The 56,427-nt window shown below is 76.4% G+C and carries 53 protein-coding genes, 2 pseudogenes and 1 riboswitch (2 of these 56 only partly in view); of the genes and pseudogenes, 51 read left to right on the top strand and 4 right to left on the bottom strand.

Going from position 1 to position 56,427, the window contains the following annotated elements:
- The 20 genes from Acit_RS07935 to Acit_RS07830 form a co-directional block, all read left to right on the top strand.
- Positions 1-218: the final stretch of a DUF5005 domain-containing protein gene (locus Acit_RS07935; protein WP_248107810.1), read on the top strand. Its footprint begins 964 nt before the window's first position; the window shows 218 of its 1,182 coding nt (coding positions 965-1,182); its start codon lies off the left edge, out of view; the stop codon is at positions 216-218.
- A 15-nt stretch (positions 219-233) separates the two neighbouring features.
- Positions 234-358: riboswitch (cobalamin riboswitch) on the top strand.
- Between the two features lie 47 nt (positions 359-405).
- On the top strand, positions 406-1,089 hold the full coding sequence (locus Acit_RS07930) for a bifunctional adenosylcobinamide kinase/adenosylcobinamide-phosphate guanylyltransferase (protein WP_248107807.1): 684 nt from the start codon (positions 406-408) through the stop codon (positions 1,087-1,089).
- Entirely contained in the window at positions 1,086-1,847 is a 762-nt protein-coding gene (locus Acit_RS07925; protein ID WP_248107804.1) for an adenosylcobinamide-GDP ribazoletransferase, read from the top strand. Before Acit_RS07930 ends, Acit_RS07925 begins: the two co-directional genes overlap by 4 nt.
- Positions 1,841-2,782: an adenosylcobinamide-phosphate synthase CbiB gene (gene cbiB, locus Acit_RS07920; RefSeq protein ID WP_248107802.1), complete on the top strand. Its 942-nt coding sequence runs from the start codon at positions 1,841-1,843 to the stop codon at positions 2,780-2,782. The genes Acit_RS07925 and cbiB overlap by 7 nt, the downstream gene beginning before the upstream one ends.
- Entirely contained in the window at positions 2,779-5,355 is a 2,577-nt protein-coding gene (locus tag Acit_RS07915; RefSeq protein ID WP_248107788.1) for a cobyric acid synthase, read from the top strand. The genes cbiB and Acit_RS07915 overlap by 4 nt, the downstream gene beginning before the upstream one ends.
- Complete coding sequence (gene cobN / locus Acit_RS07910; protein ID WP_248107785.1) at positions 5,352-8,951, top strand: cobaltochelatase subunit CobN; 3,600 nt, start codon at positions 5,352-5,354, stop codon at positions 8,949-8,951. The genes Acit_RS07915 and cobN overlap by 4 nt, the downstream gene beginning before the upstream one ends.
- Positions 8,948-10,945 (top strand): VWA domain-containing protein, encoded by a 1,998-nt coding sequence (locus Acit_RS07895; protein ID WP_312710222.1) that lies wholly within the window; start codon positions 8,948-8,950, stop codon positions 10,943-10,945. The genes cobN and Acit_RS07895 overlap by 4 nt, the downstream gene beginning before the upstream one ends.
- A 59-nt stretch (positions 10,946-11,004) precedes the next feature.
- Positions 11,005-11,571: a bifunctional pyr operon transcriptional regulator/uracil phosphoribosyltransferase PyrR gene (pyrR, locus tag Acit_RS07890; RefSeq protein ID WP_312710220.1), complete on the top strand. Its 567-nt coding sequence runs from the start codon at positions 11,005-11,007 to the stop codon at positions 11,569-11,571.
- Positions 11,568-12,587: an aspartate carbamoyltransferase catalytic subunit gene (locus Acit_RS07885; RefSeq protein ID WP_248107782.1), complete on the top strand. Its 1,020-nt coding sequence runs from the start codon at positions 11,568-11,570 to the stop codon at positions 12,585-12,587. Before pyrR ends, Acit_RS07885 begins: the two co-directional genes overlap by 4 nt.
- Positions 12,580-13,968: a dihydroorotase gene (locus tag Acit_RS07880; protein WP_248107779.1), complete on the top strand. Its 1,389-nt coding sequence runs from the start codon at positions 12,580-12,582 to the stop codon at positions 13,966-13,968. The genes Acit_RS07885 and Acit_RS07880 overlap by 8 nt, the downstream gene beginning before the upstream one ends.
- The gene (carA, locus tag Acit_RS07875) at positions 13,965-15,047 is read left to right on the top strand and encodes a glutamine-hydrolyzing carbamoyl-phosphate synthase small subunit (protein ID WP_248107777.1); all 1,083 of its coding nucleotides are present in this window, start codon (positions 13,965-13,967) and stop codon (positions 15,045-15,047) included. The genes Acit_RS07880 and carA overlap by 4 nt, the downstream gene beginning before the upstream one ends.
- Positions 15,047-18,352, top strand: a complete 3,306-nt coding sequence (gene carB, locus Acit_RS07870) for a carbamoyl-phosphate synthase large subunit (protein WP_248107775.1) — start codon at positions 15,047-15,049, stop codon at positions 18,350-18,352. Before carA ends, carB begins: the two co-directional genes overlap by 1 nt.
- A gap of 11 nt (positions 18,353-18,363) precedes the next feature.
- Positions 18,364-19,575, top strand: coding sequence for a dihydroorotate dehydrogenase (locus Acit_RS07865; RefSeq protein ID WP_248107773.1), 1,212 nt, complete (start codon positions 18,364-18,366; stop codon positions 19,573-19,575).
- Positions 19,572-20,360 (top strand): orotidine-5'-phosphate decarboxylase, encoded by a 789-nt coding sequence (gene pyrF, locus Acit_RS07860; RefSeq protein ID WP_248107771.1) that lies wholly within the window; start codon positions 19,572-19,574, stop codon positions 20,358-20,360. The genes Acit_RS07865 and pyrF overlap by 4 nt, the downstream gene beginning before the upstream one ends.
- An 86-nt stretch (positions 20,361-20,446) precedes the next feature.
- Positions 20,447-20,767 (top strand): integration host factor, actinobacterial type, encoded by a 321-nt coding sequence (gene mihF, locus Acit_RS07855; RefSeq protein ID WP_248107769.1) that lies wholly within the window; start codon positions 20,447-20,449, stop codon positions 20,765-20,767.
- Positions 20,764-21,465: a guanylate kinase gene (locus Acit_RS07850; RefSeq protein ID WP_312710244.1), complete on the top strand. Its 702-nt coding sequence runs from the start codon at positions 20,764-20,766 to the stop codon at positions 21,463-21,465. The genes mihF and Acit_RS07850 overlap by 4 nt, the downstream gene beginning before the upstream one ends.
- On the top strand, positions 21,441-21,836 hold the full coding sequence (gene rpoZ / locus Acit_RS13075) for a DNA-directed RNA polymerase subunit omega (RefSeq protein ID WP_282436562.1): 396 nt from the start codon (positions 21,441-21,443) through the stop codon (positions 21,834-21,836). Before Acit_RS07850 ends, rpoZ begins: the two co-directional genes overlap by 25 nt.
- Positions 21,837-21,873: 37 nt before the next feature.
- Complete coding sequence (coaBC, locus tag Acit_RS07840) at positions 21,874-23,130, top strand: bifunctional phosphopantothenoylcysteine decarboxylase/phosphopantothenate--cysteine ligase CoaBC (protein WP_248107765.1); 1,257 nt, start codon at positions 21,874-21,876, stop codon at positions 23,128-23,130.
- Positions 23,131-23,186: 56 nt separating this feature from the next.
- Positions 23,187-24,383 (top strand): methionine adenosyltransferase, encoded by a 1,197-nt coding sequence (gene metK, locus Acit_RS07835; protein WP_248107763.1) that lies wholly within the window; start codon positions 23,187-23,189, stop codon positions 24,381-24,383.
- 20 nt (positions 24,384-24,403) lie between these two features.
- Positions 24,404-26,353: a primosomal protein N' family DNA-binding protein gene (locus tag Acit_RS07830; protein WP_248107760.1), complete on the top strand. Its 1,950-nt coding sequence runs from the start codon at positions 24,404-24,406 to the stop codon at positions 26,351-26,353.
- Here Acit_RS07830 and Acit_RS07825 read toward each other — a convergent pair.
- Positions 26,263-26,676 (bottom strand): PIN domain-containing protein, encoded by a 414-nt coding sequence (locus tag Acit_RS07825; RefSeq protein WP_248107758.1) that lies wholly within the window; start codon positions 26,674-26,676, stop codon positions 26,263-26,265. The genes Acit_RS07830 and Acit_RS07825 overlap by 91 nt on opposite strands.
- 3 nt (positions 26,677-26,679) lie before the next feature.
- Positions 26,680-26,895, bottom strand: coding sequence for a ribbon-helix-helix domain-containing protein (locus tag Acit_RS07820; RefSeq protein WP_248107755.1), 216 nt, complete (start codon positions 26,893-26,895; stop codon positions 26,680-26,682).
- A 92-nt stretch (positions 26,896-26,987) separates the two neighbouring features.
- Between Acit_RS07820 and def the strand changes: the two are divergent.
- The 14 genes and pseudogenes from def to Acit_RS07750 all read left to right on the top strand — a co-directional run.
- Positions 26,988-27,464 (top strand): annotated as a pseudogene (gene def, locus Acit_RS07815) (peptide deformylase); the annotation flags it as partial.
- 127 nt (positions 27,465-27,591) lie between these two features.
- Positions 27,592-28,536 (top strand): methionyl-tRNA formyltransferase, encoded by a 945-nt coding sequence (locus Acit_RS07810; protein ID WP_248107749.1) that lies wholly within the window; start codon positions 27,592-27,594, stop codon positions 28,534-28,536.
- Positions 28,537-28,546: 10 nt separating this feature from the next.
- A complete protein-coding gene (rpe, locus tag Acit_RS07805; protein WP_248107747.1) occupies positions 28,547-29,221 on the top strand; it encodes a ribulose-phosphate 3-epimerase in 675 nt (224 codons plus the stop codon).
- Entirely contained in the window at positions 29,218-30,309 is a 1,092-nt protein-coding gene (ribD, locus tag Acit_RS07800) for a bifunctional diaminohydroxyphosphoribosylaminopyrimidine deaminase/5-amino-6-(5-phosphoribosylamino)uracil reductase RibD (RefSeq protein ID WP_248107744.1), read from the top strand. The genes rpe and ribD overlap by 4 nt, the downstream gene beginning before the upstream one ends.
- Positions 30,310-31,488, top strand: coding sequence for a bifunctional 3,4-dihydroxy-2-butanone-4-phosphate synthase/GTP cyclohydrolase II (locus Acit_RS07795; RefSeq protein WP_248107742.1), 1,179 nt, complete (start codon positions 30,310-30,312; stop codon positions 31,486-31,488).
- Positions 31,478-32,041, top strand: coding sequence for a 6,7-dimethyl-8-ribityllumazine synthase (ribH, locus tag Acit_RS07790; RefSeq protein ID WP_248107739.1), 564 nt, complete (start codon positions 31,478-31,480; stop codon positions 32,039-32,041). The genes Acit_RS07795 and ribH overlap by 11 nt, the downstream gene beginning before the upstream one ends.
- A gap of 2 nt (positions 32,042-32,043) precedes the next feature.
- Positions 32,044-32,849: pseudogene (hisG, locus tag Acit_RS07785) on the top strand (ATP phosphoribosyltransferase).
- The gene (locus tag Acit_RS07780; RefSeq protein WP_248107734.1) at positions 32,846-33,175 is read left to right on the top strand and encodes a hypothetical protein; all 330 of its coding nucleotides are present in this window, start codon (positions 32,846-32,848) and stop codon (positions 33,173-33,175) included. Before hisG ends, Acit_RS07780 begins: the two are co-directional and overlap by 4 nt.
- A 32-nt stretch (positions 33,176-33,207) precedes the next feature.
- The gene (locus tag Acit_RS07775) at positions 33,208-33,846 is read left to right on the top strand and encodes a cytidylate kinase-like family protein (protein ID WP_248107730.1); all 639 of its coding nucleotides are present in this window, start codon (positions 33,208-33,210) and stop codon (positions 33,844-33,846) included.
- Between the two features lie 13 nt (positions 33,847-33,859).
- Entirely contained in the window at positions 33,860-34,768 is a 909-nt protein-coding gene (locus Acit_RS07770; RefSeq protein WP_248107729.1) for an ABC transporter ATP-binding protein, read from the top strand.
- Positions 34,765-35,643: a hypothetical protein gene (locus Acit_RS07765; protein WP_248107727.1), complete on the top strand. Its 879-nt coding sequence runs from the start codon at positions 34,765-34,767 to the stop codon at positions 35,641-35,643. Before Acit_RS07770 ends, Acit_RS07765 begins: the two co-directional genes overlap by 4 nt.
- A 161-nt stretch (positions 35,644-35,804) precedes the next feature.
- Positions 35,805-37,235: a ferredoxin reductase family protein gene (locus Acit_RS07760; protein WP_248107724.1), complete on the top strand. Its 1,431-nt coding sequence runs from the start codon at positions 35,805-35,807 to the stop codon at positions 37,233-37,235.
- Entirely contained in the window at positions 37,232-37,768 is a 537-nt protein-coding gene (locus tag Acit_RS07755; protein ID WP_248107722.1) for an FMN-binding protein, read from the top strand. The genes Acit_RS07760 and Acit_RS07755 overlap by 4 nt, the downstream gene beginning before the upstream one ends.
- Positions 37,765-38,649, top strand: a complete 885-nt coding sequence (locus tag Acit_RS07750; RefSeq protein WP_248107720.1) for an FAD:protein FMN transferase — start codon at positions 37,765-37,767, stop codon at positions 38,647-38,649. Before Acit_RS07755 ends, Acit_RS07750 begins: the two co-directional genes overlap by 4 nt.
- On the opposite strand, the gene Acit_RS07745 is transcribed toward Acit_RS07750, so the two are convergent.
- Entirely contained in the window at positions 38,627-39,088 is a 462-nt protein-coding gene (locus tag Acit_RS07745; RefSeq protein WP_248107718.1) for a hypothetical protein, read from the bottom strand. The genes Acit_RS07750 and Acit_RS07745 overlap by 23 nt on opposite strands.
- 214 nt (positions 39,089-39,302) lie before the next feature.
- On the opposite strand from Acit_RS07745, the gene infC reads away from it, so the two are divergent.
- The 10 genes from infC to Acit_RS07695 all read left to right on the top strand — a co-directional run bounded on the left by infC (position 39,303) and on the right by Acit_RS07695 (position 49,302).
- Positions 39,303-39,938 carry a translation initiation factor IF-3 gene (gene infC, locus Acit_RS07740; protein WP_248107839.1) on the top strand — a complete coding sequence of 212 codons (636 nt, stop codon included), beginning with the start codon at positions 39,303-39,305 and terminating at the stop codon, positions 39,936-39,938.
- Between the two features lie 69 nt (positions 39,939-40,007).
- Entirely contained in the window at positions 40,008-40,202 is a 195-nt protein-coding gene (gene rpmI / locus Acit_RS07735) for a 50S ribosomal protein L35 (RefSeq protein ID WP_248107708.1), read from the top strand.
- A gap of 121 nt (positions 40,203-40,323) precedes the next feature.
- Positions 40,324-40,713: a 50S ribosomal protein L20 gene (gene rplT, locus Acit_RS07730; RefSeq protein WP_248107705.1), complete on the top strand. Its 390-nt coding sequence runs from the start codon at positions 40,324-40,326 to the stop codon at positions 40,711-40,713.
- A complete protein-coding gene (locus tag Acit_RS07725; protein ID WP_376746035.1) occupies positions 40,710-41,552 on the top strand; it encodes a TrmH family RNA methyltransferase in 843 nt (280 codons plus the stop codon). The genes rplT and Acit_RS07725 overlap by 4 nt, the downstream gene beginning before the upstream one ends.
- Positions 41,546-42,685 (top strand): phenylalanine--tRNA ligase subunit alpha, encoded by a 1,140-nt coding sequence (gene pheS, locus Acit_RS07720; protein WP_248107700.1) that lies wholly within the window; start codon positions 41,546-41,548, stop codon positions 42,683-42,685. The genes Acit_RS07725 and pheS overlap by 7 nt, the downstream gene beginning before the upstream one ends.
- Before the next feature lie 20 nt (positions 42,686-42,705).
- Entirely contained in the window at positions 42,706-45,204 is a 2,499-nt protein-coding gene (gene pheT / locus Acit_RS07715; protein WP_248107697.1) for a phenylalanine--tRNA ligase subunit beta, read from the top strand.
- Between the two features lie 9 nt (positions 45,205-45,213).
- A complete protein-coding gene (locus Acit_RS07710; RefSeq protein ID WP_248107687.1) occupies positions 45,214-46,611 on the top strand; it encodes an amidase in 1,398 nt (465 codons plus the stop codon).
- A gap of 10 nt (positions 46,612-46,621) precedes the next feature.
- Positions 46,622-47,365: an NUDIX hydrolase gene (locus Acit_RS07705; protein ID WP_248107684.1), complete on the top strand. Its 744-nt coding sequence runs from the start codon at positions 46,622-46,624 to the stop codon at positions 47,363-47,365.
- 102 nt (positions 47,366-47,467) lie between these two features.
- Positions 47,468-48,715, top strand: coding sequence for an acyl-CoA dehydrogenase family protein (locus tag Acit_RS07700; protein ID WP_248107681.1), 1,248 nt, complete (start codon positions 47,468-47,470; stop codon positions 48,713-48,715).
- Between the two features lie 35 nt (positions 48,716-48,750).
- A complete protein-coding gene (locus Acit_RS07695) occupies positions 48,751-49,302 on the top strand; it encodes an LOG family protein (RefSeq protein WP_248107678.1) in 552 nt (183 codons plus the stop codon).
- Between the two features lie 20 nt (positions 49,303-49,322).
- Here Acit_RS07695 and Acit_RS07690 read toward each other — a convergent pair whose 3' ends face one another.
- On the bottom strand, positions 49,323-49,730 hold the full coding sequence (locus Acit_RS07690; protein WP_248107676.1) for a hypothetical protein: 408 nt from the start codon (positions 49,728-49,730) through the stop codon (positions 49,323-49,325).
- Positions 49,731-49,817: 87 nt separating this feature from the next.
- Between Acit_RS07690 and argC the strand changes: the two genes are divergently transcribed.
- The 7 genes in view from argC to argH are tightly spaced (at most 50 nt apart) and all read left to right on the top strand, a layout consistent with a single transcriptional unit that may run on beyond the window.
- The gene (argC, locus tag Acit_RS07685; protein ID WP_248107674.1) at positions 49,818-50,837 is read left to right on the top strand and encodes an N-acetyl-gamma-glutamyl-phosphate reductase; all 1,020 of its coding nucleotides are present in this window, start codon (positions 49,818-49,820) and stop codon (positions 50,835-50,837) included.
- The gene (gene argJ, locus Acit_RS07680; protein WP_248107671.1) at positions 50,834-52,018 is read left to right on the top strand and encodes a bifunctional glutamate N-acetyltransferase/amino-acid acetyltransferase ArgJ; all 1,185 of its coding nucleotides are present in this window, start codon (positions 50,834-50,836) and stop codon (positions 52,016-52,018) included. Before argC ends, argJ begins: the two co-directional genes overlap by 4 nt.
- Positions 52,019-52,068: 50 nt before the next feature.
- The gene (gene argB, locus Acit_RS07675) at positions 52,069-52,992 is read left to right on the top strand and encodes an acetylglutamate kinase (protein ID WP_282436565.1); all 924 of its coding nucleotides are present in this window, start codon (positions 52,069-52,071) and stop codon (positions 52,990-52,992) included.
- On the top strand, positions 52,989-54,167 hold the full coding sequence (locus tag Acit_RS07670; protein WP_248107666.1) for an acetylornithine transaminase: 1,179 nt from the start codon (positions 52,989-52,991) through the stop codon (positions 54,165-54,167). Before argB ends, Acit_RS07670 begins: the two co-directional genes overlap by 4 nt.
- Positions 54,164-55,141 carry an ornithine carbamoyltransferase gene (gene argF / locus Acit_RS07665; RefSeq protein ID WP_248107664.1) on the top strand — a complete coding sequence of 326 codons (978 nt, stop codon included), beginning with the start codon at positions 54,164-54,166 and terminating at the stop codon, positions 55,139-55,141. The genes Acit_RS07670 and argF overlap by 4 nt, the downstream gene beginning before the upstream one ends.
- Positions 55,138-55,656, top strand: a complete 519-nt coding sequence (argR, locus tag Acit_RS07660; protein ID WP_248107662.1) for an arginine repressor — start codon at positions 55,138-55,140, stop codon at positions 55,654-55,656. The genes argF and argR overlap by 4 nt, the downstream gene beginning before the upstream one ends.
- On the top strand, positions 55,653-56,427 hold the 5' portion of the coding sequence (argH, locus tag Acit_RS07655; RefSeq protein ID WP_248107660.1) for an argininosuccinate lyase. 671 nt of this gene lie beyond the right edge of the window; the window shows 775 of its 1,446 coding nt (coding positions 1-775); it begins with the start codon at positions 55,653-55,655; the stop codon falls past the right edge of the window. The genes argR and argH overlap by 4 nt, the downstream gene beginning before the upstream one ends.

Below are 56,427 nucleotides of genomic sequence, written 5' to 3'. Positions count from 1 at the left end.
AGACCGGGCCCCTGGGCGAGCGGCGCTTCGGGGTGGGGGACGTCTACGTCTACGACGCCATGGACCAGGCCGCCTTGAACGAGGGGGACCGGCTGCTGGTGAGCTACGACCAGAACACGGTGAACCCGAAGGAGCTGCCCACCCACCCTGCCGTCTACCGGCCCGGCTACCTCTGGGTCACGATCGGCCCGCGGCGTCCCGCGGGAGGACGCGGCTAGCATCGCCGCTCGCGCAGGGAACCCGGTGGGAGTCCGGGGCTGTCCCGCAACTGTGACCGGGGAGCGAACCTCACGGACGGCCACGGCCCGAGGAGGGCGGGAAGGCCGAGGGGAGCGGCGATCCGGGAGCCAGGAGACCTGCCGACGGCCCGTCGAGCGGCGGGCCGGGACGACGCGAGGACGTGCCATGGAACTCGAACGAGGGACCACGCTGGTCCTCGGTGGGACCCGGTCGGGGAAGTCCCGGGTGGCCGAGGGCCTGGCGTCGGCCGTCGCCGAGCGGTCGGGGGTCGGGGTGTGCTATCTGGCGACCGGTCCCGCGCCCGACGGCGCCGATCCCGCCTGGGCGGCCCGGGTCGCGGCCCACCGGGCCCGCCGCCCGGCTGGCTGGACCACGAGGGAGTTCGGCCGGGGACCGGGCGGCCCCCTCGACCTTCGGGCCCTGCGGTCCGCCCTCGCCGAGACCACCGACGTCTGCCTGCTCGACTCCCTCGGCGCCCTCGTGGCCGAGCTGCTCGTCGGCGCCGAGGACGCCGAGGACCACGCAGCGGGCCCCGACGAGCCGGGTCCCGACGGGCCGGGTCCTGACGGGGGAGTGGGCGAGGCGCTCGCCGGTCTCCTCGAGGCCCTGCGGGCCCGGGGGGCCTCCGGTCGGGCCAGCGTGGTGGTGAGCGAGGAGGTCGGCCTGGCCGTCCACCCCCCGACGGCCCTCGGCCGGCGCTTCGCCGACCAGCTGGGGGCCCTGAACCAGGCAGTGGCCGCCATGGCCGACCAGGTGCTCCTCGTGGTCGCCGGCCGGGTGCTGCCGCTGCCCCCGGCGCCACTGGTCGTGGCGCCCGGCTCGGCACCGCTCGGAGCGGGTCCCTCGTGAGCGCCGAGCCGTCCCGGCTGTCGGACCAGCGACGCCTGGCCGGTTGCCGAGGGGCCCTGGGCCTGCTGACCGTGCTGGGCGGGGCGGGGAGCCTGGACCCGACCATGGTGGCCTGGTTCCCCCTCGTCGGCGCGGCCCTCGGCGCGGTCCTCGGGGCCCTGTGGCTCGGGGCCCGCCAGGTGTGGCCCCCGGCCCTGGCCGCGCTCGTGGTCGTCGTGGCCGACGCCGGCCTGACCGGGCTGTTGCACCTGGACGGCCTGGCGGACTGCGGCGACGGTCTCCTGCCGCCCCTGGACCGGGAGCGCCGGCTGGCGGTCATGGCCGAGCCGCGCACCGGGGCGTTCGGGGTGGTGCTCGTCGTGCTCGTCCTCGGCCTGCGGGTCGGGGCGCTGGCCGCCCTGCGGCCCTCGGTGCCCCTGCTCTGCGCCCTCTGGCTGCTCAGCCGGTCGGTGATGGCCGGCGGCCTGCTCCTGCTGCCCTCGGCCCGGCCCGGGGGCCTGGCGGCGGCGCTGGCGAGCGGAGCCCGGCGAGCCCCGGGCCTCGCCACGGCGAGCCTCGGGGGCGTCGGGGCGGCCGGCCTGGCGGCCCTCTGGCGGGTCCCGGCCGGGCCGCTGGCCGCGCTAGCCGGCCTGCTCGGCGGGCTGGCGGTCCTGGGCCTGGCCCGCCGCCGTCTCGGCGGGGTGACGGGGGACGTCCTGGGTGCTGCCGGGGTGGTGGCCGAGACCCTGGGCCTCGTGGTGGCCGCCGCCCGATGGTGAGCGGTCGCCTGCCGGGGCCAGCGGCCCGAGCCCTCGGCGCGAGCCTCGGGCTGGTCCTCGACCAGGTCCTGGGCGACCCGCCGGCGTTCCACCCGGTCGCCGGGTTCGGGCGCACCATGGCGGCCCTGGAACGCCGCTGCTGGCGGGACCGCCGCGGGCCGGGGGTGGGCTACGCCCTCGCCGGGCTGGCCATCGGGGTCGGGGCCGGCCAGCTCGGGCGAGAGGTGGCCGGCGAGCTGCTGGCCAGCGCGGCGGCGGCCACGGTGGCGGTGGCCGCCCGGCAGCTTCGGCGGGAGGCGCTGGCCGTCGAGGCCGCCCTGGTGCGGGAGGACCTGGCCGAGGCCCGCCGGCGCCTGCCGGCCCTCTGCGGCCGGGACCCCGAGGCCTTGGGCCACGAGGCGCTGTGCCGGGCGGTGTGCGAGTCGGTCGCCGAGAACACCGTCGACGCGGTCGTGGGGCCCCTCCTCTGGGCAGCGCTCGGGGGAGCCGCGGGGGCGCTCGGCTACCGGGCGGTGAACACCCTCGACGCCATGGTCGGGCACCGCAGCCCCCGGTACTGGCGCTTCGGCTGGGCGTCGGCCCGCTTGGACGACCTGGCCGGGTGGCTGCCCGCCCGGGTCACCGCGGCGGCGGTCGGCTGCTTGCGGCCGACCCGGCTCGGGGCCATCCGCCGGGCCGTGGCCCTCGACGCCCGGGCCCACCCCTCGCCGAACGCCGGGGTGGCCGAGGCGGCCTTCGCCGCGGCCCTGGGGGTGCGCCTGGGCGGGCCGGTGTCCTACGGGGGCCGGCTCGACCCCCGTCCCTGGCTCCATCCAAGCGGCCAGCCCTGTGCGCCCGCGACGATCGGGGCGGCCGTGGCCCTCTCCCAGCAGGTCGGGTGGCTCCTCGCCGGGCTGCTCGGGCTGGCCGGGCTGTCGACCGGGAGGACCCGGTGAGCCGGGTGCCGCCCCCGGGGGCCCACGGCGGGGACGGGGCGGCGGTGGCCGAGGCCCTCGGGGTCGCCCCCTCGGCGGTCCTGGACCTCTCGGCGTCTCTCAACCCGTTCGGTCCCGACCTCCGGCCCCTGGCCGCCCGGGCGCTGGAGACCGGGGTCCTCGGGCGCTACCCCGACGAGCGGGCCGCCCAGGCAGCCCTGGCGGAGGCTCTCGGGATCCCCCGGGAGGCCGTGGTGCTCACGAACGGGGGTGCCGAGGCCATCGCTCTCGTGGCTGCCTGCCGGCCGATCGGCGACCTGGTCGACCCGGACTTCTCCCTCTACCGACGGCACCTGGCCGAGGTGCGGCGCGGCGCGCCCCGGTGGCGGTCGAACCCGAGGACCCCGACGGGGGAGCTGTGGCCGGCCGATGCCGAGGCTGCCGTGTGGGACGAGGCCTTCTACCCCTTGGCCACCGGCTCGTGGACCCGGGGGGACCTGGCCCGGGGCAGCACGGTGCTGGGCTCGCTGACGAAGGTCTTCGGGTGCCCGGGGCTCCGGCTCGGCTACGTGGCCAGCTTCGACGAGGCCCTCCTGGCCGAGGTCCGGGCGCGGCGGCCGGCCTGGTCGGTGAACGGGCTGGCCGCCGCCGTGCTGCCGGAGCTGCTGGCCCTGGCCGACCTGCCGGCGTGGCGGGCCGCCATCGGCGAGGCCCGGGCCGCCCTGGTCGAGGCCCTTCGTGCCCGGGGCCTGGAGGTCCGGGCGGGCGAGGCGAACTGGGTGCTGGCCCGGGGCCCGGCCGACCTGCGGGCCCGGCTGGCCGAAGCCCTGGTGGTGGTGCGGGACTGCGGGTCCTTCGGCCTGCCCGGCTGGGTGCGGGTCGCGGTGCCCGACGAGGCCGGCCTGCGGCGGCTGGCCGGCGCGCTGGACCGGGTGCTGGCGGGTGGGCGGCAGGGCCTTGGGGCTCCTCGGGCTGGCCGGGTCGGGGGCCGCCTCGGGGGCTGGCCGCCCCGGCGAGGGGGGCTGGTGGTGGTCGGGACGGGCAGCGACGCCGGCAAGAGCGCCGTGGTGGCCGGGCTGTGCCGGGCGCTGGCCCGGCGGGGGGTGAGGGTGGCGCCGTTCAAGGCCCAGAACATGGCCCTGCAGTCTGCGGTGAGCGTGGACGGCGCCGAGGTGGGCCGGGCCCAGGCCGTGCAGGCCGAGGCGGCCGGGGTGGCGGTGGAGGCGGCGATGAACCCGATCCTCCTCAAGCCCACCGGGGAGCGGACCAGCCAGGTGGTGGTCCTCGGGCGGCCCTGGGCGGTGCTCGACGCTGCGGCCTACCGGGCGGCCCGGGCAGAGCTCGCCCCCCTCGTCCTCGACGCCCTGGCGGACCTGCGGGCCCGGTTCGACGTGGTGGTCTGCGAAGGGGCCGGGTCGGCCACCGAGATCAACCTCCTGGACGGGGACTTCGTGAACCTGGGCCTCGCCGCTCGGGCCGGCCTGCCGGCCGTGGTGGTGGGGGACATCGAGCGGGGCGGGGTGTTCGCCGGCCTGCACGGGGCGGTCACCCTGGTGCCCCCGGCGCTCGGCCGGCAGGTGGCCGGCTTCGTGGTCAACCGGTTCCGGGGCGACCCGGGGCTCTTGGCCCCCGGGCTGGCCGAGCTGACCGCCCGCACCGGGGTGCCGGTCCTCGGTGTCCTGCCGTGGCTGGAGGGGCTGGCCCTCGACGCCGAGGACTCCTTGAGCGTCGAGCTCGGTCCGCTGCCCGAGGCGGCGGGCGGCTCGGGGGCCCTGGACGTCGGCGTGGTCCGGTTCCCGCGGGCCGCCAACCTGACCGACGTGGACCCGCTGCGCCTGGAGGGCTCGGTGCGGCTCCGCTGGGTGCGCCGCGGGGGGGAGCTGGGCCGACCGGACCTGGTGGTGCTGCCCGGCACGAAGGCCACGGTGGCCGACCTGGCGTGGCTCCGGGAGGTGGGCCTGGTCGAGGCGCTGGCCGCGGCTCGGCGGGCCGGGACGGTGGTGCTCGGCATCTGCGGGGGCTACCAGATGCTGGGCCAGGAGATCCACGACGAGGTGGAGAGCGGCTCGGGCCGGGTGCCGGGCCTGGGCTGGCTGCCGGTCCGGACGGTCTTCGAGCCGACGAAGCTGACCCGTCAGCGCCGGGGCCGCCTGGCCGGCCCTGGCGCTGAGGCCCTGGGCGGCCCGCTCGCGGTCGAGGGCTACCAGATCCACCACGGCCGGGTCCGGCCCCTCGACGAGCCGAGCGGCCAGCGGGCCGAGGCCTGGATCGCCCTGGCGTCCCTCGACGAGGGAACTGGCGCCGAGGTGCAGCCGGAAGGCGCCGCCGACCTCGAGGGAGGGGTGCTCGGCACGACCCTCCACGGGCTCCTGGAGGCCGACGCGCTGCGCCAGGGCCTGCTCGGCTTCGTGGCCCGGCGCCGGGGCCGGCCCTACGAGCCGGCGCCCGAGCCCTACCAGGCGGTCCGCCGCCGCCGCCTGGACCGGCTGGCCGACGCCCTGGAGGCCCACTTGGACCTGGACGAGCTGGCGGCGATCGTGGAGGCCGGAGCGAAGGGGCCCCGGCGAGGCCGGACCGAGGGAGTGCCCGCATGATCCTGTTCCTGAGCAACGCCGACACCGACCTGGTGGCCCTGCGGGTCGCCGCCGAGGGCCTGCCCGAGGGCCTGCCGGCCATCCGGGCGGCGAACCCGGCCGGGCTGGCCGAGCCGCCGAGCCTCGAGGGGGTCGAGCTGGTGGTGGTCCGGCTGCTCGGCGGGCGGGCCGCGTGGGAGGGGCCCTTCGACGAGCTGGCCCGGCGGGCAGCGGCCCGGGGGGTGGCCCTGGTGGCCCTCGGCGGGGAGGCCCAGCCCGACCCGGCCCTGGAAGCGGCGTCGACGGTGCCCGCCCCGGTGGTCGCCGAGGCGGCGGCCTACCTGGCCGCCGGGGGACCGGCGAACCTGGCCGGCCTCGTGCGCTGCCTGGCGGCCCGGGTCCTCGGCCGACCGGTCGACGTCCCGGCCCCGGCGCCGGTCCCCCTGACCGGCCGCTACCGGGACCTCGGGCCGGGGGACGGCCCGGTCATCGGGGTGGTCTTCTACCGGGCCCAGCTGCTGGCCGGCAACACCCGGTTCGTGGACGAGCTCTGCCAGGCAGTCGAGGCGGCCGGGGGCCGGCCGGTGGCGGTCTTCTGCTACTCGCTGCGCCCCGACGCCGAGGGCCGGGTCCCGGCGGTCGACGAGCTGGCCGGGGCCGGGGTCGACGCGGTGCTCACCACCACCCTGGCCGCCGGCTGGGCCGAGGAGGACGGGGAGGGCTGGGACCCCGGGGCGCTCGGCACCCTCGGGGTGCCGGTGGTCCAGGCGGTCTGCGCCACCCAGCCCCGGGCCGCCTGGGAGGCCTCCACCGTGGGCCTCGGGCCCCTGGACGTGGCCATGCAGGTGGCCTTGCCGGAGCTCGACGGCCGGATCGTCGGCCCGGCGATCTCCTTCAAGGAGGTGGTGGACCCCGAGGACCCGCTCCTCGGCGCCCCCCTGACCGCCTACCGGACGGTCCCCGACCGGCTCCAGCGGGCCGCGGAGCTAGCGGTGCGGCTGGCCCGGCTCCGGCACCTCGCGCCGGAGGAGCGGCGGGTGGCGCTGGTCCTCTCGGCCTACCCGACGAAGCGGAGCCGCCTGGGCAACGCCGTCGGCCTCGACACCCCGGCCTCGGCGATCCGGCTCCTCCGGGCCATGGCCGAGGCCGGCTACCGGATCGACCCGGTCCCGGAGGACCCCGACGCCCTCATGGCCGAGCTGGCCGACGGGTTGGTCTACGAGGAGCCGGTGCCCTCGCCCCGCCTGGTGGCCCGGGCGGTGGGCAGCCTCGACGAGGCCGCCTACGCCGCCTGGTTCGCCACCCTGCCGGCCGAGCTCCGCCAGGCGGTGACCGACCAGTGGGGCCCGCCCCCCGGCGCGGTGCAGGTGGTCGGGCCGCCAGGGGCGCGGCGGTTCGTGTTCGCCGGTCGGGCCCTCGGGCAGGTCCTCGTCTGCATCCAGCCCCCCCGGGGCTTCGGGGCCGACCCGGTGGCCGTCTACCACAGCCCGGACCTGCCGCCCACCCACCACTACCTGGCCTTCTACCGCTGGCTGGCCGAGGGGTTCGGGGCGCACGCCGTGGTGCACCTGGGGAAGCACGGGACCCTGGAGTGGCTGCCCGGCAAGGGGGTGGGCCTCTCGGCGGCCTGCGGCCCCGACGCCGCCCTCGGCAGCCTGCCGCTCGTGTACCCGTTCGTGGTGAACGACCCGGGTGAGGGCACCCAGGCGAAGCGGCGGGCCCACGCCGTGGTGGTGGACCACCTGGTGCCGCCCCTCACCCGGGCCGAGGCCACCGACGACCTGGCCCGCCTCGAGGCCCTGCTCGACGAGCACGCCCAGGTGGCGGTCATGGACCCGGCGAAGCTGCCGGCGGTGCGGGCGAAGGTGTGGGACTGCCTGGTGGCCGCCGAGATCCACCGGGACCTCGGCCTCGCCGAGCGGCAGGGCCCCGACGGGCCGCCGGCCTTCTCGGACCCGGCCTTCGACGACCTGCTGCTCCACGTCGACGGCTACCTCTGCGAGCTGAAGGACGCCCAGATCCGCGGCGGTCTCCACGTCCTGGGCGAGGCCCCGACGGGCCAGGCGGAGCTCGACATGGTGGCGGCCATCACCCGGCTGCCCCAGGGCCGGCACCCCTCGCTGCGGGCCCTGGTCGGCTCGCTGCTCGGGCTGGACCCCGAGGACCGCCGGCGCCGGACCGTGGACCGGCTGGCGGCCACGGTCCAAGCCGTCCTGGCCGCCTGCCAGGAGCGGGGATGGGCGGTCCCAGGACCCGAGGAGCTGGCGGCCCTGCTCGGGATCCCGGCCGCCGGGGCCGAGGCGGGCCTGGCGGCGCTCTCGGACCTGCTCGGCTGGGTGTGCGGCGACCTGGTGCCGGACCTGCGGGCCAGCACCGGGGAGGTCGACGCCGTCCTCGGCGCGCTGGCCGGCCGGTTCGTGCCGCCGGGGCCGAGCGGCGCCCCGAGCCGGGGGCAGGCGCACGTGCTGCCGACCGGCCGGAACTTCTACGGCTGCGACCCCCGGAGCGTGCCGAGCCCCTTGGCCTTCGAGGTCGGCCAGCGGCTCGCCGAGGACCTCCTGGCGAGGCACCGGGCCGAGGAGGGCCGCTACCCCCGACACGTGGGCCTCGTGGTCTGGGGGACCGCAGCGATGCGGACCGGCGGGGACGACCTGGCCGAGGCCCTCTGGCTGCTCGGGGTCCGGCCCACCTGGGACGAGGCCTCGGGCCGGGTGACCGGGGTGGTGGCCGTGCCTGTGGCGGAGCTCGGGCGTCCCCGGGTGGACGTGACGCTGCGCATCTCGGGGTTCTTCCGGGATGCGTTCCCCCACGCCCTGGGCCTCCTGGAGGAGGCGGTGGCCCAGGTGGCGGCCTTGGAGGAGCCCGAGGCCCTGAACCCCCTGCGGGGCCGGGCGGGGGAACCCCGGGTGTTCGGGCCGAAGCCCGGCGGCTACGGCTCGGGGGTCCTGGCGCTCATCGAGGCCGGCACCTGGAAGGACCAGGCGGACCTCGGGGCGATCTGGCTCTCGTGGAGCGGCTGGTCCTATCGGCCCGGTGCCATGGGGGTGGCCGCCCCCGACGCGCTGCGCCGCCGGCTGGCCGAGGTCGAGGTGGCGGTGAAGAACCAGGACAACCGGGAGCACGACATCTTCGACTCCGACGACTACCTGCAGGACCACGGGGGCATGGTCGCCGCGGTGGCCAGCCTGCGCGGCGGGCAGGTGAAGGCCTGGTTCGGGGACTCCTCGGACCCGGCGAGGCCCCGGGTGCGGAGCCTGGCCGAAGAGGCCGCCCGGGTGGTCCGTAGCCGGGTGCTGAACCCGAAGTGGATCCAGGCCATGGTGGGCCACGGCTACAAGGGGGCCTTCGAGATGGCGGCCACCGTCGACTACCTGTTCGGCTACGACGCCACGAGCGGCGTCGTGGAGGACTGGATGTACGAGCGGGTGACGGCCGCCTACGTGGCCGACCCCGAGGTGCGGGCGTTCCTCGGCCGGGTGAACCCCTGGGCCCTGCGGGCCATCGCCGAACGGCTCCTGGAGGCCGACCGGCGGGGCCTGTGGCAGGCGTCGGACGAGGCGCGGGGCGCGCTGCGCCGGGCGGTCCTGTGGGCCGAGGGCCTGGAGGAGGACCGGTGAACGCCCCCGGCGCCCCGCCCTCCGCACCGTCCCCGTCCCGCTACCCGCTGAGCGCCCTGGTCGGGCAGGAGGAGCTGCGCCTGGCCCTGCTGCTCTGCGCCCTGGACCCGGCCATCGGGGGCGTGCTGGTGCGAGGCGACAAGGGCAGCGGCAAGACCACCGCCGCCCGGGCCCTGGCCGGCCTGCTGCCGGGGGCGGCCCCGTTCGTGGAGCTGCCGGTCGGGGCCGGGGAGGACCGGCTGGTCGGGACGGTCGACCTGCGGGGGCTCCTGCACGACGGCCGGCCCCGGTTCGTGCCGGGGCTGCTCCAGCAGGCCCACGGCGGGGTCCTCTACGTGGACGAGGTCAACCTGCTGCCGGACCACCTGGTGGACGTGCTGCTCGACGTGGCCGCCTCGGGGGTCAACGTCGTGGAGCGGGACGGGGTCTCGCACCGGCACCCGGCCCGCTTCGTGCTGGTCGGCTCCATGAACCCCGAGGAGGGCGAGCTGCGTCCGCAGTTCCTGGACCGCTTCGGGCTCGTGGTGAACGTGGCGGCCCCCGAGGACCCGGCCGCCCGGGCCGAGGCGGTGGAGCGGCGCCTGGCGTTCGACGCCGACCCGACCGGTTTCGTCGCCCGCTGGCAGGCCGAGGAGGGCGCCCTGGCCCGCCGGCTCCAGGAGGCCCGCCCGGCCCGGCCCGGCCCGGGTCTCAGCCACGCGGTGGCCCGGCTCTGCCTCCTGCTCGGGGTCGAGGGGCTCCGGGGCGACCTGGTCTGCCTGCGGGCCGCGGCGGCCCTGGCCGGCCTCGAGGGCCGGGAGGAGGCCGGGCCCGGGGAGGTCCGGCGGGTCGCCGGCCTGGCCCTCGGGCATCGCCGCCGGCGCTCCCCCTTCGACCCCCCGGGCATCGACCCCGAGGAGCTGGCCCGAGCCCTCGACGAGGTCTTCGGCCCCGAGCCCCCCGCCGACCCCCCAGACCCAGCGGGCGCGGTCCCGCCCCGCTCGGCCCCCCCGCCGGCGGCCAAGGAGGCCGGCCCCGCCGCCAGCGCCGAGCCCGGCCCGGCCCCCGAGGGCAGCCCGGCGGGGACGCCGGACGGCACACAGGACCCGGTGGGGACGCCGGACGGCACACGAGGAGCGCCCGAGGGGCCCGGTGCGTCGCTGCCGCTCAGCGGGGGCCGTCCCCTGGGCCTGCTCGGCGCCTCTGCCTTGGGCCGGCGGCCGGGATCCAAGACCTGGGCCCGGCCGGTCGCGAGCGCGCCGGTCGGGCGGCGGGGGGGTGCGGCGGCTACTTCACCGGCGCCGGGCGGCTCGGGCCGGGTGGTGGGCGCGACCAAGCCGACCGGGCCGGTGCGGGACCTGGCGCCGGTCCCGAGCGTCCAGGCCGCCGCGGCGCGCGGAGCCAGGGCGGTGGCAGCCGAGGACCTGCGGGTGGCGACCCGCCGGGCGGTGGCGCCACGGCTGGTGGTCCTGGCGGTGGACTGCTCGGGGTCCATGGGGGCCGCCGAGCGGCTGGCGGCCGCCGGGGCGGTGGCCGAGGGCCTGCTCGTCGAGGCCTACCAGCGCCGGGACCGGCTGGCGGTGGTGACCTTCGGGGGGGCGGGGGCCGAGGTGGCGGTGGCGCCGACGAGCAGCCTGGAGGTGGCCCGGGCCCGGCTGGCCCAGGTGGTCACCGGGGGGCGGACCCCCCTCGGGGCGGGCCTGCGCCGGGCCCTGGCGGTCGCCCTGGAGGGCCGGCGGCGGGGCCAGCGACCAGGCCTGGTGGTGGTGAGCGACGGCCGGGCCACGGCCGGGAGCGCCGGCCAGGATCCCGTGGCGGAGGCCTTCGAGGCCGCCGAGGCGGTGCGGGCCGCCGGGGTGGCGAGCGTGGTGGTGGACGTGGAGGAGCCCGGCCCGGCCCGGCTCGGGCTGGCCGGGCAGCTGGCGGCCCGGCTCGGGGCGGCGGTGGTGCCCGGGAGCGAGGCGCTGCCCGAGGCCCTGGCAACGGCCGTGGCGCAGGTCGAGGGGGGCTGGTAGCCTCGGCCCGACCGTGAAGCGGGTCCCGTGAGGCCCGTACGGACCTGGAGGAGCGAGCCGTGGCGCCTGAGGCGAGTGCGAGTGCCGGTCGCGGCCGGTTCGTTCCCCGGGTCCAGGTGCTCTCGGCGGCGGACGTGGAGCGGGCCCTGACCCGGATGGCCCACGAGATCGTGGAGCGGAACCGGGGCGTCGAGGGCGTGGTCCTCCTCGGGCTCCAGGGCGGCGGGGTGCCCCTGGCGGAACGGCTGGGGGCCCTGCTGGCCGAGGTGCGCGACGGAGGGCGGGTGCCGGTAGGCACCGTGGACGTGGCTCTCTACCGGGACGACATCGGGCTGCGGCCCGTGCAGCCCGAGGCGGCGACCACCGTGCCGGTGGACCTCGACGGGGCGGTGGTGGTGCTGGTGGACGACGTGCTCTTCACCGGCCGGACGGTGCGGGCCGCCCTGGCGGCCCTGGGCGACCTGGGGCGGCCCAAGGCGGTGCAGCTGGCGGTCCTGGTCGACCGGGGCCACCGGGAGCTGCCGATCCGGCCGGACTTCGTCGGGAAGAACCTGCCGACCCGGCGGGACGAGGAGGTCCAGGCGGGCCTGGACGGGGTGGTCATTGGCGAGGTCGAGCCGGCATGAGCCCGAGCAGCGCGTCCCCCGCCGCTCGCTGGGACCGCCGGCACCTGCTGTCGGTGGCTGACCTGTCCCGGGACGACCTGGTGGAGCTGTTGACCCTGAGCGAGCGCTTCGCCGAGGTGGGGCGGCGGCCCATCCCGAAGGTCCCGGCCCTGCGGGGCCGGACGGTGGGGACCGTGTTCGTCGAGGCCTCCACCCGGACCCGGCTCTCGTTCGAGACTGCCGCCCGGCGGCTCTCGGCCGACGTGCTGAGCTTCACGGCCAGCAGCTCGTCGCTGACGAAAGGGGAGTCGCTGCGGGACACGGTCCGGACCATCGAGGCGCTCGGGGTGGACTGCGTGGTGGTCCGCCACGGCTGCGCCGGGGTGCCGACGCAGGTGGCCCGGTGGCTGGGCGACCGGGTGGCGGTAGTGAACGGCGGGGACGGCTGGCACGAGCACCCCACGCAGGCCCTCCTGGACGTCTCGACCCTCCAGCAGGCCCTGGCGGCGCGGGCCGGGGTGCCGGTGGAGGAGGCGGGAGTCGAGGGGTTCGCCGGCCTGCGGGTGGCGATCGTGGGCGACGTCGGCCACAGCCGGGTGGCCCGGTCCTTGGTGGGGCTCCTGGCCGTGCTCGGGGCGAAGGTCACCCTGGTGGCCCCTGGCAGCCTGCTGCCCGCCTCGTTGGAGGGCTGGCCGCTGGCCGGGGTCAGCCACGACCTGGACGCGGTGCTGGGGGACCTCGACGTCTGCTACCTGCTGCGGCTGCAGACCGAGCGGGGAGCGGGCCGGTTCCTGCCTTCGCTGCGGGAGTACCGGGAGTGTTTCGGCCTGAGCGCGAAGCGGGCCGCCCGGCTCGGACCCGACGCCGTGGTGCTGCACCCCGGCCCGATGGTCCGGGGGGTGGAGATCGCCGAGGAGGTCTGCGAGGACCCCCGGTGCCTGGTGCTGCAGCAGGTGGAAACCGGGGTGGCGGTGCGGATGGCCGTCCTCTACCAGCTGCTGACCCCGGGGGAGTCCGAGGAGGTGAACCGTGGCTGAGCCCCGGCGTCGGACGACCCGGCGGGCCCCTCGGGTGCTGGTCCTGCGGGGCGGCACGGTGGTGGACGAGGGCGGCGCCCGGCGGGCCGACGTGGTGGTGCGCGAGGGGCGAATCGACGCGGTCGGCCCGGACCTGGGCGTCCCCGGGGGCGCGACGGTGCTGGAGGCCGACGGCTGCCTGGTGACCCCGGGCTTCGTGGACCTGCACTGCCACCTGCGCCAGCCGGGGGGCGAGACCGCCGAGACGGTGGTCTCGGCCAGCCGGGCCGCGGTCCTGGGGGGCTTCACGGCCGTCGTGGCCATGCCGAACACCGAGCCGGCCATCGACCAGGCGAGCGTGGTCCGGGAGGTCCAGGCGCTGGCCGAGGACGCCCTCTGCGAGGTGGCGGTGGCCGGGGCCATCACCGTGGGGCGGGCCGGGGAGCGCCTGGCCCCCCTGGGGGAGATGGCCGCGTTGGGAGTCCGGCTGTTCACCGACGACGGGCGAGGGGTCCAGGACGGGGGGGTGCTGCGCCGGGCCCTGGACTACGCCCGGGGCCTCGGGGTGACCCTGGCCGAGCACTGCGAGGACGAGGCGATCGCCGGGGCGGGCCTGATGCACGAGGGGGTCTGGTCCTCGCGCCTGGGCCTGCCGGGCCGGCCGGCCGCCGCCGAGGAGGCCATGGTGGCGCGGGACCTGGCCCTGCTGCGGGCCACCGGGGGCCGGCTGCACCTGCTGCACCTCTCGAGCGCCGGCTCCTTCCGGCTGCTGGCCGCGGCCAAGGCCGAGGGGCTGGCGGTGACCGCCGAGGTCACCCCGCACCACCTGGCCCTGACGGACGCCTGCCTGGCCGACTTCGACCCGGTCTGGAAGGTCCACCCGCCCCTGCGGGGCGGGGCCGACGTGGCGGCCGCCCGGGAGGCCTGCGCCAGCGGGCTGGTCGACGCCCTGGCAACCGATCACGCGCCCCACCCCCCCGAAGCGAAGGAGGTCCCCTTGGACGAGGCGGCGCCCGGCATGCTGGGCCTGCAGACCGCCTGGCCGGTGGCCCTGGCCGCCTTGCACGACGGGGTAGCACCCCCGGTGGGCCTGGGCGGGGAGCCCGACCCGGGCAGTCCCCGGCTGGACCTGGTCCGGCTGGTCGGCCTGCTCAGCTGGCAGCCGGCCCGAATCGCCGGTCTCGGGCCGGAGCAGGTTGGCACCCAGGGCGGCCCGATCGTGCCGGGGGCGGCGGCCAACCTGGCGGTCCTGGACCCGGCGTGCCGCTGGCGGCTCGAGGCCGGGGCCCTGGCCAGCTTGAGCCGGAACAGCCCGTGGCTCGGCGCGACGCTCACCGGCCGGGTCCGGCACACGGTGGTGGCCGGGGAGCCGGTGGTGGTGGACGGGGAGGCCCAGCGATGAGGCGGCCAGGCCACCTGGTGCTGGCCGACGGCTCGGTCCTCGCAGGTGAGCTGGTCGGCTTCGAGCCCCCCGAGGGGGTGGCCACCGGGGAGCTGGTGTTCAACACGGTCCTCTCGGGCTACCAGGAGGTCCTGAGCGACCCGAGCTACGCCGGCCAGGTGGTCTGCTTCACCTACCCGCACATCGGGAACTACGGGGTCACCCCGGAGGACGACGAGGCCCGGCGGCCGTTCTGCCGGGGGGTGGTGGTCCGGGACCTGACCGCGACCCCCTCGTCCTGGCGGGCCGGTGAGCCCCTCGAGGCCTACCTGCGGCGCCACCAGGTGCCGGGGATCGCCGGGGTGGACACCCGGCGGCTCACCCGGCTGGTGCGCCGCGAAGGGGCCATGGGGTGCGCCTTCGGCTGGCGGGACGTCGAGGAGCTGGCGGCTGCCGCCCGGGCCGAGCCGGGCACGACCGGTCGGGACCTGGTCCGGGAGGTGACCACCGCGGCGCCCTACGAGCTGGGGGCGGGACCGTGGCGGGTGGTGGCCCTGGACTTCGGGGTCAAGCGGACCATGCTGCGGCTGCTGGCCGAGCGGGCCCGGGTGACGGTGGTGCCGGCGAGCACGAAGGCCGAGGAGGTGCTGGCCCTGGAGCCCGACGGGGTGCTGCTCTCGAACGGGCCGGGGGACCCCGCGGCCCTCGACGCCCAGGCCGCCTGCGTGGCCGGGCTGCTGGGGCGGGTGCCGGTCTTCGGGATCTGCCTGGGCCACCAGCTGCTCTGCCGGGCGGTAGGGGCCGAGACCTACAAGCTGCCCTTCGGGCACCACGGCGGGAACCACCCGGTGCGGCGGCTGGACACCGGGCAGGTGGAGGTGACCGCCCAGAACCACAACTACGCCGTGGACCGGGCCAGCTTGCCCAAGGAGGCCGAGGTGACCCACGTGAACCTGAACGACGGGGTCGTCGAGGGGATCGCGCTGCCCCGGGCGCAGGCCTTCAGCGTGCAGTACCACCCGGAGGCGGGCCCCGGGCCGCACGACGCCCGGTACCTCTTCGGGCGGTTCTGGCGGCTGGTCGAGGAACGGAGCCACTGATGCCGCGGCGGGAGGACCTGGAGAGCATCCTGGTGATCGGCTCGGGCCCGATCGTGATCGGCCAGGCCTGCGAGTTCGACTACTCGGGCAGCCAGGCGTGCCGGGTGCTGCGGGCCGAGGGGTACCGGGTGGTGCTGGTGAACTCGAACCCGGCGACCATCATGACCGACCCCGACCTGGCCGACCGGACCTACGTGGAGCCCCTGGTCCCCGAGGTGCTGGCCGCCATCCTCGAACGGGAGCGCCCTGATGCCCTGCTCCCGACCCTGGGGGGCCAGACAGCGCTGAACCTGGCGATGGCGCTGGCCGAGCAGGGGGTGCTCCGCGACCTCGGGGTGGAGCTCATCGGGGCGAACGCCGAGGCCATCGCCACCGCCGAGGACCGGGAGCGGTTCAAGGCGGCGATGGAGGAGATCGGGCTGGCGGTGGCCGCCTCGGGCTTCGCCCACGACGTGGAGGAGGCCCTGGCGGTGGCCGAGGCGGTGGGCTACCCGGTCATGCTGCGGCCGAGCTACATCCTCGGCGGGGCCGGCACCGGGGTGGCGGCCGACCGGGAAGAGCTGGTGCGGCTGGCCGGGGAGGGCCTGCGGGCCAGCCCGATCGGCCAGGTGCTGGTGGAGCGCTCGGTGGTCGGCTGGAAGGAGTACGAGCTCGAGGTGATGCGGGACCGGGCGGACAACTGCGTGGTGGTCTGCAGCATCGAGAACCTCGACCCGATGGGGGTCCACACCGGGGACTCCATCACGGTGGCGCCGGCCCAGACCCTCTCGGACGTGGAGTACCAGGCGATGCGGGACGAGGCCTTCGCTTGCATCCGGCGGGTGGGGGTGGAGACCGGCGGGTCGAACATCCAGTTCGCCGTGGACCCCCGAAGCGGCCAGCGGCTCGTGGTCGAGATGAACCCCCGGGTGTCGCGCTCCTCGGCGCTCGCCTCGAAGGCGACGGGCTTCCCGATCGCGAAGATCGCCGCCCGGCTCGCGGTGGGCTACACGTTGGACGAGATCCGCAACGACATCACCGGGGCCACCCCGGCGAGCTTCGAACCGGTCATCGACTACGTGGTGACGAAGGTGCCCCGCTGGGCCTTCGAGAAGCTGCCCGGCGCACCGGTGCGGCTGGGCACCCGGATGCAGTCGGTCGGGGAGGTCATGGCCATCGGGCGGACCTTCCCGGAGTCGCTGCAGAAGGCCCTGCGGTCCTTGGAGCAGGGCCGCGCTGGCCTGAACGCCGACCCGGGCGAGGCGGCCCTGGCGGAGCGGAGCGAGGAGGAGCTGCTGGCCTCGCTGACGGTGCCGACCCCCGACCGGATCTTCGCGGTCGAAGCCGCCCTGCGCCGGGGCATCGAGGTCGAGCGGATCCAGGCGGCGACAGGGATCGACCCGTGGTTCTTGGACCAGATCGGGGCCATCGTGGCCGGCCGTCGGGAGCTCGAGGCCCGGCTGGCCGAGGGCGGGCTAGCCGGGCTCGACGAGGCCGGCTGGCGGCGGGCCAAGCGGCTGGGCTTCGCCGACGCCCAGGTGGCCTACCTGGCCGGGCGGCCCGAGGCCGAGGTGCGGGCGGCCCGGGAGCGCAGCGGGGTGCGGCCGACCTTCAAGACCGTGGACACCTGCGCGGCCGAGTTCGCCGCCCAGACCCCCTACCACTACGGGACTTTCGAGGACGAGGACGAGGTCCGCCCGGCCGAGGCCCCCCGGGTGGTGATCCTCGGGTCGGGCCCGAACCGGATCGGCCAGGGGATCGAGTTCGACTACTGCTGTGTGCACGCCTCGATGGCCCTGCGGGACGCGGGCTACGAGACGGTCATGGTGAACTGCAACCCCGAGACGGTCTCGACCGACTACGACACCTCGAGCCGGCTGTACTTTGAGCCGCTGACCGCCGAGGACCTCGAGGCGGTGCTGGCCGCCGAGCGCCGGGCCGGTCCCCTCGCCGGGGTGATCGTCGCCCTGGGGGGCCAGACCCCCTTGAAGCTGGCCGCCGGGCTGCCCCCGTCGCTGGTCCTCGGCACCCCCCCGGCCTCCATCGAGGCCGCCGAGGACCGGGCCCGGTGGAACGAGCTCTGCCAGCGGCTCGGGATCCCCCAGCCCCCCGGGGGGACCGCCAGGGACCTCGCCGAGGCCAAGGCGGTGGCCGCCGAGGTGGGCTACCCGGTGTTGGTACGGCCGAGCTACGTCCTGGGGGGCCGGGCCATGGAGATCGTCTACGACGAGGACCGGCTGACCGAGGTGGTGGGTCGGCTGGCCGACGCCCTGGCCCGGGAGGGCGGCCAGGCGGCCACCGCCCCGATCCTGGTCGACCGCTTCCTGGAGGAGGCGGTGGAGGTCGACGTGGACGCGGTGCGGGACCGGACCGGCGAGGTGCTGATCGCCGGGATCATGGAGCATGTCGAGGAGGCCGGGGTGCACTCCGGGGACTCGGCCTGCGCCCTGCCGCCGCAGACCCTGGCCCCGGCGGTCCTCGAGGCCATCGAAGCCCACGTGCGGGCCCTGGCCGAGGCCCTCGAGGTGGTGGGCCTGGTGAACGTCCAGTTCGCCGTCCGGGACGGCACCCCCTCCGTGCTGGAGGCCAACCCGCGGGCGAGCCGGACGGTCCCCTTCGTGGCCAAGGCGACCGGCGTGCCCTGGGCGAAGGTGGCGGCTCGGCTCATGGTGGGGGCCACGCTCAGCGAGCTGCGATCCGAGGGCATGGTCCCCCGGGTGCTGACGCCCCCGGCCCACGTGGCGGTGAAGGAGGCGGTGCTCCCCTTCGACCGGTTCCCGGAGGTCGACAGCGTGCTGGGTCCCGAGATGCGCTCGACCGGGGAGGTCATGGGGGTGGACCGGACCTTCGGCCTGGCCTTCGCCAAGAGCCAGCTGGCCGCCGGCACCCGGCTGCCCGAGACGGGCACCGTGCTGTTCTCCTTGGCCGACCGGGACAAGACCGGAGGGGTGGCGGTGGCGGCCCGCTTCGCCGAGCTCGGGTTCTCGCTCGTCGCCACCGCCGGCACCGCGACCGCCCTGCGGGCAGCCGGCCTCCCGGTGGCGGGGATGGCCGCGAAGCTCGGGGAGGTGGACCCGCCGGGTCCCGACGCGGTCGAGCTCATCCGCGGCGGGGCAGTCCAGCTGGTGGTGAACACCCCGCAGGGCCGGGGCCCGCGGGCCGACGGCGACCAGATCCGGCGGGCCGCGCGCATCGCGAAGGTCCCCTGCCTGACGACCCTGGCGGCGGCGCGGGCCGCGGCCGCGGGGATCGCCGACCAGCGGAGCCACCCGCTGGCGGTCTGGCACCTCCAGGAGCTCCACGGCGCGGGAGGCGCCGCCCCGTGAGGCGACGGCCGGTGGACCTCGCCACGCAGGTGGGCTCGGTGGCCCTGCCGGCGCCGGTCCTCACCGCCTCGGGCACGGCCGGGTTCGGGACGGAGCTGGCCGGGGCGATGGACCTCGGGGCCCTCGGGGCGGTGGTGGTGAAGTCCCTGGCCCACTTCCCCTGGCCGGGCAACGAGGCCCCTCGGGTGGTCCCCACCCCGGCGGGCATGCTGAACGCGGTGGGCCTCCAGGGGCCCGGGGTCGCGGCCTGGCGGGACCAACAGCTGCCGGCCCTCGTGGCGGGCGGGGCTCGGGTGGTGGCCAGCATCTGGGGCCGGACGGTCGAGGAGTTCGGGCGGGCGGCCGCCGAGCTGGCCGGGGCCCCGGGGGTTCTGGCGGTCGAGGTGAACGTGAGCTGCCCGAACGTCGAGGACCGGCGCCGGATGTTCGCCCACTCGGCCCGGGCGACCGCCGAGGCGGTGGAGGCGGCCGGGGCCGCTGGGCTGCCCCGCTGGGCCAAGCTCAGCCCGAACGTGCCGGACGTGGTGGAGATCGCCGGGGCCGCCCTGGCGGGGGGAGCGGAGGGCCTGGTGCTGGTGAACACCGTGCTGGGCATGGCCATCGACCCGGCCCGGCGGGCCTACCGCCTGGGCTCGGGCCCCGCGGGCGGAGGCCTCTCGGGACCGGCCATCCGGCCGATCGCCGTCCGTGCCGTCCACGACGTCCGGGCCGCCTTCCCGACGGTCGGCATCGTGGGGGTCGGGGGGGTGGCGAGCGGGCGGGACGCGGCCGAGCTGCTCTGCGCCGGGGCGGACGCCGTCGAGGTCGGGACGGCCACGTTCGCCGACCCCGGGGCTCCGCTGAAGGTGCTGCTCCAGTTGGTGCGCTGGTGCCAGCGCCACCGGGTGCCGGCCGTCCGCGACCTGGTTGGGTCGGTGCACCGCTCCTCGGCTCCGTCCTCGGTCGAGGCGCCGTCGGGAGCGGAGGCGTCCCCGGGGGATCGGGTCGGGAGGGGCGTGGCGGCAGCAGCTCGAGATCCGGGCGATGTCGCGCCCCCGGTCGCGCCGGGTCCGGACGACGGGTCGGCCCTGCTGGCCGCGGTGCGGGCCCAGCTGGACGCCCTGGACCAGGGGATGGCCCGGCAGACCGAGGAGGTCGCCCGGCTCGGTGCCGCCCTGGCGAAGCTGGCCGAGGCCCTCCTGGCGGCGAGCGAGCAGCCGGCCGAGGGTCGGGGGCGTCCGTGAGGGCTCCCGAGGGCCCAGGCGACGCGGCGGCCCCGGCGGTGCGCCAGCGCCTGGCCCTGGCCCTGGACCGGCCGACGCTGGCCGACGCCGAGGAGCTGCTTCGCCGGCTCGGCCGCTGGTTCGGGATGGGCAAGGTGGGCTTGGAGCTCTTCGTCGCCGCCGGCCCCAAGGCGTGGGCGGCGGTGGCCGCCGCCGGCCTGGGCGTGTTCGCCGACCTGAAGCTCCACGACATCCCGGCCACGGTCGAAGGGGCTGCCCGGGCGGCGGCGCGGGGAGGCGCAGACCTGCTCACGGTGCACCTCGCCGGAGGGCCGGCCATGGTGGCCGCGGCCGTGGCCGGCTTCGGCGAAGGGGCGGCGGCCCGGCTGGCAGCGGGGGAGCCGGGCCGCTGGCGGGGCCCCCGGGGGGTGCTCGGGGTGACGGTCCTCACCAGCGAAGCGAACGCCGATCCCGGGGTGCTGGCCGCCCGGGCCGCCCTGGCGGTCGAGGCAGGGTGCGTGGGCCTGGTCTGTGCCGCCCAGGACCAGCCCGTCGTGGCCGACGTGGCCCCGACGCTGCTGCGGGTCGTGCCGGGCGTCCGGTTGGCCGGGGGAGCCCGGCAGGACCAGGCCCGGGTGGCCACCCCGGCCGAGGCGATCCGCGGGGGGGCCGGGCTCCTGGTGATCGGGCGGGCGGTGACCGCCGCGGAGAACCCGGGGGCGGCCGCTGCGGCCGTGGCCGCCGAGGTGCACCGTGCCCTCGGGCGGGACGACGCCCGCCGGCCCTGGAACCCCGGCCAGCCCTGACGCCCCGGCCGGCGAGGCGGCCACGGCAGGGGCCTGACCTGGGCAGTGTCCCCCGAGGCCCGGGTGCCGGCGCTAAGGTGGCCGCCATGCCGCAACCTCCCGCACTCACCGCCGAGCAGCGTCAGGCGGCCCTCGACAAGGCGGCCAAGGTCCGCCGGGAGCGGGCCGAGGTGAAGGAGAAGCTCAAGATGGGCACGATCTCCCTCGCCGACCTGTTGGCCCGCGCGGACAGCGACGAGACGGTCGGGAAGATGAAGGTCCTCTCGGTCCTGGAGTCGCTACCGGGGCTCGGCAAGGTGAAGGCCCGGCGGCTCATGGAGGCTGCCGGGATCAGCGAGACACGCCGGCTGCAGGGCCTGGGCGCGAACCAGCGCAAGGCCCTGCTGGACGCCACCAGCAAGTCCTGATCGTCGTCCTGGCAGGCCCCGGCGGGGCCGGCAAGGGGACGGTGGCCGCCCGACTGGTCGCCGCCGATCCGACGCTCTGGCTGAGCCGTTCGTGGACGACCCGGGCCCGGCGGCCCGGGGAGTCTCCGGACGCCTATGTCTTCGTGGACCGGCCGACCTTCCTGGCGCGGGTCGCCTCGGGGGGGTTCCTCGAGTGGGCGGAGTTCCTCGGCGAGCTCTACGGCACCCCGGTCCCCGACCCACCGGCTGGCAAGGACGTGCTGCTGGAGATCGACCTGCAAGGAGCCCGACAGATCCGGGCCCTGGACCCGGGGGCCCTGGTGATCCTGCTGGTGCCGCCGAGCGAGGAGGTCCAGGAGGCCCGGCTGCGGGCCCGGGGCGACGACGAGGCGGCCGTGGCTCGACGGATCGCCACGGGACGGGCCGAGGTGGCCGGGCTTCGGGAGATCTGTGACGCGGTGGTGGTGAACGACGAGGTCGACCGGGCGGTGGCGGAGATCCTCGGTATACTTGAGCAGGAGCGTCGGCGGCGACGCGCGCCCATCGGGGCGAGCGTCTCGACGGCAGTGTCCGAAGCGCCCGGCGAGGGGTCGGAATCGGAGCAGGCTGGCCGACCCGGCGGACAGGGCACCGGGGCGCAGGGGCAGCAGGGAGAGGACGAGGACCGGAGCGGATGGCACAGCGGACCCCGACGTTGATGGACCCGCCGATCGAGCGGCTGCTGGAGGTGACCGGCTCGAAGTTCGCCCTGGTCACCCTGGCGGCGCTGCGGGCTCGGCAGATCAACAGCTACTACACGAGCCTCGGGGAGGGTCTGGGACGGATCGCCCCACCGCAGGTGACCTCCGTCTCGGGCAAGCCCCTCACCATCGCGTTCGAGGAGATCGCTGCTGGCAAGGCCCTGCCAAGGGTGCCGAGCGACGACGAGGCGGCCAGCGGGGAGGCCGCCGGCCACGACTCCGAGGACCAGGCCGAGGGGACGGCCGCTGCGGCCGCCGCAACGGTGAACGCCGTGCCGGACGCCGGCCTGGCGACGGGGGGCGACGGGGACGGCGAGCCCGCCGCCTGAGCCGGCGCGGCGCAGGGCGACGCGGAGCCCAGGCGGCATGGACGAGGGAGCCGCGGCAGGGGAGGCTGCCTCGGCGGCGCCCCGGCTGGCCGGCCGGCGGCTGGTGCTGGGGGTGACGGGCGGGATCGCCGCCTACAAGGCGGTGGAGGTCTGCCGCCGGCTGGTCGACGAGGGTGCCCACGTGGTCCCGGTGATGACCGCCGAGGCCGAGCGGTTCGTGGGGGCCACGACGTTCTCGGCCCTGGCCTCAGAGCCGGTCCGGCGGTCGCTGTGGTCCGATGCCGACCCCGTCCCCCACACGCGGCTCGGGCAGTGGGCGGAGCTGGTCCTCGTGGTGCCGGCCACTGCCCGGTTCCTCGGGCTCTACGCCCACGGGATCGCCGAGGGCCTGCTGAGCGCCACGGTGCTGGCCACCCGCGCCCCGGTGGTGGTCTGCCCGGCGATGCACACGGAGATGTGGGAGCACCCGGCGGTGCAGGACAACGTCGCCACGCTGCGCCGGCGGGGCGTGGTGGTCGTGGGGCCGGCATCGGGCCGGCTGGCCGGCGGGGACGTGGGGGCCGGCCGGCTGGCCGAACCGGCGGCCATCGTGGCGGCGGTCACCGACGTGCTGTGCCGGGCCCGGGACCTGGCCGGCCACCGGGTGCTGGTGACCGCCGGGGGCACCAGGGAACCGATCGACCCGGTCCGGGTGCTGACGAACCGCTCGTCAGGCAAGCAGGGGCACGCCCTGGCCGAGGCGGCCGCGGCCCGGGGGGCCGAGGTGGTCCTGGTGACCACGGCGGACCAGCCGGTGCCGGCAGGGGCGAGGGTGGTGCGGGTGGAGACGGCGGCCCAGATGGCCGAAGCGGTCCTCGCCGAGGCCCCCAGTTGCGACGTGGTGATCATGGCGGCCGCCGTGGCCGACTTCCGGCCGGCGAGGGTGGCCCCGGCCAAGCTCAAGAAGGCCGAAGGGCCCCCGGCGCTGGACCTGGTGCCGACCGAGGACATCCTGGCCGAGCTGGGCCGACGTCGGCGGCCCGGGCAGGTCCTGGTGGGCTTCGCCGCCGAGACCGGGGACCCGCTGGCCTCGGCCGAGGCGAAGCTGGCGGCGAAGGGCGTGGACCTGGTGGTGGCGAACGACGTGAGCCGGGACGGGGTGGGGTTCGAGGGCGAGACGAACGAGGTCGTGGTGGTGGACCAGGACGGAGGGCGCCAGGTGGTCTCGCTGCGGAGCAAGCGGGAGGTGGCGGACGCCGTCTTGGATAGGGTGGTCGAGTGGCTCGGCGCCCGTGGGGACCGGGCCGGGGGCTGACGCTGGGCCAGTCCCACTGGACGACAGTCCCATCGGACGAGGAGCAGGAGCCGCTCGTGAGCCGTCGCACCACCTTCACCTCGGAGTCGGTCACCGAGGGCCACCCGGACAAGATGGCCGACCAGATCTCCGACGCCGTGCTGGACGCGGTGCTGGCCGAGGATCCGCTGGGGCGGGTGGCGTGCGAGACGCTGCTGACCACCGGCTTGGTGGTCGTCGCCGGCGAGATCTCGACGAGCTGCTACGTCGACATCCCGAGCCTGGTCCGGTCGGTGATCTGCGAGATCGGCTACGACAGCGACGCCGTGGGGTTCAACGGGCGGACCTGCGGGGTGGTGGTGGCCCTCGACGAGCAGTCCCCGGACATCGCCCAGGGGGTCGACCTGGCCCACGAGGTGCGGGCCGGCACCGCGGGCGAGGACCTCTTGAACGCCCAGGGGGCCGGGGACCAGGGGATGATGTTCGGCTACGCCTGCGACGAGACGCCGGACCTCATGCCGCTGCCCATCTGGCTGGCCCACCGCTTGGCCCAGCGCCTGGCCCAGGTGCGGCGGGTCGGCATGCTGCCGTACCTGCGGCCCGACGGCAAGACCCAGGTGACGGTGGTCTACGAGGACGACCGGCCGGTCGCCCTGGACACGGTGCTGATCTCCACCCAGCACGCCCAGGGCGTCGATCTGGAGACCCTCCTGCTGCCGGACCTCCGGGAGCACGTCGTGGCCCCCCTGCTGCCCCCGACCCTGGACAGCGAGGGGATGCGGCTCCTGGCCAACCCGACGGGCCGCTTCGAGCTGGGCGGTCCCCACGCCGACACCGGCCTGACGGGTCGGAAGATCATCGTGGACACCTACGGGGGCATGGCCCGGCACGGCGGCGGGGCCTTCTCGGGGAAGGACCCCTCGAAGGTGGACCGCTCGGGGGCCTACGCCGCTCGCTGGGTGGCGAAGCACGTCGTGGCGGCCGGTGCGGCCCGGCGGTGCGAGGTGCAGGTGGCCTACGCCATCGGGGTGGCCCACCCGGTGTCCTTGCTGGTGGAGACCTTTGGCACCGAGACGGTCGACCCGCTGCGCATCGAGCGGGCGGTCCGCGAGCTGTTCGACCTGCGGCCGGCCAGCATCGTGCGGGACCTGGACCTGCGCCGGCCCATCTACCGCCGGACCGCGGCCTACGGGCACTTCGGCCGGGCCGACAAGGAGATGACCTGGGAGCAGACGCCGCGGCTGGAGGAGCTGAAGCGGGCCCTGGACCTCTGAGCGAGGACCTGTTCGCCCGGGTGGTCGTGGAGGTCCGCTCGGGGGTCCGGCCCTTGGACTACCGGGTGCCCGCCGAGCTGGCCGACCAGGTGACGGTGGGCAGCGAGGTGCGGGTGGCCCTCGGGCCGCGGCGCCTGCGGGGCTGGGTGGTGGGCCTCGACACGAGCTCGGCGGTCGACGGCGACCTGAAGCCCCTGCTGGCCTGTCGGGGGGTCGGGCCGCCGCCCCGGGTGGTGGCGGCGTGCGGATGGGCGGCCTGGCGGTACGGGGCGGCCAGCCCCGCGCCCTTGCTGGGCAGCGCCTCGAGTCCCCGGGTGGTCAGGTCCCTGCCGGCTCCCGGGCCGTTCCCCCCGAGCCGTCCGGCGACGAGGGCCACGGCGGCGGGCTGGCCGGCGGTCGTGCGAAGGGCGCTGGAGCACGGCGGCGGGGTGGTGCGGATCGGCCCGGCCGTCCCGCTGACCGCCCTGGCGGACGCCGCCCTCGGGGTGCTGGCGAGCCGGCCGGCCCAGGGCGGCGGGCCCAAGGACGGCGCTGGGGTCGTGGTGGTGGTGCCCGAGCGCGCCGACGCCCAGCAGGTCGCCGAGGGGCTGCGGTCAGGGGGCTGGCCGGTGGCCCTGTTGCCCGAGGACTGGGCGGCGGCCCGGGCCGGTGGCCGGGTGGTGGTCGGGAGCCGGGCCGCGGCGTTCGCCCCGCTGCCGGCCCTCGCCGGCGCGGTGGTCCTGGACGGTCACGACCGGGCCCTGCGGGAGCAGGCCGCGCCCACCTGGTGGGCGCCGGAGGTCCTGGCGCAGCAGGCGAAGGAGGCGGCGGTGCCGTGGCTGGCGACCTCGCCGTGCCCGACGGCCGGCCTGCTCGACCTCGGGCCCCTCAGCGTCCCGCCTCGGGCGGTGGAGCGGGCCGGCTGGCCAGCCGTGGAGGTGGTGGACCTGGCCCGGGCCGACCCCCGGGAGGGCTTGGTGAGCGGCACGCTGGTGCGCTGGTGCCGCTGGGCCCACGCGGAGCCGGGCCGGCGGGTGGTCGTGGTCCTGAACCGCCTGGGGGAAGCCCGCCGGGTCCGCTGCGCCCGCTGTCGGGCGCTGCAACGCTGCGAGGGCTGCGCCACGCCGCTTCAGGGGCCGGGCCCCGGCGCGCCCGCGGTCCTCTCGTGCCCGACCTGCGGGGCGGAGCGGCCCCTGGTCTGCGCGGCCTGCGGGGCGACCCGGCTCCGCCAGGAGCAGCCCGGGGCGGCCCGTTTCGCCCGGGCCCTGGCCCAGGCCGCCGGGGTGCCGGTGGCGCTCCGGACCGCCGAGGGGACCGCCGGGCCGGCGGGGGCGGCCGTGGTGGTCGGCACGGAGGCCGCCCTGCGGGGCGAGCCAGCGGACCTGGTGGCCTTCGCCGACCTGGACCCGCAGCTGCTGGCCCCCCGGGTCGGTGCCAGCGCGGGGGCGTTGGCCCTGCTCGCCCGGGCGGCCCGCCTGGTCGGGCGGTCCAGGGCGCTCGGAGCTGCCGGCCGGGCCCCGGGCCGGCTCGTGCTCCAGACCCGCCAACCCGAGCACCCCGCGGTCCGGGCTGCCCTGTTGGCCGACCCGACGCCGGTGACCGAGGCGGACACGGCGGGTCGCCGGGAGGTCGGCCTGCCGCCCTTCACCTGCCGAGTGGTCCTCCACGGGCCGACCAGCGACGAGGCGGCCGGGTCGCTGGCCGACCCCTCGGCGCTGGGAGGGTCGAGGTGCGGTCCTCGGACCGAGAAGCCCTCCTCGACCGGCTGGCGGCCCTGCGGCGTCCCGCTGGCCTGGTGGTGGCCGTGGACCCCGACGACGACTGAGCGGGCGGGGCAGCTCGCGGCGCCGGTGGCTGGTGAGCGGGGTGGCCGGCGCCTTTCCGGCGCGTCCTCGGTGGTTCAGGGAAGGACCTGGAAGGAGCCACCGTCGAGTGGTCGGAGGACGTCGAAGTGCCGGCGATCGAGGGTGGCGATCGAGCGGGTCCGATAGCGCGCCGCGAGGACCACGATCGACGCGTCGGCCACCCCGATCCGCTGGTCCGGGTAGGAAGCGATGACCTCGCGGGCCCGGCGGAGGCTTGCCGTGTCGAGGCCGGCCAGGTCCCATGCGCCGCTTGCGAGCTCGTCGAGGACGACCAGCCCGCGCTCTAGCCCGTGTCGGGTGCCGACGAGGTAGTCCAGTTCGGCGACGACATAGGGGGAGACCACGGGGGTCTCGGCGGTCACGAGCACCTCGGACACCGCGCGGTGGTCGGGCTCCGAGGCGTCGAAGAACGCGAGGAGTGCGCTCGTGTCCACGATGACCGGTGGCACGGTTCAGCGCTCCCCGAACCCGGCCAGCAGCTCGTCGGCCTGGCGAGCGATCGGACGCCCGCTTGCGAAGAGCGCCCCCCGCGGGCGCGGGCGAATCCCGCCGACCGACGCACGGATCGACTCCCGAATGACCTCTGCCTCGGAGACGCCGCGTGCCGCGGCGGCCTGCTTGACAGCAGCCTTGAGATCCGGCGGCAGGTACACCGTTGTCTTCTCCACGGCCCCAGGGTACTACCGGTGGTGCCACCTATGGTGTAGGCGGGTGCGCTGGTGCCGGCCCTGCCCGTTCGACCGGCCGGTACCATGAGCAGGTGGCTGAGCTGGCGATCCGGACCTACGGCGATCCCGTCCTGCGGCAGGTGGCCCAGGAAGTGGAGGAGGTCGACGGCCGGGTGGCCCAGCTGGCCGAGGAGATGATCGAGACGATGTACGCCGCCCCCGGGGTCGGCCTGGCCGCCCCCCAGGTCGGGGTGCGGCGGCGGCTGTTCGTCTGGGACACCGGGGACGGGCGGGGTCCGCGGGTGGTGGTGAACCCGCGGATCGTGGAGACCAGCGGGACCTGGACCTACGAGGAAGGGTGCCTGTCGGTGCCCGGCCTGTTCTGGCCCATCACCCGGCCGAAGGACGTGCACCTGGTGGGGGTGGGCCTCGACGGGGAGGAGATCTCGATCGAGGCCAGCGAGCTGGAAGCTCGGGTGTTCCTGCACGAGGTCGACCACCTCGACGGGGTGCTGCTGGTGGAGCGGCTCGACCCCGACCAGCGGCGGGAAGCGAAGCGGCTGCTGGCCGAGCGGGCCCTGACCCCGGCTGCCGGGGATCCCGACGGGCTGGGGCAGCTCCTCGATCCCCTCGAGGCGAAGGGGATCCGGGGGGTCGTGGGCCGGCGGCGCAGCCCGCGCTGAGCGCCAGCTGGCGGTGGCCCGGCTGGTGTTCCTGGGCACCCCGGAGGCGGCGGTGCCCAGCCTGGAGGCCCTGGTGGCCGCCGGCCACGAGGTGCGGCTGGTGGTCTCGCGGCCGGATCGGCGCCGGGGGCGGGGAAGCCAGCTGAGCCCGAGCCCGGTGAAGCGGGCCGCGACCGCCCTGGGCCTGGCGGTGACCGACCGGCTGGAGGACGTCCTCGGGGCCGGGGCGGAGCTCGGCGTGGTGGTGGCCTACGGCCGGATCATCCCGGCGGCGATCCTGGCCGAGCTGCCCATGGTGAACGTCCATTTCTCCTTGCTGCCCCGGTGGCGGGGCGCCGCCCCGGTGGAGCGGGCCTTGCTGGCCGGGGACCCGGTCACTGGGGTGAGCATCATGCGGCTCGACGAAGGGCTCGACACCGGCCCGGTCCTGGCCCGGGTCGAGGTGCCGGTGCGGCCGGAGCACACGGCCGCCAGCCTGACGGCCGAGCTGGCCGCCACAGGGGCGGCGCTGCTGGTCGAGGTCCTGGCTCGGGGGGTCGAGGGGCTCGGTCCGGGAGAGCCCCAGGTCGGGGAGGCCACCCTCGCCCCGAAGCTGACCCCCGAGGAGCTGGTCCTGGACTGGGAGCAGCCGGCCGAGCACCTGGCGAGGGTGGTGCGGCTGGGCCGGGCCCAGACCCGGGTGGGGGACCGTCGGCTCCACGTCCTCGCCGCCACCCCCCTGCCGGCGCCGCCCGGCGACCCCCCGCTCGGCCCGGCCCCCCGGCCCGGCACGGTCCTCGGCCCGGGGCGGGGACCCCTGGCCGAGGCCCTGGTGGTCCAGGCCGGCGAGGGGACGGCCCTGGCCCTCGACCAGGTCCAGCCCGAGGGGCGGGGCCCCATGGGCGGAGCGGCGTGGTGGCGGGGGGCCCGGCTCCCCGCAGGGACCCGGCTCGGGGAGGAGCGGAGCGGGGGCCGCTAGCCTGCGGGGCGTGGTCCTGATCGCCCCGTCGGTCCTCTCGGCGGACTTCGGCAACCTGGCCGAGGCGGTAGGGGAGGTGAGCCCGGCCGCCGACTGGCTGCACGTCGACGTCATGGACGGCCATTTCGTGCCGAACCTGACGATCGGGCCGCCGGTGGTGGCCTCCCTGCGCCGCCACAGCGGCCTGTTCTTCGACTGCCACCTCATGATGGAGGACCCCGGGTCGTACCTGGGGGCGTTCGCCGAGGCCGGGGCGAACGGCTGCACGGTCCACGTGGAGGTCGGCCGGAGCGCCGAGCTGCTGGCCGAGGCCCGCCGCCTGGGTCTCCAAGCGGGCCTGGCCCTGAACCCCGAGACCCCCCTGGACACCGTCCTGCCCTACCTGGAGGCCTGCGACCTGCTGCTCGTCATGACCGTCCACCCCGGGTTCGGCGGTCAGCGCTTCATGGCGGAGGTGCTGCCGAAGCTTGCCGAGGCCCGCAAGGCGGTGGACGAGCGGGGCCTGGCGGTGCGGATCGAGGTGGACGGAGGCATCGACGAGCACACGGCGGGTCTGGTGGCCCGAGCGGGGGCCGACGTGCTGGTGGCAGGGTCGGCGATCTTCGGCCGGGAACGGCCCTGGGAGGCCGCCCAGGCGATCCGGCGGGCGGCCGAGGGGGCCCTGGCGACGAAAGGGGCGTCGTGAGCGGGGCGGCGCTGCGCCAGGAGCCCGCCTCGACGCCGGCCTCGGGTCGAGCCGACGGTCCGTGGTCGGCGGCCGAGGAGGCGGCCATGGGCCGGGCCCTGGCCCTGGCCGGGGAGCGGGGCCCGGCGGTGGCCCCGAACCCCTGGGTGGGCTGCGTGGTCCTGGGCCCCGAGGGGCAGGTGGTCGGGGAAGGGGCCACCGAGCCGCCCGGTGGCCGGCACGCCGAGGTGGTGGCCCTCGAGGCCGCCGGGGCGGCAGCCCGGGGCGGGACGCTCGTGGTGACCCTGGAGCCCTGCAGCCACCACGGCCGGACCCCGCCGTGCGTGGACGCCGTGCTGGCCGCAGGGGTCCGGCGGGTGGTGGTCGGCCTGGAGGACCCCGACCCGCGGGTCCAGGGCCGGGGCCTCGCTGCCCTGGCGGCCGGCGGGGTCGAGGTGCGCTCGGGCCTGCGGGCCGAGGCGGTCGAGGAGCAACTGGCCCCCTACCTGACCCACCGGCGCACTGGCCGGCCCTACGTGGTCCTGAAGCTGGCGGCCAGCCTGGACGGCCGCATCGCGGCCCCGGACCGCAGCTCGAAGTGGCTGACCGGGCCGGAGGCCCGGGCAGACGTCCACCGGCTGCGGGCGGCCTCCCAAGCGGTGCTGGTCGGGGCCGGCACGGTCCGGGCCGACGACCCCGAGCTCACCGTCCGGCTCCCGGGGCACGCGGAGGACCGCCAACCCCTGCGGGTGGTGCTGGGGGCGGTCCCGCCTGGGGCTCGGGTCGAGCCGGCCGAGCAGGTCGGGGGGGACCTGGTGACGGTGCTGGAGGACCTGGGGCGCCGGGGGGTCCTGCAGCTGCTGGTCGAGGGGGGCGCAGCGGTCGCCCACGCCTTCCACGCCGCCGGCTTGGTGGACCGCTACGTCTTCTACTACGCACCGGCGCTCTTCGGGGGGGCCGACGCGCTGCCCATGTTCGCGGGTCCCGGAGCCCAGAGCATGGGGGCGCTCTGGCGGGGCCGGATCGTCGGGGTGGCGCGCCTCGGCGACGACCTGAAGGTCGAGCTCGTCCCGGCCAGGCCGGGGCGACCCGGAGGAAAGGTGGCCTAGATGGCCCTGTCGAGCATCGAGGAAGCGGCCGACCGGGAGAACGAGGGGGACCTGGTCATGGCCGCCGAGGCGGCCACCGCCGAGACCATCGCCTTCTTCCTGGCCCACACCTCGGGGGTCATCTGCGTCCCCTTGCTGCCCGAACGGGCCGACGAGCTGGGCCTGCCGCTCATGGTGGGGGAGAACACGGAGTCCCAGCGGACCGCCTTCACCGTCTCGGTCGACGCCCGGCACGGCACCACCACCGGGATCTCGGCCGAGGACCGGGCCCGGACCATCCGGGCCCTCATCGACCCGGCCACCCGGCCCGAGGACCTGGCCCGACCCGGCCACGTGTTCCCCCTGCGCTACCGGCCCGGGGGGGTGCTGAAGCGCCAGGGGCACACCGAGGCCACCATCGACCTGGTGCGGCTGGCCGGGCTCTACCCGGCCGGGGTGCTCTGCGAGGTGGTCTCGAAGGACAAGGCGTCCATGGCCCGGCTCCCCGAGCTCGAGGCCATGGCCGAGGAGCACGGGCTGCCCCTGGTGTCGATCGCCGACCTGGTCCGCTACCGCCGCCAGCGGGAGAAGCTGGTCGAGCGGGTCGCCGGTCCGGCCCGGATCCCGACGAGCCTCGGGGAGTTCACCGGCTACGTCTACCGGTCGCTGCTCGACGGGGAGGACCACCTGGCGGTCACCATGGGGGACGTGGCCGGCACCGACCCGGTCCTGGTCCGGGTCCACTCCGAGTGCCTGACCGGGGACGTCTTCGGCTCCCTGCGCTGCGACTGCGGGCCGCAGCTCGAAGAGGCCCTCCGGCTGGTGGCCGCCGAGGGCACCGGCGTGGTCGTCTACCTCCGGGGCCACGAAGGACGGGGCATCGGGCTGGCCCACAAGCTCCGGGCCTACAGCCTCCAGGAGCAGGGTCGGGACACGGTCGAGGCCAACGTGGAGCTGGGCCTGCCGGTCGACAGCCGGGAGTACGGCATCGGGGCCCAGATCCTCGTCGACCTCGGGGTGAGCCGCATGCGCCTCCTGACGAACAACCCGGCCAAGTACGGGGGCCTGGAGGGCTTCGGCCTGGACATCGTGGAGCGGGTCCCCCTGCGTCCCCGGGTGAACCCCGAGAACGTCTCCTACCTGCGGACGAAGCGGGAACGCCTCGGCCACCTCCTCGAAGGCCTCGACGATGTCCTCTGAGCAGGTCGAGCTCTCGCTGCCCGAGGCCCGCCGCCTCGGAGAGCGGGTCGGCGCCGTCCTCGGGGTCCTGGAGCGCAGCGAGCGGGACGCCGTCCTCGCCGAGGCGCCGGTCCGGGTGGGCCTGGCCTGCGGGCGGTTCAACGGCGGGGTGACCCTCCGCCTCCTCGAGGGCGCCCTCGCCGCGCTGGCCGACGCCGGCGCGGCGGTGGCCGGGACCAGCCTCTGCTGGGTGCCGGGCGCCTTCGAGCTGCCCCTGGCCGCCGCGGCCCTCGCCGCCTCGGGTACGGTCGACGCCGTGGTGGCCCTGGGGGCGGTGGTCCGAGGCGAGACGGCCCACTTCGAGTTCGTGGCCGGCCAGTGCGCCGCGGGGCTCCAGCAGGTCCAGCTGCAGTACCGGCTGCCGGTGGCCTTCGGGGTGCTGACCACCGAGGACCTCGACCAAGCCCTGGCCCGCAGCGGCCCGGGGCCCACGAACAAGGGGTACGAGGCCTGCGCCGGGGCCCTCGACACCGTGGCCCTGCTGCGCCGCGTGGCAACGACGGCGGGGGACTGAGGGTGCTGCGGCTGGTCCTGCCCAAGGGCTCCCTGGAGAAGGCCACCCTGGACCTCTTCGAGGCCGCCGACCTCGCCGTGGTCCGCAGCTCGGAGGTCGACTACCGGGCCCGCATCGAGGACCCCCGGGTCGCCGAGGTCCGGATCCTGCGCCCCCAGGAGATCCCCCGGTACGTGGCTGACGGGCTCTTCGACCTCGGGAGCGGACCGCCAACCCCATCCGGGTCGTGCTGGCCGTGGCCGAGTCCTCGCCGGTCACCCGGGTCGAGGACCTGCCCGAGGGGGTCAAGGTGGCCACCGAGTACCCCGAGCTGACCCGGCGGTTCCTGGAGGCCCACGGGGTGAAGGCCGAGGTGCGGCTCTCCTACGGGGCCACCGAGGCGAAGGTGCCCGACATCGCCGACGCCGTCGTCGAGATCACCGAGACCGGACGGGCCCTGCGGGCCGCCGGCCTCCGGATCGTGGACACCCTCCTCGTCTCGCATACCGAGCTGGTAGCCAACCCCGACGCTGCTACCGACCCCGAGCGGCGCCACGCCATGGAGCAGCTCCTGACCCTCCTCCAGGGGGCCCTGGAGGCCCGGGGCAAGGTGCTCCTCAAGCTGAACGTGGCGGCCGAGCAGCTGGCCGAGGTGGTGGCCCTGCTGCCCGCCATGAAGGCCCCGACCGTCTCGGAGCTCGTCGGCGGGGGCGGCTACGCGGTGGAGACCGTGGTGGCCAAGGAGGACGTCAACGTCCTCATCCCGGCGCTGAAGGACCGGGGGGCCACCGACATCCTCGAGCTGCCCCTCGGCAAGATCGTCCATTGAGCGCCACCGGACCCTCCGGGCCGCCCGGCGTCCTCGGCTGGGTCGGTCTCCTGCCAGCCCAGGCGGTGGGCACCGGCGGCTGGTGGGACGGGCCCCGCCTCGGCCAGGTACTGGCCTACGACTCGGCCCGAGGGCTGGGCGAGCTCGGGTTCCAGGTGACCGAGCAGACGGTCGTCGTCCCCTTCCACTGCACCGCCCTGGCCGACGGGGGGCGGGAAGTGGCCGCGGGGACGCCGGTGGTCTGCGAGCTCCGGCCCGGGCACCGCGGTCGGCTCGAGGCGGTGGGGGTCCGGGTGCTCGGGCCGCCAGCGGCCGCAGGGAGCTGAGCGTCGAGGATGCCGGGAGCGAGGGAGGTGCCGTGCCAGGAGTCGTGACCATCTCGGCGACCTTCGGGGCCGGGGGCAGCCGGATCGGCCCCCGCGTGGCCAAGGAGCTCGGCCTGCCCTTCTTGGACCGGGCCATCCCCCCGACCGTGGCTGCCCGCCTGCAGCTCTCCGAGGAGGCAGCCGAAGCCCTCGACGAGCGGGCCCCGAGCCTCATGGAGCGCCTCGCCGCAGCCCTGGCCCACGCAGCGGTGCCCGTGGGGCCCGAGGCGGTGGACCTCTCGGCCGAGGACCCCGAGCGGTTCCGGGAGGCCACCGAGGCGGTCCTGCGGGAAGCGGCCAGCACCACCGGGGCGGTGGTGCTCGGCCGCTGCGGCATGGTGGTGCTACGCGACCACCCCGGGGTCTGCTGCGTGCGCCTCGACGGCCCGGTCGAGGCCCGGGTGGCCCGCGTCGCCGCCAGCGAAGGCCTGAGCCCCGAGCAGGCCGCCACCGCCCAGCGGCACTCGGACCGGGCCCGGGACGCCTACGCCAAGGTCTTCTACCGGGTCCACCCAGGGGATCCCCGCCTCTACCACCTCGTGCTGGACACCACGGCCATCGACGAGGACGCGGCGGTCGAGCTCGTGGTCCGAGCCGCCCGGGCCCGGTTCCAGGCCGCCGGGAACAGCTGAGGGGTCCGGCGGCGTGATCCAGGTCCGGGGGGTCACGAAGCGCTACGGCCGGGTCACGGCCGTGGAGGACCTGAGCTTCGACGTGCCCGACGGGCGAGTCACCGGGTTCCTCGGGCCGAACGGCTCGGGCAAGTCCACGACCATGCGGATCATCGTGGGCCTCGACCGCCCCGACGCCGGCAGCGCGCTCGTCGACGGTCGGCCCTACCGCGACCTGCCCTGGCCCCTGCGGGAGGTCGGGGCGCTGCTTGACGCCCGGGGCTTCCACCCCGGGCGCAGCGCCCGCCGGCACCTCCAGGCCCTGGCCCGAGCTGGCGGCCTGCCCGCCTCCCGGGTCGAGGAGGTCCTCGACCTGGTCGGCCTCGGCGCAGTGGCCGACCGGCGAGCCGGCACCTTCTCCCTCGGGATGGGCCAGCGCCTCGGGATCGCCGCTGCCCTGCTCGGCGACCCGCCGACCCTGCTGTTCGACGAGCCGGTCAACGGCCTGGACCCCGAGGGGATCCGCTGGGTCCGGACCCTCCTGCGCCGCCTGGCCGCCGAGGGCCGCTGCGTCCTGGTCTCCAGCCACCTGCTCGCCGAGATGGCCCTCACCGCCGACCACCTCGTGGTGGTCGGCCGGGGCCGGCTCGTGGCCGAGACCTCTATGGCCGCCTTCCTCGAGCAGTACGCGCCGGCCCGCGTCAGGGTCGCCAGCCCCGAGGTCGACCGGCTCGCCCGGGCCGTGCTCGGGGCCGGGGGACGGGTCGAGCCCGCCGGCGAGGGGCGGATCGTCGTGAGCGGCCTGCACGCCGCCGCCATCGGCGAGCTGGCCCACGCCGAGGGGGTGGTCCTCCACGAGCTCAGCCCAGACCAGGCCGGGTTGGAGGAGGCCTTCCTCCAGACCACCGCCCAGGCCGCCGAGTACCGAGGGGGAGCGGCGTGAACGGGCCGGCCAGGAGCGACGGTCTCCTGACCGGGGCTCTCCGGGACGCCGCCGGGCGCCGGCGAGCGGCGAGCCCGCCGAGCCTCGGCGAGCGGCTCGGTCGGGCGCTTGCGGCCGAGTGGACGAAGTTCTGGTCGGTCCGCTCCACCGTCGTCGCCCTGAGCGCCACCGTCGTCCTCTCCCTGGCCATCGACGCCCTGGCCACCGCCACCGAGGCCGCCCACTGGCACCAGCAGGCCCCGTTCAGCCGGCTGACCTTCGACCCGACCAGCCTCAGCCTCACCGGCCTGCTCTTCGGGCAGCTGGCCCTGGGCGTGCTCGGGGTGCTGGTGGTGAGCGCCGAGCACGGCACCGGCACCATCCGGGGCACCTACCTGGCCGTGCCGCAGCGCTGGCTCGTCCTGGTGGCCAAGGCCCTGGTCTTCGGCTTCGTCGCCCTCGTGGTCGGGGAGGTGTGCGCCTTCGCAGCGTTCTTCCTGGGCCAGGCCATCCTCCACGGGACAACCCCGACCGCCACCCTGGCCCAGCCAGGCGTCCTGCGGGCGGTGGCCGGCGGTGGCCTCTACCTCTGCGTCCTCGGCCTCCTGGCTCTTGGGATCGGGGCCTGCGTGCGCCACAGCGCCGGGGCCATCAGCACCTTCGTGGGGGTGCTCTTCGTCTTGCCCCTCATCGACCAGGCCCTGCCCTCGGGGCTGCGGGACACGGCGGCGAAGTTCCTTCCGGCCACCATCGGTGCTGCCATGACCGCGGTGCGGCTGACGCCGGAGCAGGCCGGGGAGGCCTTCTCACCCTGGGTGGGCTTCGGGCTGCTCTGCGCCTATGCCGTGGCCGTGGGTCTCCTGGCTGCCTGGTTGGCCGAGCGCCGGGACGCCTGAGGAGGCCGCCGCCCGGCATCTCGACCGGGCGTTGTGGAGTTTGTGTGACATGTTGTGTTTCGGGGGGCGCCGTCGTCCCACCGACCCCGGCGGGGATCGGGCACAGCCGTTCCACAGGTGGGCCTCATGCTGCCGTCAGGGAGCTCCCGCAGGCTGCTGGCATGAGCTCGACTGCGATTCGTCGTGCCCGGCGGGAGGGTGGGGCCAACCCCGCCCGGTCCAGCCGGGCCAGCTGGGGCGCAGCCGCCCAACGGCCGGCGGCGCGCCGAGCCCCGACGCCGCCGAACCCGCTCGTCCCTCGCTTGGCCCTGGTGGCGGCCCTCGGCGGCTTTGCCTGGGTGGTGGCCTTGGGGCTGACCAGCCTGCCGCCCGCCGAGGTGGCGGCCCAGGGCGGCGAGGCGCTGCTGGCGGGGACGGTCACCGGGTTGGTCGGCACCTACCTGGCGATGCTCATGGTGCTGCTCGCCAGTCGGCTCCCGGCGGTGGAGCGGGCCGTGGGCTTCGACCGCCTGCTGCGGTGGCACCGGCTGCTCGCGCCGTGGCCGATCCTGCTGCTCGTGGCCCACGCCGTGCTGGTCACGGTCGGGGAGGCCCAGGCTGCGAAGAGCGGCTTCGGGGCGGCGGTGCGGTCCGTGGTCCTGGACTACCCCGACGTGCTGGCGGCCACGGTCGGGCTGGCCATCATGGTGGTGATCGGGGTGGTCTCGGTGCGGGCCATCCGGCGACGGCTGCGGCGGGAGACCTGGTGGGCGCTGCACCTGTACCTGTACCTGGCCCTGGCCCTGTCGTTCGCCCACGCCGTGGTCCTCGGGCCGAACTTCGTGGGCCATCCCGTCACGCAAGCGGTCTGGGCGGCGGTCTGGGCGGCCACCGCCGGGGTGGTGCTGGTCTCCCGGTTCGGCCTGCCCCTGGCGCGGAGCCTCCGGCATCAGCTGCGGGTGGTCGAGGTCCATGAGGAGGCGCCGGGCGTGACCTCGGTGGTGTTGCGGGGCCGTCGGCTGGACCGCCTGCCGGTGGCCGGCGGCCAGGTGGTGCTGTGGCGCTTTCTGGCACGTGGCCTGTGGTGGCAGGCGCACCCCTACACCCTCTCGGCCCTCCCCCGACCGCCGTACCTTCGGATCACGGTGCGGGCGGTGGGGGACCACTCGGCCGCCGTTGCCCGGTTGCGGCCCGGCACGCCGGTGGTGTTCGAGGGGCCCTACGGGGCCTTCACGGCCGAGCATCGGCGCCGGCCCCGAGTCCTGCTGGTCGCCGGGGGGATCGGTGTGACCGCCGTCCGGAGCCTGCTGGAGGACCTGCCGCCGGGGAGCGAGCCGGTGGTCCTGCTGCGGGCCCGGCGGGCCGAGGACCTGGCCCTGGCCGACGAGGTGGAGAGCCTGGCCGCCCGGGCGGGGGGGCGGGTGCACCGGCTGGTGGGCCCGCGGGATCGGGTCCGCCTGGATCGGGGTGCCCTGCTGCGGCTGGTCCCGGACCTCGGGCAGCGGGACGTGTACGTGAGCGGGCCGCCGAGCCTGGTGGCGGAGCTGCGGCGAACCTGCCGGCGCCTGGGGGTGCCGGGGGCCAGCTTCCACGGGGAGGCTTACGCGCTATGAGCTGGCGTGGCCCCCTCGTGCTGGTGGGCACGGTCGCCGGGGTGATCGGCGTGCTCACCTACCGGACTCCCCAGGGCTCGGTGCAGCAGGCCCGGCCGGGCACGGGTGCGACGAGCGGGTCGGGTGCCGGACAATCCGCGAGCCAGGGCTCGAGCGGGAACGGAGCCGGTTCGTCGGCTTCTGGGGGCGGCAGCTCGGGCAGCGCGAGCTCCGCCGGGTCGGGGAGCACCGGCTCGAGCGGCAGCGGCGCCAGCGGCACGGTGACGGTGCAGGGTGCGGTGGAGGACTACGGCTACGGGGCGCTCTCGGTCGACGTGACGTTCAGCGGTCGGCGGATCACGAACGTGTCGGTGGCGAGCCTGCAGGTCGCCGAGTCGCTCTCCCAGCAGATCGCCGACGCGGCGGTGCCGCAGCTGCGCCAGGAGGTCCTCGACGCCCAGAGTGCCCAGATCGCCGGGGTGTCGGGGGCTACCTTCACGAGCCAGGCGTACGCCGCCTCGGTCCAGAGCGCCATCGATCGGAGCGCAAGGTGACCGCGGCTGGCGCGCCGAGCCCGGATCGGCCAGGCGCCCGTGACGGCTGGTGGCGGGAGACGGTGGCGGTGATGGGCACGGTGGTCTCGTTCGCGCTCCGCCCGGGGCCGGGAGGAGAGGCCGAGGCGGCCCGTGCGGTGGTGGCGGCGGGCGAGCTGCTGCGGGAGGTCGACGAGCGGTTCTCGACGTGGCGGCCGCAGAGCCCCTTGAGCCGGTTCCGGCGGGGGGCCAGCGACCTGGACGAGCTGCCGGACGAGGTCGCGGGCGAGCTCGCCGCGGTCCTCGAGCTGTGCCTGGCGGCCCGGCAGCTGAGCGGGGGCTGGTTCGATCCCTGGGCGCTGCCCGGCGGGGTGGACCCGACAGGGCTGGTGAAAGGCTGGGCGGTCGAGCGGGCCCTGGGCCCACTGGTGGCCGCCGGGGTCCGGGCCGCGGTGGTGAACGCCGGTGGGGACGCGGTGGTGCTGGGGCCGCCCGGCGGAGCGAACGAGGCCTGGGCCGCCCTCGGCCCGGGCTGGGGGCCGGGGGGGCGGCCGGGGGTGCGCTTCGGGGTGGCCCATCCGTTCCGGCCAGGTGCCCTGGCGTGCGTGGTGCGGGTCCGTCGGGCCATCGCCACCTCGGGGAGCAGCGCCCGGGGCGCGCACTTCGTCGATCCCGGCACCGGCGAGCGGACCCGAGGGAAGGTGGCCCAGGCGACGGTGGTGGGCCCCAGCCTGGCCCTGGCCGACGCCCTGGCCACGGGCCTGGTGGTGGGGGGCGAGGCGGCCCTGGCCTCCGTCGGTCAGCTGCCGGGCTACGAGGCCTACCTGGTGGGCTTCGACGGGGTGGAGCTGGCCACGGACGGGTTCCCCTTCGAGCCGCTCAGCTCGGCTCGGGTCGGCTGACCTCGCCGGCCCCGGCCTGCTGGGCCCCGGTCTGGTGGGCCCCGGCCTGGTGGGCCCCGGCCTGGTGGGCCCCGGCGATCTGGACGTAGGCGAGACGGATCTGGGCGAGGGCGTCGACGAGGGACTCCCGGGCGTCGCCGAGGCGGTCGGCCACGGCGTCGACGAGGCCGCCGAGGGCGTCGACCGCGAGGCGGGCCTCGTCGAGGCGGGGCGGCGTCGCGGAGAGGTGGAGGGCGGCGAGCTCGAAGAGGCCGTAGGCGTGGTTGGCGACGACCACGGCAGCGGGGGTGGCGAGGAGCTGGCGGCGAAGCTCGGCCAGGGCCTCGTGGTCCGCTCCCGGCTGGGTGCGGCTCGGCGAGCCGGTTTCAGGGCGAGCGGGGGCCGGGCCTGGGGCCTGACCGACCGGTCGTTCCCCGTCGGGGGTCCAGAGGCTGCTCACAGCTGCTACCCTAGGCGCCTCGGACAGACGGGAAGTGGGGTGCCGCGCCAGGCTCCCCCACCCGGCCACCGGAGGGTGCGCCGGGTCACGGTGCATCGGCCCCTGGGGCCGAGGCGGCGGCCCCAGCTTCCCACGGCGGCCCGGAGCGGTTCCGGGCCAGGAACGATGGGAGGGATGCCGCATCGCCACCGCCCCGACGACGAGTGAGCCTCGGATCAACGAGCGGATCCGGGCTCGGGAGGTCCGGCTGGTCGCCCCGGACGGGCGGCAGCTCGGGATCAAGCCGCTGCCCGAGGCCCTGGCCATTGCCCGGCAGATGGACCTGGACCTGGTCGAGGTCGCTGCCCAGGCCAATCCGCCGGTGTGCCGCATCATGGACTACGGGAAGTTCAAGTTCGATGCGGCCCAGCGGGCCCGGGAGTCGCGGCGCAAGGCGGTCACGACCGGGATCAAGGAGATGAAGTACCGGCCGAAGATCGGGCCGGGCGACTTCGAGACCAAGACCCGCCAGGTGCAGCGCTTCTTGAGCGAGGGCCACAAGGTGAAGGTGACGATCATGTTCCGGGGCCGGGAGGTCTTCCACCCGGAGCTGGGCAAGCGGATCCTGGACCGGGTGGCCGAGCAGGTGGACGGGTTGGCCCGGGTCGAGACCGAGGCCCGGTTGGACGGGCGGAACATGGTGATGGTGCTGGCGCCGGACAAGCGGGCCCGGCAGGCCGCGGCGGCGAAGGCGGCCCGGGACGGCGGCGAGGGTGCCGGCGAGTCCGCAGGGGCCGGCCCGGAGCCGGCGGCCGGCGGCGGCCCGGGTGCGGCGGACGGGAACGGGACGGGCTCGCCGACGGCGGGCTGAGCCGGAGCGGGAGCGCCGGCTGGAACGGGCCGGGGCGCGAGCGCCGGCCGGGAGCAGGGAGAGACGGGCATGCCGAAGATGAAGACCGACCGCGGGGCAGCGAAGCGGTTCAAGGTGACGGGGACGGGCCGGCTGCGGCGCCGGCAGGCCATGCGGTCGCACCTGCTCGAGAAGAAGCCGACGCGCCGGACGCGGCGGTTGGCCGGCGAGGTGGAGGTGGCGCCGGCGGACCTGCGAGCGGTCCGGCGGATGCTGGGACGGTGACCGGGCCCGCCGGTCCCGCCGGGGGGATCCCGGGGGGACGGGCGGGGCACGCGAGGATGGGGCGGCGCCGTGGGTGTCGTCGTGGGCGCCGCAGGGTCGGCGTGGGAGAAAGGAGCTGGCGATGGCCAGGGTGAAGCGGTCGCTGCACGGCCGGAAGCACCATCGGGCGATCCTGGAGCAGGCCCAGGGGTACTACGGCAACCGGAGCCGGACGTTCAAGGCGGCGAACGAGGCGGTGATGCACGCCTTGCAGTACGCCTACCGGGACCGGCGGGCCCGCAAGGGCGACTTCCGGCGGCTGTGGATCCAGCGGATCAACGCGGCGGCCCGGGCGCACGGGCTGAGCTACAGCCGCTTCGTGGCCGGGCTGAAGCTGGCCGGGGTGGCGGTCGACCGGAAGGTCTTGGCCGACCTGGCGGTCCACGACGAGCAGGCCTTCGGGCGGCTGGCCGCGGTGGCGTCGTCGGCGTTGGCGGCCGAGGCGCCCCGCGAGGGCGAGGGGGTCGGCTGAGCCCAGGGCTGGGGCTGCGCCACCAGCGGGTCCAGCGGCTCCGGCGGCTGCTGGCCCGGCGGAGCGTGCGACGAGCCGAGGGGGTCTTCGTGGTCGAAGGCCCGAGCGTGCTGGCCGCGGCGCTGGCGGCGGGCGCCGAGGTCGAGGGCGTATACCTGGCGCCGGGGGCACCGGAGCGGGTGCAGGTGCTGGCCGAGCAGGCGGCGGCCGGCGGGGCGCGGGTCTTCGAGCTGGCGCCGGGGGTCCTGGAGCGGGTGGCGGACACGGTGACCCCCCAGCCGGTGCTGGCGGTGGTGCGCCAGCCGCGGCCGTCGTGGGCGTCGCTCGGGCGGGCCAGCCTGGCGGTGGTCCTGGCGGGGGCCCGGGACCCGGGGAACGCCGGGACGGTGGTGCGGAACGCGGCGGCAGCCGGGGCCGACCTGGTGGTGTTCGGGGAGGAGAGCGTGGACCCCTTCAACCCGAAGACCGTGCGGGCCTCGGCAGGAGCGGTGCTGGTCGTGCCGGTGCTCTGCGGACCAGCCCTCGAGGCGCTGGCCGGGCTGCGGGCCGGGGGTACTCGGGTCCTGGCCGCGGTGGCGCGGGGTGGCCAGCCGCACACCGAGGTGGACCTGGCCCGTCCGGTGGCCCTGGTGCTGGGGAACGAGGCGGCCGGGCTGGACCCGGCCGTGGCCGGGGCGTGCGACGAGCAGGTGAGCGTGCCCATGCCAGGGGCGGTGGAGTCGCTGAACCTGGCGTCGGCCGCCGCGGTGCTCCTGTTCGAGGCGGTGCGCCAACGATCTAACCTGCCCGACGTGCCGAGGGCAGGCGAGGGGTCGAAGGGGCCGGGCGGCCGATGGTAGGGGAGGCGGGCGGCGACGCCGAGGGCCAGGAGGGCCCCTTGGCGGATCCGGCGGTCGACCCGGCGGGCTGGACGGCCGGGGCGCTGGCGAGGATCGACAGCGCAACGAGCCTGGCCGCCCTGGAAGGGCTGGCGCAGGCGCTGACGGGCAAGGCCTCGGCCCTGGCCCAGGCGCATCGGCGGCTGGGCAGCTTGGACGCGGCCGAGCGGCGGGCGGTCGGTCAGGCGCTGCACGAGGCCCGGACGAGGGTCGAGGCGGCCCTGGCCGAGCGGCGGGCCCAGGTGGCGGCGGCGGAGCGTGAGGCCCAGGTGGCAGCCGAGCGGCTGGACCTGAGCGAGGTCCTGGCCGCCGTGGGCGCCGCGGCCCTGGGGGCGCGGTCGCCCGCGATGCTCGGGGTGGCGGGACGGGGCCATCGGCACCTGGTGGAGCGGACCCGGGAAGAACTCGAGGAGGTCTTCGTGGGCCTGGGCTTCGAGGTGGCCGAGGGGCCGGAGGTGGAGACCGACTGGTTCAACTTCGAGGCGCTCCACATGCCCCCCGGCCACCCTGCCCGGGGCATGTTCGACACGTTCTACCTGGAGGTGGCCGGGGCGCCCCCGGGGGCGGTGCTGCTGCGCACCCACACCTCCCCGGTGCAGGTCCGGCTGCTGCGTTCCCGGCCGCTGCCCCTGGCGGTGGTGATCCCTGGGCGCTGCTACCGGCGGGACACCCCCGACGCCCGGCACCTGCCGACCTTCCACCAGGTCGAGGGCCTGGTGGTCGGGCAGGGGGTGACCTTCGGGGACCTGGCGGGGACGATCGAGGCCTTCACCCAGGCCTACTTCGGGCCGCGGATCGCGGCCCGCCTTCGACCGGCGTTCTTCCCGTTCACCGAGCCTTCGGCGGAGTTCGAGATCACCTGCACGATCTGCGAGGGGGCCGGCTGCCGGACCTGTTCGCAGACCGGCTGGGTCGAGCTGGGGGGCTGCGGGATGGTGGACCCCGCGGTGCTGGAGGCCGCCGGGGTGGACCCCGAGGCGGCCCAGGGCTTCGCCTTCGGCTTCGGCATCGACCGCCTGGCCCAGATGCGGCACGGGATCGCCGACATGCGAGTCCTGCTCGACAACGACCTGCGGCTGCTGCGGCAGCCCTGAGGGGACCAGGAGGACGGCCCGTGCGGGTGCCCTTGTCGTGGCTGGCCGACTTCGTCGCCCTGCCGGAGGACTGGCGGGAGGTGGCCCGGACCCTGGACGACCTGGGCCTGGTGGTCGAGGGGGTCGAGGAGACCGGGGTGGGCCTGGAGCAGGTGGTGGTGGCCGAGGTGCTGGCCATCGACGCCATCCCGGGGGCGGACCGGATCCGGCGGGTCGAGGTGGACGCCGGGTCGGGCCGGGTGCAGGTGGTCTGCGGGGCGTGGAACTTCGCCGAGGGCGACCTGGTGGCCCTGGCTCCCCCCGGCACAGTGCTGCCCGGGGGGGTGCGGATCGAGCGGCGGCGGCTGCGGGGGGTGGAGTCGGCCGGCATGCTCTGCTCGGCCCGGGAGCTCGGGCTCGGGGAGGACCAGAGCGGCCTGCTGATCCTGGGCGGTCGGAACGGCCGGGGTTCGCTCGGGGGGACCGGGGACCTGCAGCCGGGCCAGCCCCTGGCCGAGGCCCTGGGGGAAGGGCCGGACGTGGTGCTGGACGTGGCGGTCGAGACGAACCGGCCGGACGCCTTGAGCATCGTGGGCATCGCCCGGGACCTGGCGGCCCGCTGGGGCCAGCCGCTCCGGCTGCCCGAGGTGTCGGCTGCGACCCTCGGCCCGGTCCCGACCGGGGAGCTGTGCAGCGTGGTGGTGGAGGACCCGGACCTCTGTCCCCGGTTCACCGCCTGGGTGCTGACCGAGGTGACCGTCCGGCCCTCCCCGGCCCTGGTGGCCCGGCGGCTGCGCCTGGCCGGCATGCGGGCGATCGACAACGTCGTGGACGCCTCGAACTACGTCATGCTGGAGCTGGGCCAGCCGACCCACCCCTACGACCTTGACGCCCTGGCTGGGCCGGGCCTGCGGGTGCGGGCCGGGCGGCCCGGGGAGGAGGTGGTGACCCTCGACGGCCAGGTCCGGCGGCTCGGGGCCCGGCAGGTGGCGCCGGCGGACGACCGGCGGGACTGCGTGATCTGCGACGCCGAGGACCGGCCCGTCGGGGTGGCCGGGGTGATGGGCGGGGCCAGCAGCCAGATCGGGCCGGGGACCCGCCGGGTGCTCCTGGAGGCCGCCTACTTCGACCCGATGGCCGTGGCCCGGACCTCGGCCCGGCTGGCCCTGCGGAGCGAGGCGTCAGTGCGCTTCGAGCGGGGCTGTGACCCCGCGGGGATCGAGCGGGCGGTCGGCCGGCTGGTGACGGTGCTCGGCTGGTCGGTGCCCGAGCTGCGGGTGGCGCCCGACCCCCTGGACGTGGTCGGGAACCCTCCGGGGCCCCGGCCGGTGCGGCTGCGGCTGGGCCGGTTGAACGGGGTGCTGGGCACGAGCTTCGAGGCGACCGAGGTCCGGGCCCTCCTGGACCCCTTGGGGTTTGCGAGCGAGCCGGGAGCGAGCGGCGAGGAGCTGGTGGTGACGGTGCCGTCGTTCCGGCCCGACGCCTCCCGGGAGATCGACGTGGTGGAGGAGGTGGCCCGCCTCTACGGCTACCGCCGGTTGCCCCGGCGGCGGTTCCGGCCGGACCAGGTCGGGCGGCTCGGGGCGACCCAGCGGCTGCGGCGGGTCCTCCGGGAGGCCCTCTGCGGACTGGGCTGCGAGGAGGCCTGGACGCCGTCGCTGCTGCGGCCCGGCGACGACGAGCTCGCCGGGCTCGGCCCCGGCGGGGTGGTGGTGGCGAACCCGCTCACGCCCGAGGAGTCGGTCCTCCGGCGGAGCCTGCGCCCGGGCCTGTTGCGGGCACTGGCGTTCAACCGGGGCCGGCAGCTGGAGGGCCTGCGGCTCTTCGAGCTGGGACGGGTGTTCCCCGAGCCGGACCCGGCCCGAGTGGCCGAGGTCCTCGAGGGGCGGGACCCGGAGCGTTCGGTGCTCGAGGAGCGGGAGGTCCTGGCCGTGGCCCTGGCCGACCCCGGCGACGACGCCCGGGCCGCCGCGCTGTGCTGGACGGTGCTGGCCGAGGCGACCCGGGTCGTCGGGGTGACCCTGGCGCAGGCCGGGTTCGGCCCGGCGGCGGTCGTGCCGGGCCTGCACCCGACCCGGAGCGCCTGGCTGACGGGCGCCGACGGCGCCGTGCTGGGGGCGCTCGGCGAGGTGGATCCGGCGGTCCTGGCGGCCTTCGGGGTGGGCGGACAGCGGGTCGGGTGGCTGGAGCTCGACCTGGGGGTGCTGCGGGCCCAGCCCCACCGGGCCGACCAGCTGGTCCCCGCCAGCCGTTTCCCGGCCAGCGACGTGGACCTGGCCTTCGTGGTCGGCCCCGAGCTGGCCGCCGAGCGGCTTCGCCAGGCGCTCCAGCAGGCTGCCGAGGAGGCCGCGGGGGAGAGCCTGGAGGCGGTGGCCCTCTTCGACGTCTACCAGGGCCCGCCGCTGGGGGAGGACGAGCGGAGCCTGGCGTTCCGGCTGCGGTTCCGCTCCCCGGAGCGGACCCTGCGGGACGAGGAGGTGGCGGCCTGGCGGGTGGCGTGCATCGAGGTGGCCGAGCGGCTGGGGGCCCGCTTGCGCTAGGCATGGGGCATGGAGCCGTTCTGGAGCCTGGCCCCCTTGGCGGCGTCGCTGCGCCGCAAGGAGCTGCAGCCGAGCGAGGTGCTGGAGGAGACCCTGGCCCGGATGGACCGCCTGAACCCGGCCCTCGGGGCGGTGGTCTGGCGGGACGACGACGCAGCCCGGGCGGCCGCCCGGGCGGTCGAGGAGCGGCTCCGGGCCGGCGAGGACCCGGGGCCGTTGGCCGGGGTGCCGCTGCTGGTGAAGGACCTGACGAAGGCGGCGGGACAGCCGGCCACCTACGGCTCGGCCGGCGCGCCCGAGGGCCCCGCGGAGGAGGACGAGCTGGTGGTGGCGGCCTTCCGGCGGGCCGGCGCGGTGCTCTGCGGCCGGACGAACACCCCGGAGCTCGGCCCGCTGCCGGTGACCGAGAACCGGCGCTACGGCGTGACCCGGAACCCCTGGGACCCGAGCCGGACCCCGGGCGGGTCGAGCGGGGGCTCGGCGGCGGCGGTGGCCGCCGGCATGGTGGCCGTGGCCCACGCGAACGACGGCGGGGGCTCGATCCGGATCCCGGCCAGCTGCTGCGGGCTGGTGGGCCTGAAGCCCAGCCGCTCGCGGGTGCCGAGCGTGACCCCGGGGTGGCTGGGCTGTTCGGTCGAGGGGGCGCTGGTCCACACGGTCGAGGACGCCGCGCTGGTCCTCGACGTCATCTCGGCCCCCGACCCCACGGTCTGGGAGTGGGCTCCGCCGCCCCCGCGGCCCTTCGTCGAGGAGCCCGGCCAGGACCCGGGCTCGTTGCGGGTCGGGCTCGTGACCAGCTCGGCGCTCGGGCTGCCCCTCGCCCCGGCGTGCCGGGAGGCGGCCGAACGGGCCGCCCGGGCTCTCGAGGAGCTGGGGCACCGGGTCGAGGAGGTGGCCGATCCCCTGGACCTGTCCCTGGTGGAGCCGTTCCTGCAGGTGGTGAACGCCGCCTACGGAGACTACGAGGACCTGGACTGGAGCCGGGTCGAGCCCCACAACCAGCGGGGCCTGGCGGCGGGGCGGGCGGTGGACAGCGTGACCCTGGTCAGCTCGCTGCGGCAGCTCCGGCGGGGCACCCGGGGGATGGTGCGGCGGTTCCTCGAGCAGGTGGACCTGCTGGTCACCCCGACCATGACCATCGAGCCCCCTGAGGCGGGGGCCGTGCTGGCCGAGGCGGAGGCGAGCGAGGGCCCGGCCCCGACGGTGCTGGCCATGGTGGCCTTCACGGTGCCCTGGAACCTGACCGGCCAGCCGGCGATGAGCCTGCCCCTCCATCAGGCCCCCTCGGGGCTGCCCGTCGGGGTTCAGCTGGTCGGCCCGCCCTTCGGGGAGGCCCGGCTGCTGCAGGTGGCCGCCCAGCTCGAGGGGGCCCTGCCCTGGGGGGACCGGCATCCCCGGGTGCCGTGAGGACCTGGCGGTGAGCCCCGCGGGGCGGTCCCTCGGCGTCCCGGCGGTGCTCCGGCCGGCGGCCACCGTGGTGGTCCTGCGGGACCGGGCCGACGACGAGGCCGAGGGGATCGAGGTGCTGCTGGTCCGGCGGGGCGAGGCGGGAGCCTTCGGGGGCCTCTGGGCGTTCCCCGGCGGCCAGGTCGAGCCGACCGACGCCGACCCCGGGGCCCCGGGCGACGAGCTGGCCGCTGCCCGGCGGGCGGCGGTGCGGGAGGTGGCCGAGGAGACCGGGCTGGTCCTCGGCGCTGCCGACCTCGTGCCCTTGGCGCGCTGGACCCCGCCACCCGAAGCCCCTCGGCGCTTCCAGACCTGGTTCTTCGTGGCCGAGCTCGCCCCGGACGCGGTCGGCCGGGCTCCCCAGCAGGTGGCGGTCGACGGCCAGGAGCTCGTGGCGCACCGTTGGCTGGCCCCCCGCGAGGCCCTGGCCGCCCACGACCGGGGCGAACTGGCCCTGGCCCCGCCGACCTGGCTGACCCTCTGGCAGGTCGGCGGCGGCGACGGCCCGCCCCCGGCGAGTGCCCGCCGTGCCCTCGAGACCTTCGCGGGCCGAGCGCCGGGCAGCTTCACCACCCGGATCCTCCAGGTGGGGGAGACCCGCCTGGCCCTCTGGGAGGGCGACGCCGCCTACCGGGGCGGGTCCTTGGACCAGCCCGGTCCCCGGCAGCGGCTCTGGATGGTGCCGGGGGCCTGGCGTCTGGAGTGGGCCCCCTGACGAGGACCGCCGCCGTCCCCGACGCCGGGCGGCTGCCGGCTCGATCTGGCAGACTCCTGCATGGACTGACTGATCAGTCGAGATCGGGGTCGAGGAGGGGCGATGGAAGGCTGGTCGGAGGAGCACCTGGCGCTGCGCAAGGCGGTCCGGGCCTTCGTGGAGGCGGAGGTCGAGCCGCTGGTGGACGAGCTCGAGCACGGGGACCTGCCGCCCTACGGGGTCATCCGGAAGCTCGTCCGGACCTTCGGCCTGGACGAGCTGGCCCGCCAGCGGGTCGACCGGCTGGTGGCGCGCCGGCGGGCGGCCGAGGCCGGCGCGGCGGCGGGGCAGGGGGCCGAGGAGGGGGCCGGGCAGCCCGCAGCCGGCGGCCTGGCCTTTGCCCTGGTGCCGGTGATCGAGCTCTCCCGGGTCTGTCCGGGGATCGTGACCGCCATGGGGGTGAGCCTGGGCCTGGCCGCCGGGACCATCCTGCGGTCGGGCACGGCCGAGCAGGTCGAGCGCTGGGGCCGGGACCTGGCCACCTTCGAGAAGGTCGGGGCCTGGGCCATCACCGAGCCGGACTCGGGCTCCGACGCCCTGGGCGGCATGCGGACCACGGCCCGGCCCGACGGGGACGGCTTCGTGCTGAACGGCTCGAAGACCTTCATCACGAACGGCCCCCACGCCGACACCATCGTGCTCTACGCCAAGCTGGACGACGGCAGCGGCGTCCCGCCCCGGCAGCGGCCGGTGCTGACCTTCGTCCTGGACCGGGGCATGGCCGGCTTGGCGCAGTCGCCGCCGCTGCGGAAGATGGGCCTGCACTCCTCGCCGACCGGTGAGCTGTTCCTGAGCGACGTCCGGGTCGGCATGGACCGGCTCCTCGGCGGTCCGGCGGCCCTGGCGGCGCCGGCCGGGCGGGAGAGTGCGAAGGAGAACTTCACGGCCGAGCGGGCCGGGGTGGCGGCCATGGCCCTCGGGGTCATCGAGCGCTGCCTGGAGCGCAGCGTGGCCTTCGCCAAGGAGCGGACCCTCTGGGAGCGGCCCATCGGCCAGCTGCAGCTGGTCCAGCTGAAGCTGGCGATGATGGAGGTGGCCCGGCTGAACGTCGAGAACCTGGTCCTGCGGGCCCTGGCGGCCGACGCGGCCGGCCGGCCGCTCAGTTTGGCCGAGGCCTCGGCCATGAAGCTCTACGCCGCCCGGGCCGCCGTCGAGGTGAGCCTGGAGGCCGTGCAGCTCATGGGCGGCTCGGGCTACCTGGCCAGTTCCCGGGTCGAGCAGCTGGCCCGGGACGCCAAGGTGTTCCAGATCTACGCCGGGACCGACGAGGTCCAGGTGACCCACGTGGCCCGGGCCCTGCTCGAGGGCTGAGCCGGTCCCGGGGGGCCCTCGGGCAGACTGGGCGGGTGCCGAGCGTCACCGTGTTCTGCGGCTCGAGCGCCGGTCGGCGGCCGGCGTACCGGGAGGCGGCCCGGACCGTCGGGCGCGCCCTGGCCCGCCGGGGGTGCCGGCTGGTCTACGGGGGTGCCCGAGTGGGGCTCATGGGTGCCCTGGCCGACGCGGCCCTGGAGGCGGGGGGCGAGGTGCTGGGGGTGATCCCGGAGCACCTCCTGGCGAAGGAGCTCGGTCATCCCGGTGTGGGCGAGCTCGAGGTGGTGGCCGACATGCACCAGCGCAAGGCCCGCATGGCTGCCCTGGCCGACGCCTTCGTGGCCCTGCCCGGGGGGATCGGCACCCTGGAGGAGCTCTTCGAGGTCCTCACCTGGGCGCAGCTCGGGCTCCACGGCAAGCCGGTGGGACTGTTGGACGTCGGAGGGTTCTACGACGGTCTGCGGGGGTTCCTCCAGACGGTCGTCGCCGAAGGCTTCCTCCGGCCGGCCGCCGTGGCCGACCTGGTCGTGCGCTGCGATCCGGAGGAGCTCCTGGACGAGCTGCTCGGCGAGGGTGCGGCGGGCTGAGGGCAACCGGGCCCGGGGCCTCACGCCTCCTCGTCGCAGCGCCGGAGCCGGGGGCCGAAGTCGGGTCGGAGACCTCGGCGCAGCTGCGGGGAGAGGCCGTCGAGGAACGACCAGCTGACCGCGTCGGCGAGGTCCGGGTCTCGCTCGAGGGCGGCCTCGAGGCATCCGAGGGCGGCGTGGGCGACGACCGAGGGCGGGCGGGTCCCTTCTGTCCCTTCTGCCGGGTCTGGGCCGGCGGCCGTCTGCGGGGATCCCAGGAGGGCGTCGAGGAGCTCGGCCAGCAGCTCGAGGAGGGTCGCCTCGTCGGGCTCCTCGTCGGTGCTGGCCACCTGCTCGAGGTAGGCGGGGGCGAGCTCGGGGACGGCCAGGAGGAGATCGACCGCCAGCGGGGTGCCGAGCGGAGCCGCCGGAGGCAGGGGATCGGGCATGACCGAAGCATAACAGAACACACTGAAAATGCAACACGTGGCGAGGCTGATTGCATGCTCATGCGTTGAATGTGATAGATATGCGACATGAACGTCGGGATCGTCGGGGGATCGGGCTTCACCGGCATGGAGCTGTTGCGGCTGGCGACCCTCCAGCCGGCCTGGTCGGTCCGGGTGGTGACGGCCCAGCAGCACGCCGGCCAGGCGGTGGCCGACCGGGTGCCGTCGCTGGCCGCCGCCTACCCGACCCTGCGGTTCGAGGCCCTCGACCCCGGGGGGCTCGACGGCTTGGACCTCGTCTTCTTCTGCCTGCCCCACGGGCAGTCCCAGGAGGTCGTCCCGTCCCTGGTGGGACGGGTGGGCCTGGTGGTGGACCTGGCCGCCGACTTCCGCCTGAAGGACCCGGCCGTCTACGAGGCCTGGTACGGCGGCCCGCACCGGGCCCCGGAGCTGCTCGGCCGGTTCGTCTACGGCTTGCCGGAGCTGCACCGGGCCGAGCTGGCCGGGGCCACGCTGGTGGCTGCGCCGGGTTGCTACCCGACGGCGGCGGCGCTGGCCCTGCGTCCCTTCGTGGACGCCGGGGTGGTGGTGCCCGAGGACTGCCTGGTGGACGCGGCCAGCGGGGTCTCGGGCGCGGGGAGCGGCGGCGGGGAGGCCACCCAGTTCGCCACCGTCGACGGGACGTTCAGCGCCTATGGCCTGCCCCGGCACCGGCACACCCCCGAGATCGAGCAGGAGAGCGGGGCCCGGGTCCTCTTCGTCCCCCACCTGGCCCCCATGACCCGGGGCATCCTGGCGACCTGCTACGCCCGCCTGGGGCCCGAACGGACCCTCGACACCGCCGGCGCCCTGGCCCTCCTGGCGGAGCGCTACCGGGGTGAGCCCTTCGTGGTGGTGGACGAACGGCTGCCGACCACGAAGGCCACCCTCGGCTCGAACGCCGTGCACCTCTCGGCCCGAGTGGACGAGCGAACCGGCTGGCTGGTGGTGCTGGCGGCCATCGACAACCTCGTGCGGGGGGCGTCGGGCCAAGCGGTCCAGGCGGCGAACGTGGCCCTTGGAGCGCCGGAGACGACCGGCTTGAGCGGCGTGGGGGTGTACCCGTGAGCGTGACCCGACCGGCCGGTTTCGTCGCCAGCGGCGGGGCCGGGGGCATCAAGCCCGAGGGGAAGCTGGACCTGGCCCTGGTGGCGACGGCCGACGGCGCGGCGGTGCCGGCTGCCGGGGTCTTCACCACGAACAAGGCTGCGGCGGCGCCCGTCCAGGTGTCCCGCCGGCACCTGGCCGCTAGCGGCCAGCGGGCGGCGGCGGTCCTCCTGACGAGCGGGAACGCCAACGCCGCGACCGGCCCGGCGGGGGTGGCGGCGTGCGAGGCGCTCTGCGGGGAGGTGGCCCGGCTGCTCCGGCCCGATGAGGGAATCGCGGCCGAGGCGGTCCTGATCTGTCAGACCGGTCTCATCGGGTTCCCGTTCCCCCTGGAGGTCGTCCGTCCTCGTCTGCCAGCCCTGGTCGCCGGACGGGGCCCCGGGCGGGAGCAGGCCGAGCTGGCAGCCCGGGCGATCATGACGACCGACACGGTCCCGAAGGAGGTGGCGGTCGAGGGCGAGGGGTGGACGGTCGGCGGCATGGCCAAGGGCGCGGCCATGCTCTCGCCGCGGATGGCCACGATGCTGGCGGTGCTGACCACCGACGCGGTGGTCGAGCCGGCGGTGCTCCAGGCGGCGCTCCGACAGGCCATCGAGCCGACCTTCAATCGCCTGAGCGTCGACGGGGCCACCTCGACGAACGACACCGTGCTGGTCCTGGCCAGCGGGGCCAGTGGCCGGCGACCCTCGGCCGACGCCCTCGCCGCGGCCCTCACCGACGCCTGCGGCCGGCTGGCCCGGCAGATGGCCCAGGACGCCGAGGGGGGCACGAAGGTGGCGGTGGTGCGGGTCGAGGGCGCCCTCGACGACGAGGAGGCCCACCGGGCCGCCCGGAAGGTGGCCGAGTCCCAGCTCGTCCAGTGCTCCTTGAACGGCGCCGACCCCTACTGGGGCCGGGTGGTGAGCGAGCTCGGGGCGGCCCAGGTGGCCTTCGAGCTGGACCGGGTGCGCGTGGCCTATGGCGGCGTCGAGGTCTGCCGGGCGGGGGTGGCGGTGCCCCACGACACCGAGGCGGTGGCCGCCCACCTGGCCGGCCGGGAGGTGGAGATCACCTGCGATCTCGGCTTGGGAACCGGCCGGGCGGCGGTGCTGACCACGGATCTGAGCGAGGGCTACCTGGCCGAGAACCGGAGGACCTCGTGAGCGCCCCCGGGGTCGACCAGGTCACGCCCGATCCCCGCCGGCCCGGGTCCCTGCCGCGGGGCGCGGCGGTGCCAGGCGCCGCCGAGAAGGCGGCGGTGCTGGTGGAGGCCCTGCCCTACATCCGTCGGTTCTGGGGGGCGGTGGTCGTGGTGAAGTACGGGGGCAACGCCCTCGGGGCCGAGGGCACCGGCGGGGAGGCGGCCGCCCGGGCCTCGTTCGCCGAGGACGTGGTCCTCATGCGCTCGGTCGGCATGCTGCCGGTGGTGGTCCACGGGGGCGGCCCCCAGATCGGCGAGCTCATGGCCCGGTTGGGCAAGGAGCCCGAGTTCCGGGACGGCCTGCGGGTCACCGACGCCGAGACCCTCGAGATCGCCCGGATGGTCCTGGTCGGCAAGGTGAACCGGGACCTGGTCTCGGCCATCAACGTCCACGGGCCCCTGGCGGTGGGCCTCTCGGGCGAGGACGCCAACCTCATCCAGGCCGCGGCCCGGGACGAGTCCCTGGGCTACGTGGGCGACGTGGCGGCGGTCGATCCCACGATCCTGCAACGGCTCCTGGCCCAGGGCCTGATCCCGGTGGTGGCCACCATCGGGGCCGACCCGGCCGGGCAGGCCTACAACATCAATGCCGACACCGTGGCAGGGGCCCTGGCCGAGGCCCTCGAGGCGACCAAGCTCGTCTACCTCACGGACGTCGCCGGTCTGCGGGCCGACCCGGAGGACCCCGGCAGCGTCCTGGCCCAGTGCCGGCCCGAGGACCTGGACCGGCTCGTGGCTGAGGGCGCGGCCCGGGGCGGCATGGTGCCGAAGGTGCGGGCCTGCGCCCACGCCGTGCGCCACGGGGTGCGCCAGGCCCACATCCTCGACGGGCGGGTGCCCCACGCATTGCTGCTGGAGGTCTTCACCGACGCCGGGGTCGGCACCATGGTGACCGCCGAGCCCGGCGTCGGTGCGTCCGGGGAGGAGACACGATGACCGACCGGCCGAGCCGGCTCATGCCGACCTACGCCCCGGCGCCGGTGACCTTCGTCCGGGGTCGAGGTTGCGAGCTCTACGACGACACCGGGCGGCGCTACCTGGACTTCCTGAGCGGCATCGCGGTGGTCTCCCTCGGCCACGCCCACCCGGCGGTGGCCGAGGCCCTGGCCAGCCAGGCCCGGACCCTGCTGCACGTCTCGAACCTCTTCCGGACGACCCTCGGGGAGGAGGTCGCCGGGCTGCTCGACGACCTGGTCGGGGACGGCCAGCCGGCTGGCGGCCTGGTCTTCTTCTGCAACTCCGGGGCCGAGGCGAACGAGGCGGCCATCAAGCTGGCGCGCCGAGCCCGCCCAGGACGGCCGGTGGTGGTGAGCGCCGTCGGCTCCTTCCACGGCCGGACCCTCGGGGCGCTGGCGGCCACGGGGCAACCCGAGAAGCAAGCCCCCTTCGCCCCCCTGCCGGGGGGTTTCCGCCAGGTGCCCTACGACGACCTGCCGAGCCTCGAGGACGCCATGGGCGACGGGCAGGTCGGGGCGGTGCTCCTGGAGGCCATCCAGGGCGAGGCCGGGGTGGTCGAGCCCCGGCCCGGCTACCTCCGGGCCGTGGCCGAGCGCTGCCGGGAGGCCGGGGCCCTGCTCATGGTGGACGAGGTCCAGACCGGCCTGGGTCGCACCGGGCGGTGGTTCGCCTTCCAGCACGAGGGGGTCGAGCCCGACGTCGTGACCGTGGCGAAGGCCCTCGGCAACGGGGCGCCGATCGGCGCGTGCTGGGCCCGGCGGGAGGTGGCCGAGGCGTTCGAGCCGGGTGACCACGGCACGACCTTCGGGGGCCAGCCGCTGGCCGCCGCGGCGGCGCGGGCTACCCTCCAGACCATGGTCGAGCTGGGAGCGCCCGAACGGGCCGAGCGGGCCGGCCGACGGCTGCGGGAGGGCCTGCGCGGACTCCCCGGGGTGGCCGAGGTGCGGGGCAAGGGGCTGCTGCTCGGCGTGGGGCTCGAGGAGCCGCGGGCGAAGGCGGTGACGACCGAGGCGCTTCGGGCCGGCCTGGTGGTGAACGCTCCTCGTCCCGACACCCTGCGGCTGGCCCCGCCCCTCCTGGTGAGCGAGGCCGAGGTCGACGAGGCCCTTGGGATCCTCGGCGGGGTCCTGGAGCGCACGGGGGGAGGATCGTGACCCCGCGCGGGACCCGGCACGTCCTCGACGTCGACGACCTGTCCTGCGAGGAGCTGACCGCCATCTTGGACCTGGCCGAGCGACCCCCGTCCTCCCTTCCCCCCGTCCTGGCCGGCCAGGGCGTCGCCCTCGTCTTCCAGCGCCCCTCGGCCCGGACCCGGAATGCCGCCGAGATGGCGGTCGTGGCCTTGGGGGGCCACCCGGTGACCATCGGGGCCGAGGAGGTCGGGATCGACCGGCGGGAGAGCGCCGAGGACGTGGCCCGCACCCTGGCCTGCTACCACGCCGCGGTCTGCGCCCGGGTGGCCGAGCACCAGACCCTGGCCCGCATGGCCCGGGCCCTCGACGACGCCGAGCGCAACGTCCCGGTGGTGAACCTGCTCTCGGACCTGGCCCACCCGACCCAGGCGTTGGCCGACCTGCTGACCCTTCGCCAGCACCTCGGCGGCCTGGCCGGGGCGACGGTGGCCTACGTGGGGGACGCGAACAACGTCTGGCGGTCCTTGGCCCTGGCCTGCGCCATGAGCGGGGTGCGCCTGCGGACTGCCTCGCCCGAGGGCTACGGGCCTGACCCCGACGACCTGGCCCGGATCGGCCGGGCGGGGGGCGAGGTCGAGGTCGGGAACGACCCGGAGGAAGCGGTCTGCGGGGCCGACGCCATCTACACCGACGTGTGGACCTCCATGGGCCAGGAGGACGAGGCGGAGCTGCGGCGGGCGGCCTTCGCCGGGTTCACCGTCGACGAGCGCCTCCTCGGGGTGGCCCCGGCGGCGGTCGTCCTGCACTGTCTGCCGGCCCACCGCGGCGAGGAGATCAGCGCCGGGGTGCTCGAGGGGCCACGGAGCCTGGTCTGGCGGCAGGCGGAGAACCGCATGCACGCCATGCGGGGCCTGCTGGCCTGGCTCTTCGGGGCGGCCGACGACGCTCGGGGGACGCCGGGGGCCTCGGGGCCGGCCGGTCCCGTCGGGACGTGAGCCTCTCCAAGCAGCAGCGCCAGCACCTGGTGGCCCAGTTGCTGGAGCGGGAGCGGGTGGCCAGCCAGGCCCAGCTGGTCGCCCTGTTGGCGGAGCGGGGGGTGAAGGCCACCCAGGCCACCGTCTCCCGTGACCTCGAGGAGCTCGGGGCGGTGAAGATCCGGGTCGCCGGCGGCGAGACCGCCTACGCCCTGCCCGAGCTGCCGGTCCAGCAGATCGTGCCGCCGGACCACCTCCGGCGGGTCCTCGGGGAGTGGGCCGTGGCCGTGGCTTGGTCCGGACCCCTGGTGGTCGTGCGGACCCCGCCGGGCTCGGCGCACGTCGTGGGCTCGGCCCTGGATCGCAGCGGCCTGGTCGGGGTGGTGGGCACGGTCGCCGGTGACGACACGGTGCTCGTCGTGGTGGAGGAGGCTGTCGGGGCGGCGACCGTGGGTCGGCGCCTGCGGGTGCTGGCCGGTTTGGACCCCGAGGAGGACGCCGAGGACGCGCCGGTCGAGGGAGGAGCAGGGGAATGACCCTCTGGGAAGGCCGGCTGGGCCGGCAGACCGCCGAGGAGGTCATGGCCTACACGGCCAGCCTCGGCTTCGATCGCCGCTTGGCGGTCCACGACCTGATCGGCTCCCGGGCCCACGTCCGGGGCCTGGCCCGAAGCGGGCTGCTCGCCGAGGAGGAGGCCGCGATCCTCCTGGCCGCTCTCGACCGGGTCGAGGCCGAGCTCGCCAGTGGCGACTTCGTCTTCCAACCCGGCGACGAGGACATCCACACCGCCGTCGAGCGACGGGTGACCGAGATCGCCGGGGACGTCGGGGCGAAGCTCCACACCGGCCGCAGCCGCAACGACCAGGTGGCCACCGACCTGCGGCTCTACTGCCGCCAGGCCCTCGGCGAGGTGGCCCAAGCCGTCGTGGCCCTCATGGGGGTCCTGGCGGAGCGGGCAGCCGAGGCCGGCGATGCCTACCTGCCCGGCTACACGCACCTCCAGCGGGCCCAGCCGGTGCTCCTGGCGCACCACCTGCTGGCCCACGCCTGGGCCTTCGACCGGGACCTCGAACGCCTGGTCCAGACGGTGGACCGCTTGAACGTCTCGCCGCTCGGGGCGGGTGCCCTGGCGGGGTCCTCGCTGCCCCTCGACCCTGACGGGGTGGCCGCCGAGCTGGGGTTCGCTGGCCGCTTCGCCAACTCGCTCGACGCCGTGGCCGACCGGGACTTCGTCGCCGAGGCCCTCTTCGACCTCGCCCTGCTCGGCATCCACCTCTCCCGCCTGGGCGAGGAGCTCGTCTTGTGGT

This window comes from Aciditerrimonas ferrireducens (assembly GCF_023130475.1).
Classification (GTDB): domain Bacteria; phylum Actinomycetota; class Acidimicrobiia; order Acidimicrobiales; family UBA8190; genus Aciditerrimonas; species Aciditerrimonas ferrireducens.
The sequence above is the reverse complement of the archived record's forward strand: the minus strand, read 5'-3'. Positions and strand labels throughout refer to the sequence as shown.

What these genes read in the sequence shown, in the direction of transcription:
- Acit_RS07930 (WP_248107807.1), top strand. Translation starts at nt 406, where the DNA reads ATGGAACTCGAACGAGGGACCACGCTGGTCCTCGGTGGGACCCGGTCG.
- cbiB (WP_248107802.1), top strand. Translation starts at nt 1,841, where the DNA reads ATGGTGAGCGGTCGCCTGCCGGGGCCAGCGGCCCGAGCCCTCGGCGCG.
- cobN (WP_248107785.1), top strand. Translation starts at nt 5,352, where the DNA reads ATGATCCTGTTCCTGAGCAACGCCGACACCGACCTGGTGGCCCTGCGG.
- Acit_RS07885 (WP_248107782.1), top strand. Translation starts at nt 11,568, where the DNA reads ATGAGCCCGAGCAGCGCGTCCCCCGCCGCTCGCTGGGACCGCCGGCAC.
- carA (WP_248107777.1), top strand. Translation starts at nt 13,965, where the DNA reads ATGAGGCGGCCAGGCCACCTGGTGCTGGCCGACGGCTCGGTCCTCGCA.
- carB (WP_248107775.1), top strand. Translation starts at nt 15,047, where the DNA reads ATGCCGCGGCGGGAGGACCTGGAGAGCATCCTGGTGATCGGCTCGGGC.
- mihF (WP_248107769.1), top strand. Translation starts at nt 20,447, where the DNA reads ATGCCGCAACCTCCCGCACTCACCGCCGAGCAGCGTCAGGCGGCCCTC.
- rpoZ (WP_282436562.1), top strand. Translation starts at nt 21,441, where the DNA reads ATGGCACAGCGGACCCCGACGTTGATGGACCCGCCGATCGAGCGGCTG.
- coaBC (WP_248107765.1), top strand. Translation starts at nt 21,874, where the DNA reads ATGGACGAGGGAGCCGCGGCAGGGGAGGCTGCCTCGGCGGCGCCCCGG.
- Acit_RS07795 (WP_248107742.1), top strand. Translation starts at nt 30,310, where the DNA reads ATGGCCCTGTCGAGCATCGAGGAAGCGGCCGACCGGGAGAACGAGGGG.
- ribH (WP_248107739.1), top strand. Translation starts at nt 31,478, where the DNA reads ATGTCCTCTGAGCAGGTCGAGCTCTCGCTGCCCGAGGCCCGCCGCCTC.
- Acit_RS07760 (WP_248107724.1), top strand. Translation starts at nt 35,805, where the DNA reads ATGAGCTCGACTGCGATTCGTCGTGCCCGGCGGGAGGGTGGGGCCAAC.
- Acit_RS07755 (WP_248107722.1), top strand. Translation starts at nt 37,232, where the DNA reads ATGAGCTGGCGTGGCCCCCTCGTGCTGGTGGGCACGGTCGCCGGGGTG.
- rpmI (WP_248107708.1), top strand. Translation starts at nt 40,008, where the DNA reads ATGCCGAAGATGAAGACCGACCGCGGGGCAGCGAAGCGGTTCAAGGTG.
- rplT (WP_248107705.1), top strand. Translation starts at nt 40,324, where the DNA reads ATGGCCAGGGTGAAGCGGTCGCTGCACGGCCGGAAGCACCATCGGGCG.
- pheS (WP_248107700.1), top strand. Translation starts at nt 41,546, where the DNA reads ATGGTAGGGGAGGCGGGCGGCGACGCCGAGGGCCAGGAGGGCCCCTTG.
- Acit_RS07710 (WP_248107687.1), top strand. Translation starts at nt 45,214, where the DNA reads ATGGAGCCGTTCTGGAGCCTGGCCCCCTTGGCGGCGTCGCTGCGCCGC.
- Acit_RS07700 (WP_248107681.1), top strand. Translation starts at nt 47,468, where the DNA reads ATGGAAGGCTGGTCGGAGGAGCACCTGGCGCTGCGCAAGGCGGTCCGG.
- Acit_RS07690 (WP_248107676.1), bottom strand. Translation starts at nt 49,730, where the DNA reads ATGCCCGATCCCCTGCCTCCGGCGGCTCCGCTCGGCACCCCGCTGGCG.
- argC (WP_248107674.1), top strand. Translation starts at nt 49,818, where the DNA reads ATGAACGTCGGGATCGTCGGGGGATCGGGCTTCACCGGCATGGAGCTG.
- Acit_RS07670 (WP_248107666.1), top strand. Translation starts at nt 52,989, where the DNA reads ATGACCGACCGGCCGAGCCGGCTCATGCCGACCTACGCCCCGGCGCCG.